Here is a 57049-nt window from a genome sequence, read left to right as displayed (position 1 = left end):
CGACGTCGAAGGTGTGCTCGCCGGGGTCGCCGCGAACCGGGCCGAGACGTTCCGTGGAGTGGCCGCAGCGGTGTGCGCCCAGGACCCCGGCGAGGCCGTGCTCGAGTCGATCTGGGACATGTTCATGTCGATGGGGCCGCGGGGCGACGACTCGCTGCGTGATCTGGCGACGATCGATCTGCGGAAGGAGATTGCGGCGCTCGAGGTGCCGATCCTGCTGCTCCACGGTCGGCTCGATGCGTTCGTGCCGTTCTCCGGCGCCGAGGCGGTGCCGGCGCTCAACGACCGCGCCGAGGTCGTGGAGTTCCCGTCGAGCGGGCATGCCCCGTTCCTCGAGGAGCGGGACCGCTACCTCGCCGCGTTGACGGGATTCCTGAACCGATGAGCGGCGTCAGGACGTGGCTGGTCACCGGCGGTTCCCGGGGCATCGGGCGGGCCGTGGCGGAGGCCGCGGCCGCCCGCGGCGACAACGTCGCGGTGTTCGCCCGCAAGCCGGCGTCGGCGCCGTGGACGCACCCCGACCGGGTGGTGGAGATCAACACCGACATCAGTGATGCGGCGTCGATCCGGCTCGGGGTGGACGCGGTGTTCGACCGGTTCGGTGCGCTCGACGTCGTGGTCAACGCCGCGGGGGTGCACCGCGGCGGCCGGATCGACGATCTGCCCCGCGCCCACTGGGACGAGGTGCTGGCCACCAACCTCACCGGTGCGTTCGAGGTGGCCCGGACCGTCGTTCCCCGGCTGTCCGCGGGCGCGGCGATCGTCAATGTCGGTGCGGTGGTCGGGTTCCGGGGTTTCCCCGGCGACGTAGCCTACGGTGCGGCGAAAGCCGGGCTGAGCGGGCTGACCCAGGTGCTCGCCGTCGAGCTCGCGCCGCGGGACATCCGCGTCAATCTCGTCATCCCCGGTTTCGTGGACACCGACATGACCTCGGCGCTGACGGGCCGGGCCCGGGAGCGGGTCGTCGCGGCGATCCCGATGGGCCGAACGGGCCGTCCCGAGGAGATTGCGCAGGTCATCGTGGGCGTCGCGGACGCGCCGTACATGACCGGCTCGGTGGTGGCCACCGACGGTGGGCTGATGTCCTCGTTCAGCTCGCGGTCGTGACCGTCCGGTCGTTGTAGCGGCCTACAACGACCGGAAAACCTGCGTGACCCACACCACAGTCTTCCGGATACCGTCGGAGGCAGCAGTTGGGAAGTTCTTCCCCCGCTACCCGATTCGTCCAAGTCCTCACTCGAAGGAGCTCAGATGGACAACGTCGCGACCGCCGGAAGCCTCGAAGCGGCCAACAAGAAGCTCGTCGCCGAGTTCATGGAGGTGTTCACCTCCGGCGACGTCGAGGCGATCCTCGGCTACCTCGCCCCCACCGCCACGTGGTGGGTGGCCGGCACCATCGACGGAATCTCCGGGACCAAGACCAAGGAGGAGTTCCGCGAGATGCTCTCGGGCCTGTCCGCGACCACCAGGACCGGGGCGATCGCCCTGACCCCGCGGGCGTGGACGGCCGAGGGCGACCGGGTCGCCGTCGAAACCGAGTCGTACTCGGAGATGGCGAACGGCCGCGTCTACAACAACCTCTACCACTTCGTCTTCGAGATCCGGGACGGCCTGATCGAGTCGGTCAAGGAGTACCTCGACACCGAACACACCCGGGCCGTGTTCCTCGCACCCTGATCCGCTCCCCGTCCCCTCCATCCCCCTCACACAAGGAGTTACGTCCATGGACGTCGGCATGCTGCTCGTGTTCCAGAACTACCACGAAAACGTCAGCGACCAGGAGGTGTTCGTCCGCGAACTCGAGATGGGCGTCGCAGCGGAGAAGTACGGCTTCGATGCCGTCTGGTCCGCCGAACACCACTTCGACGACTACTCGATGTGCCCGGACAACATGCAGATCATGTCGTACCTCGCGGCCCGCACGTCGACCGTCAAGCTGGGCACCGGCGCGGTGATCCTCCCGTGGAACAACCCCGTCCGCGTCGTCGAGAAGATGACGATGCTCGACATGATGTCCGAGGGTCGCGCCCTGTTCGGCATGGGCCGCGGACTGGCCAAGATGGAGTACGACGCGTTCGGCATCCCGATGGACGAAGCGCGTGGACGGTTCATCGAAGCCGCCAACCTCGCGATCGAGGGGCTGCGCACCGGCGTGGTGGACCAGCCCGACGGCGAGTTCTACCCGCAGCAGCGCGTCGAGATCCGCCCGGCCCCGAACCCGGCGTACGAGTGGGGACGCGACCGCCTGTTCGGCGCTGCGATGTCGCCCGACTCCGTTCCGGTCATCGCCGATCTCGGCGTCCGCATGATGACGTTCATGCAGTTCGAGTTCGGCAAGCACGCCGAGGCGATCAATCGGTGGCGCGACCTGTACCGGGCGCGCTGGAACACCGAGCCCCTGCCGCCGGTCATCCAGGACTTCGTGATCTGCCACGAGGACGCGGAGGAGGCCCGCCGCCTCGCCTACGAGCACGTCGCCCGGTATTTCCTGTCGGTGATCAAGCACTACGACTTCGCCGGCGAGCACTGGCGCGAAACGAAGGGCTACGAGACCTACCAGGTCGGCGCCGACATGATCCGCGAGGCCGGAATGGAAGCCGCAGCCGACGCCTACGTCGAGGCCAACGTGTACGGCACGCCCGAGCAGATCGTCGAGAAGTATGCCGCCCGGCACGAGATGGTCGGTGACTTCTTCGCCAACGCGGCGTTCGCGTTCGGCGGCCTGCCGATCGAGCAGGCGGAGAAGGCCCTGAAGCTCTACGGCGAGAAGGTCGTCCCCGAGCTCCACAAGATGAAGGCGCCGGTTCCGGCGAACGCCTGAGCCGCCCGCGGCGGTGCCCGGATTCGCCGGGCACCGCTTCGGCCGACCCCGTCGGAGGACGTGATGAATCCAATTGCCGCCCAAGAGTTCACCGCCGAGTTCCGGGACGTGATGGCCAGTGTGTGCACCCCCGTGACGGTGGTGACCGCACTCGACGGCGCCCGTCCGCACGGCACCACCGTCAGCGCCTTCGCCTCGCTGTCGCTCGATCCTCCGATGGTGCTGGTGGCCCTCGACCGCGGGTCCGATCTGCTCACGGTCGTGCGGTCCGGAGGACGGTTCGGGGTCAACGTCCTCGGCCGCGGTCAGGACGCCCTCGCCCTGACGTTCGCCCGCAAGGGCACCGACAAGTTCGACGGGGTCGACTGGTCGCTGTCGGCCGGGGTGCCGCGGGTCGACGCGGCGCCGGGGTGGTTGGCGTGCCGGGTGGCCGACCTCGTCGACGGTGGCGACCACGTCGTCGTCCTCGGGCACGTCGAAGCCGCCGCCCGCGTCGACCATCCGCCGCTCACGTACCACCGGCGCACCTTCGGCACCCACAGCGCAGAACAGGAGTAGTCGCCATGCCACGGACCAGCCCCGCTCAGGACGTCGAACTCGCGGTCGAGACCCTCGCCGCCGGCGGCATGGTCGTCGTCGTGGACGACGACGACCGGGAGAACGAAGGTGACCTCGTCGCGGCCGCCGCCACGATGACCGCCGAGCAGATGGCGTTCATCGTCCGGCACACCACCGGCATCGTCTGCGCGCCGATGACCGCGCACCGCGCCGACACCCTCGACCTGCCGCTGATGGTCGAACGCAACACCGACGCGCACGGCACGGCGTTCACCGTCACCGTCGACCACGTCTCCACCGGGACCGGGGTCAGCGCGCAGGACCGGGCCGCGACCGTGCGGGCACTCGCCGACGACACGACCGAACCTGCGGATCTGCGCCGGCCGGGGCACGTCTTCCCGCTGCGAGCCCGGGAGGGCAGGGTGCTCGCCCGCGCCGGGCACACCGAGGCGACCGTGGATCTGTTGCGTCTCGCCGGGGCCGGAGACGTGGGGGTGATCGGGGAGATCGTCGCCGAGGACGGCTCGATGCGCCGCGGCGCCGATCTCGTCGCGTTCACCCGGGAGCACGGCCTGCCCCTGCTGCGGATCGCCGACCTGGTGCGATACCGGGCTGCGACGGAGCCGTTCGTCGAGCTCGTCGCCGAGTCGACGATGCCCACCGAGTTCGGGGAATTCCGGGCTGTGGCGTTCCGATCGGTGCTCGACGGCACCGAGCACCTCGCGCTGGTCATGGGCGACGTCGCCGCCGCCGGGCGCACCCCCGAGGGAGTGCTGGTGCGGGTGCACAGCGAGTGCCTGACCGGCGACATCCTCGGTTCGTTGCGATGCGACTGCGGGGCGCAGCTCGAGCGTGCGCTCGCCGAGATCGCCCGGGAAGGGTGCGGGGTGCTCGTGTACCTGCGGGGCCACGAGGGCCGGGGCATCGGACTGGCCCACAAGATCCGCGCGTACTCGCTGCAGGAGCAGGGCCTCGACACCGTCGACGCGAACCGGGCGCTCGGCCTGCCCGACGACTCGCGCAGCTACGGGGTGGGCGCCCGGATCCTCGCCGACCTGGGTGTGCGGCGGATGCGGCTGATCACCAACAACCCCGGCAAACTCGGTGGCCTGGAAGGCTATTCGATCGAGATTGTCGGGCGGGTGGCGCTGCCGACCGTCGTCACCGCACACAACGTGCGCTACCTGCGGGCCAAGCGGGACCGGATGGGCCACGAGCTCGACGGCGCACTGGCGACTGTGATCGCGACCTGATTTCCCGTAGATTGTGATAATGAACAACATCGACACGTGGCGGCGCCGCACCCTCGGGCGCCGGGAGGTGAGGTAGACGCATGGCGCTGCCGAGCGGGAACGTCGAGCCGACGACGCCTGAGCACGGCTCCGCCCGCGCGACGGTCCCGACCGCCGCCCACGCGCCCACCCTCGTGGGTCACCCCGCGACCCGGCCCCGGGAACGCGACGTCATCACCGCCTTCGCCGAGATCACCGGCGAAGCCATCGGCGACGCCGACCTCGAACAGCTGCTGCGCTCGGTGTGCGTGAAACTGTGCACCGTGCTCGGGGTGTCCCGCAGTTCGCTCTACCTCAGACGCCCCGACGGCCGGTTCCGCGGCGCCGCGGGACACTGCGCCGACGAGGGCGACATCACCGAAGCCGTCAAGCGCCAGGAATCCGGGATCGCCGGCGACCACTTCAGCCGGGAGATCATCGAGACCGCCCGGTCGGTGCTCATCGAGGACGTCCCCAACGACCCGCGCCCCCATCGCCGAACCATGGAGCACTGGCGGGTCCGCGCCATGCTCGGGGTGCCGTTGGTGTTCGACGGAGAGGTCATCGGCCTGCTCTTCGTCGACAACAAGGACCTCCCCCGCCGTTACACCGCCGAGGACATCGAGATCGCCGAGATGTTCGCCCAGCTCAGCGCGTTGTTTCTCACCCAGGCGATGCTCAACTCGCGGCTGCGGGCACAGGCCTCGGAGATCACCCGCAGCCGCAACACGCTCGCCTATCTCGCGGACGTGCACCGCAAGCTCACGAACGCCGTGCTCGAGGGCGCCGACATCCAGCGCGTGGTGCGTCTGCTCAGCGACCTGTCGACCAAACCCGTCGTCCTCTACGACGAGGACTTCCGGGTACTCGCCTGGGCGGCGCCGGTCACCCTCGGATTGGACCGCGCCCCGGTGATCTCCGAGCAGATCCGGCGCATGCCCTCGGTCGAGGCCGAACTCGCCGGCCTGAGCCCGGACCGGCCGTCGGCCGTGGTGCCGCCTACGTTGTCCGTCGGCCTCGGCCGCCGGCACCTGCTGTGCCGATTGATGATCGAGGGCAAACCCAACGGCTACCTGGGCATCGTCGAGGTCGGTCGCTCGCTCGAGCAGGTCGACGCGAACATCGCCGAACACGGCGCGACGGTGCTGTCCCTGCAGATCCTTTCCGAACGCCGGCAGATCGAGACCCAGGGCCAGGCCCGCGACGACTACCTGTCGGATCTGCTGCGCAACACCCGCGACAAGGAACACCTGGTGCGGCGCGGCCCGCAGTTCGGTATCGACCTTACGTATCCGCACGTGCTGGTCCGGTTCACACTGGCGGCGAACCAGCGGATGTCCGCCTCCGCCGCACAGCGCCTGGTCACCCGCCGGTTCCAGGAGGTGCTCGGGATCGACGAGCCGGCGGCGGTGAAACTGCCCGGCAGCGTGATCGTACTGGTGCCGCTGCCCGACGGCGGCTCCGCCGAGGAACTGCAGCGGGTGCGCGACGCGGTGTCGCGGATCCGCGCGTCGCTGCAGCCGCAGCTGGCGACCGGCGCCACCGTCATCTCCGGTGTGTGCCGGGAGGTCACCGACTTCCCGCAGGCCGCCCGGGAGATGCGGGAGGTCGCCGAGATCGCGCGGTCGTTCGAATGGTCCGCCGGGGTCCTCGACGTCACCGAGCTCGGACTGTTCCGGCTGGTCGTCAGCTCCGGCCGGGTCAAGGAGGCGGTGCACTTCGCGCACGAGTACCTGCACGCTGTACAGACCGCCGACGACGGCGTCCTGCTCGACACGTGGCGCGCGTTCGTCACCGCCGAGGGGCGCGTCCAGGGCGCCGCACAGGCTCTGGACGTGCACGAGAACACGGTGCGCTACCGGATGGGCAAGATCAAGGAACTGACCCGACTCGATCCGGCCAGTCTCGACGTCATGCTCTCGGCGCGGCTCGCCTTCCAGATCCTCGACTTCTCCGGCCGCTGACCAGCGCGGACCCCGCTCCACGGCGGTTGTGGAAACCCACAACGAGCGGTGAAAGCCGCACTGCCCCCGCCGGACCCGGCCGATACCGTCGTTGTATGCCGACCGACACGACAGACAGCGACCTGACGGGAGTCGATCTCGCCGCGCTGCGCGACTGGATGGACACACGGGGCCTCGGCGCCGGCGACCTCACCGAGGTCTCCCCGATCGGCGGCGGAACGCAGAACATCATGCTCGCGTTCGGGCGGGCCGGAACCCGCTATGTCCTGCGCCGCGGACCGAAACACCTTCGCCCGCACTCCAACCGGATGATGCTGCGGGAGATGACGTTGCTGCGTGCCCTGGCCGGGACCGCGGTGCCGCACCCGAGTTTCATCGCCGGGTGCGAGGATCCCGACGTCCTCGGCGCCGTCTTCTATCTGATGCACGCTGTGGACGGCTACAACGCAGCGGAGGGCTTGTCCCCCGCCCACGCCGCCGACCGGGACGCCCGCCGTCACATGGGCCTGGCGATGGTCGACGCGCTCACCGAACTCGGCCGGGTCGACCCGGCCGCGATCGGTCTGACCGGATTCGGACGCCCTGAGGGGTTCCTCGAACGGCAGGTGGGTCGCTGGACCAGCGAACTCGAGTCCTACACGCTGCTGTCCGGATATCCCACGGTGCTGCTGCCCAGCGTCGACCGCCTCGCGTCGTGGCTCGACGACAACCGGCCCCGGCAGTGGACACCCGGCATCCTGCACGGCGACTACCACGTCTCCAACGTCATGTTCGACCGGATCGCCCCGACGGTGAATGCGATCGTCGACTGGGAGATGGCCACCGTCGGCGACCCGCTGCTGGACCTCGGCTGGATGCTCGCGATCTGGCCCGAGTCCGACGGCGAGCCCGACCTGCTCGAAAGCCGCCTCGCCGCCGCCGGTGGACTGCCGACCCGTGCGGAACTGGTGCAGCGGTACGCCGAGAACACCGACCGTGATCTGGCCGCCCTCGACTGGTACACCGCGCTGGCCGCGTTCAAACTCGGCATCATCCTCGAAGGCACCTACGCCCGCGCCTGTTCCGGGCAGGCCCCCCGCCCGGTCGGCGACCGGCTGCACCGGTACGCCCTCCACCTGTTCGAGCGCACCCTGCGCTTCCTCGACTGACCCGCCGATCCGCACACCGGAGGTAGACACACATGGCATGGGATTTCTCCACCGAACCCGAATTCCAGCAGAAGCTGGACTGGATGACCGCCTTCGTGCGCGAGGAGATCCGTCCGCTCGAAACCCTCGAGCTGACCTGGCCGCAGCTGCTCATCGCGATCGCGCCGCTGCAGCAACAGGTCAAAGCCCAGCAGCTGTGGGCCGCGCACCTCGACCCCGAACTCGGCGGACAGGGCTACGGCCAGGTCAAGCTCGGCCTGATGCACGAAATCCTCGGTTCGTCGCCCCTCGGACCGATCGTGTTCGGCTGCCAGGCACCGGATTCCGGCAACGCGGAGATCCTCGCCGCGGTCGGCACCGACGAGCAGAAGCACCGCTGGCTCGATCCGCTGCTCGCCGGTGAGAAGTACTCGGCCTTCGCGCTGACCGAACCGGACAACGCCGGCGCCGACCCGACCAACCTGCAGACCACCGCCGTCCGCGACGGCGACGACTGGGTGCTGGGCGGTGACAAGTGGTTCATCAGCAACGCCTCGACCGCCGACTTCGTCATCGTCGTCGCAGTCACCGATCCCGAGGCCGAACGACACCGCCGCGCCTCACAGTTCATCGTCCCCATCGACACCCCCGGCCTGCACGTGGTACGCGACATCGCCTCGATGGAGAACCCGTCGCCGCGCGAGAACACCTACGGCTCGCACTGCGAGGTGACCCTGCGCGACGTGCGGGTCGGTGCCGACGCGCTGCTCGGCAATCCCGGCGACGGCTTCCTCATCGCCCAGAAGCGGCTCGGGCCCGGCCGTATTCACCACTGCATGCGGTGGATCGGTCAGGCCAACCGCGCCTTCGACATGATGTGCGAACGCGCCACCTACCGCTTCGCGCACGGCAGCGTCCTCGGCGAGAAGCAGACCGTCCGCAACTGGATCGCCGACTCCGCCGCCGAGATGCAGGCGCTGCGGCTGATGACGCTGCAGGCCGCATGGGTGATCGACACCCAGGGCACCAAGGCGGCCCGGAAAGAAATCGCCATGATCAAGTACTTCGGCGCGAAGATCCTGCACGACATCATCGACCGGGCCGTACAGACCCACGGCTCCCTCGGTTACAGCTCCGATCTGCCGCTCGACTTCATGTACCGCGCGGCGCGCGCCGCGCGGCTCTACGACGGCCCGGACGAGGTGCACCGCGACACCGTCGCCAAGCTGATCCTGCGTGGCTACGAAGCCCCTGCCGACCGGGTTCCCACCGAGCACGTTCCCACCCGGCGCCGCGCCGCACAGGAACGCTACGCCGCACTGTTCGACGAGGTGCTCGCGTCCTTGTGAACGCCGGGGCGCGCTCGTCGCGCGACGTGCGCGCCCGGCGACCGAGCGTGCACTTCTCGTGCCACTGCCCCGGCGTGTCGTCACGAGAAGTGCACGTTCGTCGAACACTCAGGAGGTGCCGGCGGGCTCGTGCGCTCCGGTGTAGTGCATCGGGCTGCCCAGCAGATGCGCCGGCGGCAGATTGCGATCGGGCGTGTGCACGACGGGCGCGTCGGCCGGGATGCGGCCGGATGCGCGGTCCCAGCCGGCCCGGGCGCGCGGATGATAGCGGTGACGACGAGGAATCAGCTTGTCCCCCAATCCGATCGAGCGGCCGATGAGGCGATGCAGCTTCTGCTCGCGGTCGGAGAACGTGTAGCCCAACAGCGCGCGTACCGGCGGGTCGTACAGCCCGATCGTGAGCCAGACGAACCCGCGCGTCATCGGCGGCCGCAGCACCTTCCAGACGCTCGCGGGCACCCACCGCAGGAACGGCGGCCGGTCGAGGTGCGAGAGGTCCAGCACGTCGCGGGTCGCCTTGTTGTCCTCGAGCACCTCCCGGCACATGCGGTCCCAATAGGCGAGGAAGTCCTCCCATCTCTCCGGAACGGGTCGCGTCGACACCCCGTAGAGCCGGTACCACTGGACGTGTTCGTCGAACAGCCTGTGCTTGTCGGCGAGCGACAGCGGGCCGTCGAACCACTCGATCGAGACGACGAGGCTGTAGAAGAACGTCGCGTGCGCCCAGTAGAACGTGTCGGGGTCGAGGGCGTGATAGCGCCGGCCCTTCTTGTCGATCCCCCTGATCGTGTCGTGGTAGCCACGCACCTGCGCGGCGGTCTCCTGGGCGCGCGGACCGTCGAAGACAACGCCGTAGATGGGGTACAGCGACCGGTACAGGCGTTCCCAGCGCTCGTCGAAGAACTGCGAGTGCTCCTCCACGGCCGCACCGAGGCCCGGGTGCATGTTCTGCATCGATCCGGCCCAGGGGCCGAACAACATTCCGCGCCAGCCGCCGAAGTACTTCCACGTCAGGCTGTCGGGGCCGAGCGGCACGAGCTCGCTTTGACTACGCACGTTGTCAGTTTGGAGGCGCTGCCCGGAAGTGTCAAGGGCGCCCAGACTTGCTCGCACCTTCGGAATCTGCCCACGCCGCACACCGCGCAATCTCCGGAAACACGCGGAGATCTGCGATCGGTCAGGCATGCGCCACCACCTCGGGTCCGACGGTCCTCGTCCGCAACCGCCGTCCGATTCCAGCGTCCGATTACGACGGCTGGCGCGTCCGACGGTCCGCGAGGCGCACCGGCACACGTCGGCGGACACGGCACGGCACGGCACCGACCGGGTGCAGCAGCAGGTCGGTGGTCACCGCCACCGATCCCGAAGGGGAACGGAACTCGAACTCACGGACCAGGATCGCCAGGGCTATCGCCGCTTCCAGCATCGCAAAGCGCTGACCGATACAGCCGCGGGGACCGTGACCGAACGGGAACCACGCATACTTGTGACGCTCCTTCACCCTGTCCGGAGTGAAGCGATCCGGGTCGAACCGGAACGGATCCGGCCACAGGTCGGCACGATGGTGGATCACCCACGGCGCCAGGTTGACGTCCGCACCGGCAGGGATCCGGTATCCGCACACCTCCCTCTCCTCGACTGCCCGCCGCGTCAGGTACGGCGAGGGTGGATACAACCGCGCGGCCTCCTCGAGCACCATCGTCGCGTACGTCAGCGCGTGGACACCGGAGGCCGTCGGCGTCTCGCCCCCCAGCACCCGTTCGGCTTCGTCCCGCGCTCGATCCTGCACACCCGCGTCCTTGCCGAGCAGGTGCAGCGCGAACGTCAACATGGTGGCCGTGGTGTCGTGCCCGGCCAGCAGGAACACCTTGACCTGATCGCGAATTTCTTTGGTGGACAGCGTGTCGCCATCTTCTCGGGCCGTCACCAGGCGGCCGATCAGATCCGCCCCCGGCTCAACGGCGGTGCGGCGGCGCTCGATGATCGCGTCACACAACCCGTCGAGACGAGATTCCGCACGCGAAATTCTCCGATTCCCTGGCGTGGGCCACGCAGTGGGAATCCGAATCGCGGACGCACCCCGCTGCAGGACGGCGCGCCCCAAGATTGGCAACGTCGTGCGCAGGATCGGCAGCATCCGGGGCGCCTGCACGCCGAACAGGATGCGAGTGGCAACACCGAGCGTCAGGGCACTCATCGCTCCGTCGAGGTCGACGAGGTGACTCGAGCAGTTGTGCCATCTGATGGCCACACGCTCGGCTTCCTCGACCATCGTCGCCACGTAGCCGTCTACGCTCTGCGGGGTGAACAGGGGCTGGATGAACCGACGCTGACGCAACCATGCCTCGTCCTGACTCGTGACCAAGCCGTTCCCGTACAGGTCGCGCATCGCGCGGTAGAACTCCGAGTCCTTCCGGTAGTTGAGGTGGCGCGGAGCGTTCAGCAGTTCCCCGACGCCGTCCGGGTGATTGACCGTGAAGAACTCGCGGCGCCGGCCCGGCAGCCCGACGACGTAGCGTACGACGTCGCCTCCCTCGGCATACCCGCGCAGGCCGAGTTCGAGGGGATCACGAAGCAGTTCCCTCGTGGATCCCAGCAGCCACGTTCCCCGGACGGTCGGTGGCTCCCGTGACGATGTGCACGGTACCGGCGTTCGCCCCGGCTGCGGCGATGACAGCGGGCCGTGGATGCTGTTGCATGACATGGCTGTCCTTGTCGTTCGGATGGGCCGGGCAGAAATTCGACGCGGTGACGACCGCCCGGGCGGGCCGGGTCTCCGGACCGCACACTCAGCATCGGACGCCCGGCGGCGGGCGACGCGAGTAGTGCACTACCCCAGTCCGGTCCTCGTGCCGAACCGCGGTACGCATGGGCACGACGAGACGTTCCGGTCCTGCACGGATCCGAATCGAGTACCTCTCTACGCGTGCCACTCTCGCGCGGCAGCACAACCCTCGATACATGGACGAGAACATCGAGACCTGGGATGCAATATCGGAGAAGCTGCCGGAGCCGTACGCGACAGCGCGACCGACACGGGCAGCGAAAGCCGGCAACGAACCGTTCGCCGAGTACGTGGAGCCGGGCAGAGTCGTGCGCGTCGCGGAGACCGAACCGGGCACCCTCCAGGTGTCATCCGACGGTGAAGCACCGCTGCTGTGGTGACCTAGAATTCGTGTGTGCTCAGCGCGTGGCCGCTGACCGGCCGGGGGACGAACTGCGGATCGTCCGCGGCATGATCGCCGGGGACAGCTCCTGCGCCGGCATCGTCATTGCCGACGCGCCGGGCGTCGGCAAGACCCGCCTCGCACGCGAGGCCCTGGACCAAGCGCGCGCCCGCCGGTGGCGTACCTACTGAACGGCAGGAACGGAGTCGTCCCGAAGCGTCCCGCTCGGCGCGTTCGCCGACGTCGTCACCGACTTCGGCGCCGACCCGCTCATGCGAGTTCATGACGTTCTCACCCGGCTGGCCGGTGGGCCCCACCGGGCCGTGATCGGCATCGACGACGCACATCTGCTCGACGACATGTCGGCATTCGTGGTCCACCGACTCGTGCTCCGCGGGCTGGCGACAGTGATCCTGACCGTCCGCTCCGGCGAACACTGTCCGGATGCACTCACCCGGTGCGGTAAGGACGGACCGCTGAGCAGACTCGCCTTGCATCCGCTGTCCCGGGACGACACGCACGCTCGTCGAGGCGGCCCTGGAGGGACCGATGGAGGCGTCCAGCGCCGAGCGTCTCTGGGCCTGCACACAGGGGAATGTGCTCTATCTGCGCCATCTCCTCGAAGACGAATATGCAGCCGGCCGGCTGACGCAGACGTCGGGCGTCTGGCTGTGGCCGGGTCCTTCTGGCCTGTCACCGAGCCTCCTCGCTCTGGTGGAAGCAAGCATCGGCCGGCAGCCGGCTCCGGTCTGCGAGGTGCTCGACGTCCTGTCTACCTGTGAACCCCTCGACCTCGCGGTGTTGCGAACAGTGGTCGATCCCGCCGCACTCGACGCAGCCGAAGCGAGCAGGCGCGCCGTAGTGGATACCGACAGCCGCGCACCGACCGTACGGTTGGCTCACCCGCTGATCGGAGACGTCCGCCGTGCCGAAGCCGGCGCCCTCAGGCTTCGGATGATCCGCGGACGCGTCGCCGCTGCGCTCACCGCCGCCGGTGACATCGATCCCCGGACAACCGTGCGGCGGGCACTCCTGACCATGGACTCCGACTGCCCGGCCACACCGCCACTCCTGCTCGAGGCGGCATCGGCAGCCATGCGACTGCTCGACGCACACCTCTCCGACCGGTTCGCACACGCGGCCGTCGATGCGGGAGGTGGTACCGCGGCTCACCTGACGCGCGCCTTCACCCTCGGACTGCTCGAGCGGGGACAGGACGCCGACAAGCTCCTCTCCGAACTGGCGGGCACCGTTCCCGACAGTGCGCTCCGACTGCGAATCGCACTCGTCCGAGCGGGCAACTCGACCTGGGTGGAGCGGGCGCCGTGCAAGGCTGAAGACATCCTGGCCAACACCGAGGCCCTGGCTGCGCGCCTCGACCGGCGCGACGCGCACCGGGCACTGTGCTCGACCGCCGCCGCGGCACGCGGGCAATGCCGCACCGCCGTCGACCTCGCACGCGACGCTCTTCGCGACGGCAGGATATGCCCTCGCCGAGGGCTCCTTCGAGGCCGCACACCTACGCTTCGGACTCGGCCTGCTGGAGCTGACCACATATCTGCTGGCGGGCCGGCTCGGCGACGCCGACGACGTCACCCGTCGCCTATACGAACACGGCCTCGACATGCCCCACGCGGTCGGCGTCAACTTCATGGTCGGGATGTGCGAGGTCGCGCACGGCCGTCTCGCGACAGCTCGACGCCACCTGTGCGATGCGGTTGCGCAGTCCACCGGATCCGTCGATAACACCACGCCGGGGTTGCTCTCGGCCACGCTCCTCGTTGCAGCACTGTCGATGTCCGGCAAACCCGACGAGGCCGGACACATTCTCGCCGGAGTAGACGTCCGGATCGGGCCCGGCTTCGCGATGTGGGACCCGGATATCGCCGTCGCCGACGGATGGGCGAAAGCCGCGACCGGTGCGCTCAGCGAGGCGATCACCACCGTACGTACGGCCGCCGACCAGGGCCGGCCCGCCCGCGAAGTGCAATGTCTGCAAATCGCCACCCAGTTCGGTGATTCGACGACGGCGCGCCGTCTACGTCAGTTGTCGACCGTCGTCTCAGGTCCACGGGTCGCTGCCGCCGCCGTCCACGCGACCGCGCTGGCCAGGCGGGACGGCGACGCACTACTCGAAGCGTCCCGTGCGTACGAGGCTTTCGGAGATCTCGTCGCGGCTGCGGACGCAGCGGCCCACGCCGCCGCCAACTTCCGGCGGGCCGGCCGCCGCGGGCCCGCACTGACTGCATGTGCCGTCGCACGACGACTGGCTGAGGCCTGCGAAGGTGCGAGCACTCCCGCATTACGGGCCGCTCTGGAGCCGGTCCCGTTCACCGGACGCCAACGAGAGATCGTGGAGCTCGCGCAACGAGGCTTGTCCAATCGGGAGATCGCGGAGCGACTGGTGCTTTCGGTGCGCACCGTCGAAGGTCATCTGTACCGCGCTTGCCGGAAGGCCGGGGTCTGCAGCTGGGACGAGCTCGGAAGACTCCTGGGCAGCCTTCCCAAGCGATGACACCGGAAGCGGAAGGCACGTCATGACTTCGGCACACCTTCCGCCTCCGGCTGACTCATACGCGACAGACGATGTTCAGAATGGGCCCGATCAGCGGCAGTGACACGAGCGGCCCACACGATGGGTTCGTCGTACCGAGGAAGACCGGATGGACGACCGGGTTCTGCGGTGTCACAGGCTCGGCTGCGGCCACCGAGGACGACCCGAGGGCAATTGTGAGGGTAGCCAATGCCGCCGCCACCGATGCCCGTGCCTTGTTCCCGAGATGAATGTTCATGAGATTCCCTCCAGATGTTTCGAACGCTGGACACGTTCGCGACCCCGTGTTCTGAGATGGCGAGTTCGGTGTCCGCCAGGAAGTGGTGCGGTTTCGAATCTATGCGCGCCCCGGGGGCCGAGCGCGAGTAGTCCACTACTCGAAGTGGGATCGATCCGCCCGCATGCGTCGGCACCACGATCGGCGAAGCGGTAGTGCATCAACGCCACTGCTCGCGCAGCAGGGCCGCGAGTTCGTGCCGGTCGTGAGTTCCGGTCTTCGCCTGGGCCCGATACAGATGCCCTTCGACCGTCCGCACCGACATCGTCAGAGCCTCGGCGATCTGCCGATTCGTCAGACCCCGCATCACCATCGAGATGACCTCGCGCTCACGGGGCGTAAGAGGAAGGTCGCGGTCCAGCGTCTCACGGAGAGCCGGGGTGGTCAGCCCTCCGCACTCCCGGGCAAGACGTTGCGCGCGGGCGCCCAGCGTCAACGACGACCCGCGTAGGTTCGCGCGAGCGAACGCAAGGGCGGCGTGCGCAGCAGCATCGGCGGCAGCAGCAGTATCCCCCATCTCCTCGAATTGTTCTGCCACCGAGGACAACTTCACCCCGTCCTGGGCGGACGCAGCAGAGGCGAACGCGGCCGCGATACACGCGCGACGGCTTCCCGTGCTCTCCGCAAGCTGCGCCAGCCGCCCTCTTCCCGTCGCGTCACCCAGGTGAACTGCGACCTGTAGGCACATCACTTCCCGAGCCTTCTGACGATGCGCGACGGCGTACTCCGCGGCCCGGAGCGCGACCGCCGCCGCTGCACTGACCTCCCCCAGCGCCGCATGGCTCCAGGCGTGAGCGAGCAACCGCTCCGAGTCGACGAAGTCGAAGGCCGGGTGCCGGTTCTGGTCGACGTTGGACAGTAGCGCCGTCGCCGCAGTACTGCGGCCTGCCATTGCCAGTGCCTGAGCGAGAAGTATGCCGTACCGATACATCAGGACCGGGTAGTCGAGCGACTTGAACTCGGCGAAGGCCCGCTCGAGGTGTTCGAGGGCGAGTGCCAGCCGCCCGCCCCCGAGGGCGGCCATGCCCGCGATCGCGGTTCCCACCGCGCTCGTCACACCGGGGAGCCGAATGCACTCGCGGTAGGTGCGAGCGGCAACGGCTTCGGCTTCGGCCACCTCGCCGGCGAGGAGCATCGCGCCGACATGGAACTCGACGAGGCCTACGCGCTGGTACGAGGCTTCCTGCCAGGATGTCGCCAGCCTGTAGCCCTTCGATGCGGTTTCTGAGGCCAGGTTCGACTCGCCCACATCCCCTGCCGCGATGACAGTTCCCCAGATCGCGCACATCGCCGACGACGCGGGCACCCTTGTCGTGTCGACATCCCGGCCGAGTTCGAGTGCGGCCAGGGGATCACCCGCGACCGCTCTCTGTACGGCTCGAACGGCGCGCAACGACTCCGCCACGGTCGGCGGGGCGTCGCCGAGCGCGTGGTCGAGAATCCGTTTCGATTCCTCCGGCCGCGCCAGGATCCACAGCATGTTCGTGGCCCGGAGCGTCAGCAGACGCGCGAGCCGATCGTCCGTCAAGCTTTCGAGCGGCATGGCGGCGAGCACATCCTCGGCCTCGGTTCCCCGGTTCAGCAGCAGGAGGGCGTGAGCACGGCAGAGGTCGGCTTCGGCCCCGCCTCCGGCGAGGGAACTCGCATGAGCCAGCCGCTCGCAGAGGGACAGATCCAGCAGCGCCATCGCGCCTCGAGCGGCGCGCAGGAACAGGTCCGGGTCGATCGGCAGGTCCGAGTCGGCGTGCAGGACCGCCCGTCGTACGACGTCCTCGAGTCCGGACGGCGGGCGATCCGCGAGCGCCGACACGACACGCCCTCGCAGGCGCCGAAGTCGCGTGTCCCCGGCTCGTGCTCGGCGCACCTCTCCGTACAGCGGATGAGCCATTCGCGCAGTTCTCGGCCGACCTTCGGCGTCCACCCGGATCAGCCCGCGGTTCTCCGCCTCTTCCACCGCATCGATGTCGGACAGCTCCGACAGCACCGCGACGGGCAGCGGTTCCGCGACCGCGACCATGTCGAGGACCGTGCGCACCGCCTCCGGGAGGCGGCGGATCTGTTCGCCGAGCAGGTCCGCAATACTGTCGGAAACGGTGAATTCCTCCTGCCAGAACCATAATCCGTGACATTCTCGAAGTCGGCCGCTGGTCACCTCCTGTGATACGAGATGCCGCAGGTACAAGGCATTGCCCCGCGTGAGATCCCACATCTTCGACGCCGACTTCTCGTCGACGGGACTGCCCAGCACACTGGCGAGCAGTGCGTCGGACTCGGATCGCGACAATGGCTGAAGGTCGAGCCGCAGCAGCATGCCGTCCTTCCACAGGGCGGTGACGGCATCAGGTGCCGGCTCTCCGGACCGTACCGTGACGATCAGCCGGGCAGTCCCCCGCAATGCCACATGGTGGATCACGAATGCCGACAGTTCGTCGAGCAGATGCGCATCGTCGATCGACAACACCTCGTCCGAACCTTCGGAAGTGGACGACTGTACGAGCTGGTCGATCAGCTGAAGGGGGTTGGAGGTGGGGTGGTCACACCAACCGGCGAGAGCTCCCAGCGGCACCGTCCGCGCCGATGCCGTCCCCACCGCCGACCGCACGGGAATGCCGGCCGACGATGAGCGGAGGACCAACTCGTGCGCCAGTCGGCTCTTGCCCACCCCGGCCTGGCCGGCGATCACACATCCGCGGTAACCGTCGGTGCCGTCGAGCGCCGCCTCGAGTAGACGCAAGTCCCCTGCGCGTCCGATGAGCGGCCCTTCCCCCGCCATAACCGCATGGTAGGGACGTCGCTCGTACCGTGTCCACCATCATGCAGCGACCCGGAGGGCCTCAAGGGCGCCCAGACTTGCTCGCACCTTCGGAATCTGCCCACGCCGTGGCCAGTGCGAATTCCGAAGATGCGAGCATGTCCTTCCCCGGTGCCGGTTCGCTCAGCCGAAGGAGAAGTGGTGGCTGCCGACGAACCGGGTCTGCGCCGGGCCGGGGATCGAGACGTCGATCGAACCGACGCTCCGGTACACGTGGTCGTCGTCCTGGCAGTCGGAACGAACGGTGTAGTCACCGTCGGGCACGTTGTCGAACTTCACGGTTTCGTAGTCGGCGTAGTAAATCTTCGCGCTCTTCACCAGGGGAATCTCGTCGATCACCGCGTTGCAATAGTGCGGGTAGTCCGCCTCGGGGGCCCGGTAGTAGATGAACTTGACCGTGATTGTGTTCTCCCGCACGCTCACGCTCCAGCTGCCGTACGGGTAGGGATCCACTGCCGATGCCGTGGGCGCGAGGCCCGTCATCAATGCGAGCGGCGCCGCAAGGGCGACCGCTGCGCGTCCGAGCTTCGAGCCCTTCATGGGCGTTCCTTTCGACCGTTGACCAGCCCGACCGGTTCAATGGTCGGCCCAGGAACGGGTACAGGAACTGCAAAGCGCCGCAGTCGAACACAACCCGTGATCAACATCGATCGGCTGTTACCCGGCCGTGACCCAGCGTGTCACGGAACAGTCACACTGCGTGTCCGTAACACCGACGATGCAGGGCACTGCACCTCGTCGACGAGTTCCGGCACCGGCCCCTCGACGGTCACCCCGGGCGCGACCTCCTGGATCGGCAGGGCCCGGACGGGCGCCGGCGGCACCCCCATCTCCTCCAGCCAGCCGGCGAGTTGCGCCGAGGACGCCACGTACACGACGCGGCCCAGCCCCACCCATCCGTGCGCGGCCGCGCACATCGGGCAGTGCTCACCGGACGTGTACACCGTCGCGGCGGCGCGCTCGGCCTCGCTCATGTGCGCGGCGGCCCAGCGGGCCAGTTCGAACTCGGGGTGCCTGGTCCGGTCCCCGCCCGCGACGCGGTTGCGGTCCTCGGCGAGGCGCGTGCCGTCGGCCGACGCCAGCACCGAGCCGAACGGTTCGTCGCCGGCGTCCAGCGCCTCGCGCGCCAGTTCCACGCACCGCCGCAGGTGCGTCATCTCCGATTCGTCGATCACGAGGTCCTCCCGGTGTCGCGGTCGTCGACCGCATCATGCCACCGCGGCCGGTGGACCGTCCTCAGCCCGCGCAGGTGCCCTCGTCGGGCGCTCCCGCGAACCGCCGGTCCATCCAGTCCAGGCCTTCCACGGCGGCCGGAAGCAGGCCGATCCCGTGACCCGCGCCGGTCCCGGGCGGCACCGACGGAATGGCGTAGCGGCGATAGGTGACGGATGTGCCTCCCGCGCACCACTTCCCGACCATCGCGTCGACGCCGCTCACCTGGACGAAATCGTCCGTCGCGCTCTGCGCGACGAACGTCGGGATCGTGGGGGCGATGTTGCCGAGCTCCTGCTCGCGCACCAGCGAAGCCCACGGTTCGGCGGCCAGGTGGTCGGCGATGGGCCGGCCGTCGACCGTGTACCAGGTGGTGGGGAAGAACGGATTCATGCGCGGCGCGTCGTAGACGCAGTAGGTCTCGGCGCGCGCGAGAATGTCGCGTCCGGCGGGATTGAACACACTCAGCAGTTCCTCCCGCACCTGCGGATAGGCGGCGGCGAATCCGTTGACCACCCAGCCGATCCCGCCCGAGAGCAGCGATCCGTCGCCGGCGACGGCGAGATCGGCGAGCGACGCCGGCGGGGAACCCGCGACCGCGGCGACGACGGGCAGTTCGGGGGCGTAGGTACCTGCCAGCTCCGCGGCCGCCGCCGACGACATGCCGCCCTGCGAGTAGCCCCAGAAGCCGATGCGGGTGCCCTCGTCTATGCCGCGGTCGGTCAGCCGCAGGGCGGCACGGGCCATGTCGAGCATGGCGTGCCCCTGCGAGACACGGTTCAGGTAGGGATGCCCACCGGGCGTGCCGAGGCCCTCGTAGTCGGTCATCGCAACGGCGTAGCCCCGCGCGAGCAACGGCACGACGTGCAGGTACTCGTACTCCTGGAGGTGGTTCGTCAACTTCGACGGCGCGCATTGGTCGCCCATACCCTGCGTACCCGGACCGAGGACGATTGTGGGGCGCGAACCGCCGCCGGCCCAGGGGTGCGACGGCACGAACACCGTGCCGGTGACCGCGATCGGGCCGCCCGTGGCGTTCTCGCTGCGGTACATCACGCGGGTGACGGTGGCGTCGAGCGCCGGCGCGACGGCCGGTCCGGCGCGCAGGACGTCGCCGGGCACGCCGTCGGGCAGCGGATCGGGCGGGAGGTAGAACTCGTCGTAGCCCGTGCCCGACGCGGACCCCGTCGGAGCGGCGGCCGCGATGGGACCTGCGACGAGAGGCACCAGCAGCATCGTCAGGGCCGCGGTGAGCAGTCGGGCGGTGCGCGTGGGCATGCCGAGCATTTTGCACACGTATGTACCGCCACGGAAGGCGTTGCGCCGATATTTCTGAAACAAGTTCTATGACAGGATGACGCCACGGTCCGATCAGCGGGACGACCGGTGCCGAGAAGCCGCCGCCGACGCTAGGGTCCGGTCGCCGCTGTATCCGCAGGACGGAAGGACGACGCCATGACCGTCGAAGAGCGACTGGCCCGCCTCGAAGCACTCGAGGAGATCCGAATGCTCAAGCACCGGTACTTCCGCGCGTGCGACGCCAAGGACCCGAAGGCCATGCGCGACTGTTTCGTCGCGACGGGCGCCGACATCTGTTACGGCCCGGCCCTGGGCAGCTTCGACGACGCCGACGCACTCGTCGACGTCTACGCCCGCATCGCCCTCGAACGTGCCGACGACCGGTACATCATGCTCGACATGCACCACGGCATGCACCCGAGCCTCGAACTCACCGGTCCCGGCACCGCCGTCGGGGCGTGGACGCTGCGGTTCCGGCAGGTCGACCTGCGTGCCCGCACCGAGCGGGTGAGCGCCCTCGACTACGACGACGGCTATGTGGTCGAAGACGGCAGGTGGAAGATCGCCCGGTGCCACGTGCGCGTCCACTGGTCCATCGAACGGGCGCTGACCGACGACGTGAAAGTGGTTCAGTGACATGACCCAAGACATGACCGACGACAGGACCGAACGCAAGGTAGCCCTCGTCACCGGGGCGAGCCGCAGCGTCGGCAAGGGCATCGCATGCGCCCTCGGCTCCGACGGCTGGACCGTCTACGTCACCGCGCGGGGCCCGGTCGGCACCGACAGCCCCCTGGACCGGACCGCCGCGGACGCCACCGAACGCGGCGGGCTCGGCATCGCGGTGCAGTGCGACCACACCGACGACGAGCAGATCCGGGCACTGTTCCGGCGCATCGCCGACGAGCAGGGCGGTCGGCTGGACCTGCTGGTGAACAACGTGTGGGCGAGCCCGCCCGGGTTCGCGGGCTTCTCCGAGCCGTTCTGGAAGCGCCCGATCAGCGATTGGGACAGTCTCGTCGGCGTCGGACTGCGCGCCCACTACGTGGCCTCCGTCGACGCCGCGCAGCTGATGGTGCCGCGCGGCAGCGGGATGATCGTCAACATCTCGTCGTTCGGCACCCGCGGCTACCTGCACTCGGTGCTGTACGGCATCTCGAAGGCCGGTCTCGACAAGATGGCCGCCGACATGGCCTTCGACCTCGCCGGCACCGGCGTCACCGCCCTGTCGCTGTGGCCGGGGCTGGTGAAGAACGAGGCGATGCTCGCCCGCGGCATCGACAACTTCGAGGGCTTCTCCCTCGCCAACGCCGAGACCCCGGAGTTCGTCGGACGCGTGATCGTCGCACTGGCGAACGATCCGAAGGTGAACGAGCGCAGCGGGCACACCCTGATCACCGCCGAGGCTGCCCTCGACTACGGGGTCGTCGACGTCGAAGGCAATCAACCGGATTCGCACCGGGCAGCGTTCGGCGGCGGCCCGCTGTACTGATCCGCGGCCCGGCGGGCGGCGTCGATGATGCGCGACGCGATGGTGATCACTGGTTCCGGGGTGTGGCTTCGAGGATGGCCTTCAGGCGAGCGAGGTCCTTGTTGTTCGCCCGACGCATAGCGCGGGCCATCAGCGGTGCTCCGAGTCGCGAGAATCCCGACGGTTCACCACGGTTGCGCAGCGTCATCCTTGTGGTGCCGCTCGATGTAGACCTCCACTCGTAGGTGGTTTCCATCGGGAACGGGCCTTCGGCAGTGCGCATGACGAAACGTTCGTCCGGAACCAGTTCTACGACCTCGTAGGTGTAAGTCAGACGCCGACCGAGGAACTCGGCGATGAAGACGATTCGGGAGCCGGCTTTCGCTGGTCTCGAGGACTTCCACTGCACCTCTTTGATATTTGTGTACCACGCTGTCGCGTTGTCGGGGTTCGACGAATAGTCGGCGACCTCGTTCCGTGGCCGCGCAATGGTGATCTCGGTCTCGACGTCCACTGCTGCCATGACACGACCTCCGTGTGCGGGCCCGCCCGGCGGGTTGGTTGACGGCGTCCACGCTCTGGACGCGGCCCGTCGGCCACCCCAACTGTAACTGGCGGGTGGTGCTGGGCCGTGGTAGCCGACGAAGGGTGACGGGCACCATTCGTTGATGTCTCGGCACAACTTGTCCGGTACGGGAACACCGGGACGTTCTCGGGGGGTTCCCCCAGCGTGCATCTATCCGAGGTAGGCGACCACGACGCGCAGGCACGCGGATTCCGGCAGTATGTCGAGCCCGAGATCGAGGTGCTGTTGCGGGTAGCGCTGACGCTCACCGGACCGGCGGATGCGGAGGACTTGGTGCAGGAGACCCTGGTCCGCGCCTGGCGCAGTGTCGACCGTTTCGACGGCCGCCATCCGCGGGCGTGGCTGCTGACGATCTCGAGGAACACGAACATGAACATGCATCGACGTCAGCGCCCGGACAGTGTCGACGATGTTGCCGCCTACGCCGGCGCCAGGCCCGCCTTCGGAATCGATCCGCCCAGCACCGAGGATCGCGTCCTGGAATCGATCCTGCCCGAGGATCTCGAACGGGCGGTGCAGGCACTGGACTCGAAGTTCCGGACCGTGCTGTTCCTGATCGACGTCGATCAACTGACCTACAGCGAAGCCGCCGATGTCCTCGGCGTTCCGGTGGGGACGGTGATGTCGAGGCTCAGCCGTGCACGCGACCGCGTGCGCAAGTACCTGCGACCCAACTTCGCCCCCACCACGAGAGGGAACCGATGATCAAGACTGTGCGCATGATGCTGACGTGCCACTGGTCGGGGCGTCGAATCCAGAGGTACCTGGACGCCGACCCCGCGGCGCTGCTCGACCCGGACGAGATCCGCCGGTTGGAGGCACACCTGGCCGAATGCGACAAGTGCAGTGCCGCCGCAGCCGAGTACCGACAGATCAACACCGCCCTCTCCCGGTGGGCTGCACGACGGATGCTCGACCCCACCAGCGTCACGCACATGCACCAGGTCGTCGACCGCATCGTTCGCGGTGAACTGCAGTGACCCGGGCCGGGCACACCACTGCAGGGGCCGTGCCCGCGTCGCGGTTACCCCGCGCCGCGGATCTGGTGGTGATCGGCGGAGGAACGGCAGGCATCGTCGCGGCGACAACCGCGGCCGGATTCGGCGCCAGGGTCCTGCTGATCGAACGTGACCGCACCGGCGGCGACTGTCTGTGGACCGGATGTGTGCCGTCGAAATCACTGCTCGCCGCGGCCACGGCGGCCGCGGCATCCGGTTCGACCGAGTGCTCGTCGCCGTCGGTCGCATCCCACGAACCGAGTCGATCGGACTCGACACGGCCGGTGTCACCGTCGATCGCCGCGGTTACGTCACCGTCGATGATCATCTGCGCACCTCCAACCCGAGGATCTGGGCGGCCGGCGACCTCACCGGTCACCCGCAGTTCACCCACACCGCGGGAGTGCACGGCAGCATCGCCGCCGCCAACGCGATCCTGGGGTTGCGCCGCACCATCGACCGGACCGGCACGTCGCACGTGACGTTCACCGACCCCGAGATCGCCGTCGCCGGGACCTGGCCGGCGCCACCCACCCGTACCCGACGTACAACGACGGACCGTGGAACGCCTCGATCGCCGACGTTCGGGCCCAACTGGCCCGGCCCGCGGCCTCCCGTACGCTCACAGCGCTCGCCCGTGTCCGCAACCGGTGGCTCCGAAGGCGGACCGGGTAGTTCCGAAAGACACCGGTTAGTTCCAAAGACATTGTCCGGCAGGGAAGCAGCGGTCGCGCTCGCTGGGTTTCCACACTGAGGAGGACGTCAGATTCCCTCCGATCCGAGTCCACCCACAAGGGAGCCGAGCCATGTCTTCGAACACCGCCCACATCACCACCGCGCACACCGGGACCACGACGGGATTCGCTCGTACCGTCGCGGTCGGCGCCGTCGCCGGACTGATTGCGTCGCTGGTCATGGCGATGTACGCCATGATCGCCGCCGTCACCTATCAGAACTCGGGATTCTTCACCCCGCTCTATCACATCGGATCGGTGTTCGTTGATCCGTCGACGATGATGACATCGATGCAACAGGCCATGGCCGGCTCGAACTTCTACTTCGCGTTCGGTCCCGCGGTCGTCGGTGCCGTCGTACACATGATGGTCGGGGTCATGTACGGCATCGTCTTCGCGCTCATCGTGCGTCAGGCGAAACTGCACGGAATCGCCCTGATCATCGGCGGAATGATCTACGGCGTCCTCGTTTTCGCGGTCAGCGCCTGGATCGGTCTCCCGCTCGCCGCCGCGATCTTCTCGAGTGGTGACCAGATCGCCGACATGGCCTCGATGGTCGGATACGGCACCTTCCTCGTCGAGCACCTGATGTTCGGTGTCGCGGCGGCGCTGGTCCTGTTGCCGTCGACGCGGCGCTGACCCGGCGCTCGGACACACGAGGACGTCATGACCACCGCCACCGCCCGCGTGGGAGACACGCTGATCGCGACCACCGACGACCCGATCGTCGTCGAAGGGAACGTCTATTTCCCCGAACACGACATCGTCGACGGGGTGCTGTTCGCGAACAAGGCCAAGAGCCTGTGCTTCTGGAAAGGCGTCGCCAGCTACTACGACGTGGCCGCCGGAGGAGTCACCTTACCCAGCGCCGCCTTCACCTACCACCACCCCTCACCACTGGCACGGCGGATCAAAGGACGCATCGCCTTCTGGAACGGCGTGGACGTCAGCACCACCGGCACCCACACGTAGCGTCCCGTTCCGCTTCGCACCGACAGGACGAGAACGACATGAAACAGCTCACCGGCATCGGCGACCGCATCGGCCCGATCACCCTCTACGACGTCGACGGCGGACGGGTCGAGCTCGACACGCTCCTCGACACACCGGTCGTGGTGCCCCTGGTCCGGTACTACGGTTGTATGCCCTGCAAGGCGTTCCTCCAGGAACTCGAGGACCTCCGAGAGGACTTCGAGGCGGCCGGGGTCCACGTCGCGGCCGTCGGCGGTGCCGCCGACTACCAGGCCCGCCACCTGATGGACCACGGCATCGGGTACCCGCTGCTCCTGGACCCCGGCCACACCCTGTATCAGGCGTTGGATGTGCACCGAATCCGCTGGTGGATGATGCTCGACCCACGAACCTGGTGGAAGTATCTGTCGGCAGCACGCCGCGCCCGGCAGGGCCGCGTCACCGACCACCCCCTGCAAGCCCCCGGATTGGCGATCATCGATGCCGACCGCACGGTGCGCCTGCTTCACCGTGGTCGCACTCTCGGGGACTACCCGCCTGCGGAGCACGTCCTCGAGGAGGCTCGGCGTCTGGTCCGCAGCCGTACCTGACCCGCGCCACCCCTGACCCGCCCGGTCCACGCGGCCGGGCGGGTCAGCGCAGGGCGCGATATCCCGCGACGATCCGCAGGAGAGGGCTGACGGCGACGACCGCAGCCCACACCCCTGCGAGCTGCCGGACCGCAGCGGGAGGAATCAACCAGAGACTCTGTACCACAATGATTTCTGACCACTCGGCCAGTCCCCCGAGAAACGACGGGGAACGCCCGTCGTCGAGACGACGTCCGATGCGTTCGGCGATGGAGGAGAACGCGAGCGGATGCGGAATCTCCCGCGGTCCTCACCGGGCTGCCCGAGGACGAGATAGCCTCGGACGAGAGGTCGAGGGGCGGGAGGGAGCGGCACCATGCACACCGAGAAACTCCACTTCGCCGGCTCGGGCGCCACGGAACTGGCGGGCCGGCTGGACCTGCCGGAGGGCACGCCGCGCGCGTTCGCACTGTTCGCGCACTGCTTCACCTCCAGTGCGGACGAACCGGCGGCGGCGCGGATCTCGGAGGTCCTCACCGAGCACGGCATCGCCGTCCTGCGCTTCGACTCCATCGGTCTCGGCGGGTCCGGCGAGGACTGTGCCGACACCTCCCTCGGTTCCGAGGTCACCGACTCCGATGTCACCGACCTCGTGCACGCGGCAGGTCATCTGCGCGCCCACCACGCCGCTCCCAGCATCCTGATCGGCCACTCCCGCGGCGGTGCGGCCGTCCTCGCGGCGAGCGAGCACCTGCCCGAGACGCGAGCCGTGATCACGATCGGCGCCCCGGCCGGGACCGAGCGGACCCACCGGCTCGACACCGCACTACTGGTGATGCACTCCCCCACCGACGACACGGTCGGCATCGACCACGCCCGACAGATCTTCGATGCCGCCCGCCACCCCAAGTCCTTCCTCTCGCTCGACGGCGCCGACCACCTGCTCACCCGGCCGTCCGACGCCTCGTTCGTCGCCTCGATGCTGGCGACATGGGCGAGCAGGTACCTCGACGAGAACACTCCGGCGCAGGTGCGTACCGCGCCGGCCTCGGCCGAAGGCGTCGTCGAGGTCTCCGGGAACGGAGCCACCCGGTTCGGGCAGCGCATCACCCTCGGCCGGCACCTGATCACCGCCGACGAGCCCGCACCGGTGGGAGACGACACCGGGCCTTCGCCGTACGACCTGCTGCTCGCCTCCCTCGGCGCCTGTACGTCGATGACGCTGCGCATGTACGCCGACCGCAAGCAATGGCCCCTCGAGAACGTGACGGTTTCCCTGCGTCACAGCCGGATCCACGCCGCGGACTGCGCGGACTGCGAGACCCGGACCGGGCGGCTCGACAAGCTCGAACGCGTGATCCACCTCGCCGGTGATCTCGACGAGCAACAGCGGCAGCGCCTGCTCGAGATCGCCGACCGCTGTCCGGTGCACCGAACCCTGCACTCGGAGATCGTGGTGGACACCGCCCTCGCTGCCGGCGACCACGCCGAGCCGGAGACCCGCGACGCACCGACGGCAACACCCGGGCCGGCACCGGCATGAGCTCGCTGCCCATCGGCGACTACGCACTGCTCTCGGATCGGCACTCGGCCGCACTGGTGTCGTCCGGCGGTTCGATCGACTGGCTGTGTATGCCCCGCTTCGACAGCCCCTCGATCTTCGCCTCGATCCTCGACGACAGCGCGGGGCACTGGTCGATCCGGCCGGTCGGTGAATTCCGGGTTCGGCGCGAGTACGTCGAGGGCAGCATGGTTCTCCGTACGCTGTTCCACACCGGCGGGGGGATCCTCGAGCTGCGCGATGCCCTGATCCTCGGGGACACGCGGGACCCCCATCGTCTGGGCGAGCATGCGCCGCACATGCTGGCCCGAACCGTCACCTGCACCCGTGGCAGCGTCAGCGTGGACCTGCTGTTCCGGCCTCGTCCGGAGTACGGTCTCGTCGCGCCGGTGCTGACCGCCGTCGAAGGCGGGATCACGGCCGCCGGTGGGGCGAGCCGGTTGACCCTGTCGAGCACGGTGCCCCTCCAGGCGGGCGGCGGCGCAGCCCGGGCACAGTTCGACCTGCACGCCGGTGAGAGCGCGTGCTTCGCCCTGCAGCACGCGACGCTCGGCGCACCCGTCCCGCCGGTTCGTCCCGGGGCCGCCGTCAGGGCAGCGGTCGACGACACGACGACCGGCTGGCAGGACTGGTCGGCGCAGCACCAGGCCTATCAGGGCCGCGCGCGCGACCTGGTTCACCACTCGGGACGGGTGCTGCAGGCATTGAGCTACCAGCCCACCGGCGCGATCGTGGCGGCAGTCACCACCTCGCTTCCCGAACAGGTCGGCGGTGCGCGCAACTGGGACTATCGCTACTCCTGGGTGCGCGACGCCAGCATGACCATGCAGGCGTTGTGGGTCGCTGCCTGTCCGGACGAGGCACACGAGTTCTTCGACTTCATGGCCACCGCCGCTGCCTGCTCCTCCACCGATCACCCTCTTCAGATCATGTTCGGCATCGGCGGGGAGCACGATCTGTCGGAGCGGACCCTCCCCCACCTCTCCGGCTGGCGCGGCAGCAGGCCCGTCCGGGTGGGGAACGGTGCCTGGACCCAGCCCCAGCTCGACACCTACGGCGAGTTGCTCGACGCCGCCGCCCAGCTCCGCGACCAGCTCGGCTCGCTCGACAGACCGACTCGCAACTTCCTGGTGGGCCTCGCCGACGCCGCCGCGGAACGCTGGCGTCGACCCGACAACGGCATCTGGGAGGTCCGCGGTGAGCCGCGGCACTTCGTGCACTCCAAGGTCATGTGCTGGGTGGCCCTCGACCGTGCCGTCGCCCTGGCCGACTGGCTACACGCCGACGGCCATGTCGCGAGATGGACGGCGGCTGCCCAGGAGATCCGAGATGCGGTGCTCACGCAGGGGTGGAACGAGGCCCTCGGTTCGTTCACGCAGTCCTTCGGCGCACCGCACCTCGACGCCACTGCCCTGCTGCTGCCGATCGTGGGTTTCCTTCCGCCGGACGACCCGCGGGTGCTGTCCACAATCGACGCCGTCCGCGAGCGGCTCACCGACGCACGCGGCCTGGTCCACCGCTACCACACCGAGGCGGGGGTGGACGGCCTCGAGGGTCAGGAGGGAACTTTCCTGCTGTGCACCTTCTGGCTCGCCCAGGCCCTGGCCATGGCCGGTCGCACCGAAGAAGGTGCCGAGTTCTTCGAACGCGCAGTGGGCTACGTCAACGACGTGGGATTGCTCGCCGAGGAGGTCGACTCCGCCACGGGAGAACAGCTGGGCAATTTCCCCCAGGCGTTCAGCCACATCGGACTGGTCAACGCCGCCTGGGCGCTGCACCAGGCAGAGCACGTCGGCGCGTTCCGATGAACCGGCCGGACCGAGTGGAGGACGAGAGCTCCGGGGTTCGCCGGCCGCGTGATCGTTGCACCGGCCAACGCGTCACGCCAGGTGACAGGCCACCTGTCCGCCGCCGGGCACCTCGGTGGTCTCCGGTCGGCGTTCCCGGCACACCGGCATCACCTGCGGGCAGCGGGAGCTGAACGCACATCCGGCCGGGGGATTCGCCGGGTCGGGCAGCTCGCCGTCGAGCCGGATCCGTGCGCGGTTGCGTTGCCGCACGGGGTCCGGGACGGGCACCGCGGACAGCAGCGCCTGCGTGTACGGATGCGCGGGCTCGGTGAACAGCCGCTCCGACGGCCCCCACTCCACGATGCGGCCCAGATACATCACCGCCGTCGTGTGGGCGATGTGCCGGACCACCGCCAGGTCGTGCGCGATGAACAGGTACGCGATGCCCAGCTCCGCGGACAGCTTCTCGAGGAGCGCGATCACCTGGTTCTGGGTGGACACGTCGAGCGCACTGACCGCCTCGTCGGCGATCACCAGCTTCGGCTCCACGGCGATGGCCCGCGCGATGGCGATGCGCTGACGCTGGCCGCCGGAGAACTCGTAGGGGTAGCGCTCGGCATGCTCGGCCCGTAGCCCCACCTGTTCGAGCAGCTGCCCGACCTTCCGGCGGCGGGCCACCGCATCGAGATCGGTGTGCACCTCGAGCGGTTCGGCGACGGCGTCGCCGACCGTGCGCGACGGGTCCAACGACGAGTACGGGTCCTGGAACACCATCTGCATGTCGCGGCGCGCGGCGCGCAGCTCCGACTTACCCAGGGCGGTGACGTCGACGCCGTCGAGCACCACCGACCCGGCGGCGACGTCCACCAGCCGCAGGATGCCGCGGGCGGTGGTGGACTTCCCGGAGCCGGATTCCCCGACCAGGGCGAAGGTTTCGCCGGTCCGGAGGTCGAACCCCACCTCGTCCACCGCGCGGATCGTCCGCTTCTTCGCGAACGGTCGCCCCCGCACCGGGAAATCGACCCGCAGGCCGCGCACGCTCAGCAGCGGTGCGTTCGTGTCCTTCTCGACGACGTCGACGGTCATGCGGTTCCCTCCAGGAGCAGGTCGGTCACGCGGGCGCAGCGCGCCGTTCGGTCGTCGCCCACGGCCAGCAGCGGCACGTCGGCGGCGCACTCGTCGGCTCGGTGCGGGCAGCGCGGCGCGAAGCGGCAGCCGACGGGGATCGAGCCGGGCGGCGGCGGTGAGCCGGCGATGGTGTGCAGTTCGCTGCGTCCGCCGACGTCGGGCACCGAGCGCAGCAGGCCCGCGGTGTACGGGTGGCGGGGCCTCGCATACAGCGGCTCGGTGCGGGCTCGTTCGACGACCTGGCCCGCGTACATCACCACCACCTCGGTGCACAGGTCGGCGACCACCCCGAGATCGTGGGTCACGAACAGCACGCCCATCCCGAACCGCCCGGCCATCTCGCGGATCAGGTCGAGCACCTGGGCCTGGATGGTGACGTCGAGCGCGGTGGTGGGTTCGTCGGCGATGAGCAGTTTCGGCTCGCACGCCAGCGCCATCGCGATCATCACCCGCTGCCGCATGCCGCCGGAGAACTCGTGCGGGTACTGGCGGATCCGGCGGGCGGCGTCGGGGATGCCGACGAGGTCGAGCACCTCGACCGCACGGGCCGTCGCGTCCTTCCGGTTCACGCGGTGGTGCCGCCGTACCACTTCGGCGATCTGGTCGCCGACCGTGAACACCGGGTTCAGGCTCGTCATGGGCTCCTGGAAGATCATGGCGATGTCGTTGCCGCGCACCGCTTCCAGCTCCCGCGCCGGCATGGTCAGCAGGTCGCGTCCCTGGAAGCGGATGCTGCCGGCGACGGTGCGGGATTGCCGGGCCGGCAGCAACCGCAGCACCGACGAGCAGGTGACGGACTTGCCGGAGCCGGATTCGCCGACGAGGCCGACGAGTTGTCCGGCCGCGACGTCGAAGGACACGTCCTGCAGCACCGGCGTCCAGCCGGAAGCGGTGGCGAACTCGACGCCGAGACCGTCGACGCGCAACAGGGGTTCGGTCACTTCTCGCTCCGATTCTCGCGGCCCACCGAATCGCGGATCCCGTCGCCGAGGGTATTGCAGGCAAGTACGGCGAGGATGATCGCGACGGCGGGGATCAGCACGGGCCAGGCGGTGTAGTTCCACGCCTCGCGGCCCTCGGCCAGCATCCGCCCCCAGCTCGGATCCGGTGGTTGCACCCCGAGTCCGAGGAAGCTGAGCGAGGATTCGGCGAGCATCGCGAAACCGCAGGCGAGGCTGATCTGCACGATCAGCGGTGAGAGGGTGTGCGGGAGGATGTGCTGGCGCACGATCCGCGCGGTGGGGGTGCCGATGCTGCGGGACGCCTCGATGAAGGTGTTCTCCCGCACCGCGATCACCGCGCCGCGCACGACCCGGAAGAACCGGGGGCCGAACACGATTCCGATCGCGAACATGGCGTTGGTGAGGTCGGGTCCCATGACGCCGACGATCGCCATCGCCAGCAGCAGCGGCGGGAAGCTGAGGAACGCGTCGGCGACGCGCGAGAGCAGCGCGTCCCAGCGGCCGCCGAGGAACCCGGCCGCGAGGGCGGGTATCACGCCGATGAGCAGGCCGACCGTCACGGAGATCGCCGCGGCCGTGACCGCGACGCGGGCGCCGTAGAGCAACCGCGACAGGGTGTCCCGGCCGAGGTTGTCGGTGCCGAGCAGATAACCGTCGGACAGCGGCGGCAACCGGCGGGCCGTGAGTTCCTGCACCAGCGGGTCGTGCGGGGCGATCAGCGGTGCGGCGAGCCCGAGCACGGTGATCAGCGCCAGGAACACCGCCGCGACGACGGCGGCACGCCGGCCCCGGAACCGGCGCAGGAACCGGCGGCGCGGAGATTCGACGAGGGTCGGCGCCGCCTCCGCGACCGGTTTCGAGGAGGTGAGGGTGTCGCTCATGCCGCGCTCCTGGTCCGAGGGTTGAGGTACCCGTACGAGATGTCGACGAGCAGGCTCATCACGACGGTGGCGAAGACACCGAAGATGACGACGCCCTGGATGGCGGGCAGGTCGCCGGACAGCACCGCCTGCACGGCGAAGTCGCCGAGTCCCTTGAGCCCGAACACCGACTCGATGACGGCCGTGCCGCCGAGCAGGAACGCGATCTGCATGCCGAGCACGGTCGCCGTGGGGATGAACGCGTTCTTCAGGGCGTGCTTCCACAGGACCGACCGCCGCCCGAGTCCCTTGGCGGTGGCGGTGCGCACGTAGTCCTGCTGCATCACCTCGATCATGGAACTGCGCAACTGGCGGGCGATCTCGGCGGCGGCGGCGAGGCCGAGCGCGATCGCCGGCAGCAGCAGGTGACTGAGCCACGGCCACAGGCCTTTCGCGAGAGGGGTGTAGCCGGTGGCGGGCAGCATCCTCAGTTGCAGGGCGAAGACGAGGACCAGGATGAGGCCGAGCACGAAGTTCGGGGTCGCGACACCCAGGGTGGAGCCGACGCTGGTGGCGCGGTCCTGCCAGCTGCCCGGCCGGCTGCCGCCGACGATGCCGGCCGGGATGCCGACGGCCAGCGCGACGAGCACCGCGACCAGGGTCAGGGACACCGTGACCGGCAGCCGGTCGACGATCATCTCGAGCACCGGCGCCTTGTAGGTGAAGCTCGTCCCCAGATCGCCCCGCACCAGTCCGCCGAGGAAGTCGGCGTACTGCACGACGACGGGCTGGTCGAGCCCGAGTTCGGTGCGCACCAGCTCGATCTGTTCCGGTGTGGCGGTCTCGCCGGCGATCCGGTGTGCGGGATCGCCGGGGATCAGGAAGATCAGGCCGAAGGTGATGGCGGTGGCGATCAGCAGCAGCGGTAGCACCGCGAGCAGCCGTTGCCCGATCAATCGAAGCATCCTGCCGGTCCTTTACATCTCTCGAGGTGTCGCTCGGGGCGCGGCCGCAGCGGTCATTCGGCGGCGGTGAGGCCGATCCCGCCCCATTCGTCCAGTGCGCGGTACGGCTGGTATCCGACGACCCGATCGGTGAGGGTGGCGCCGAGGTCGGAGAATGCCAGGGGGATCATCAGCGCCTGGTCCACGACCGCGGCGGAGACGTCGCCGAGGAGCCGTCCGCGGGCCTGCTGGTCCGGTTCGGCGTTCGCGGCGGCCAGGGCCTCCGCGAAGCCGGGGGTGACGTCGTGCGACGGGTTCTGCGGCGAATCCGGGGCGAAGTACGTGGTCAGCAACAGCGACGGATCGGCCCGCCCGGAGAAGGTGGTCAGCACGGCGTCGAGCTCACCGCGGTTGAAGACGGGCGACATCTCGGCGGGGCTGAGCAGCCGGATCTGCATGGTGACGCCGATCGCGTCGAGCTGCTGCTGGACGATCTGCGCGATCCGCTCGTTCTCGGGCAGGTTCATCACACCGGCGGTGAACGTGAACCCGTCCGGCAGTCCGGCGGCGGCGAGCGTCTCCCGCGCCGCCTGCTCGTCGTAGGCGTAGCGGTCGGCCAGTTCCGGGTTGTAGGCGAAGTAGCCCTGCGGGAAGTTCTGGCCGGCCGCCTCGCCGTGGCCTTCGAGGGCGGAGTCGACGAGGGCCTGCCGGTCGATCGCGGTGCTCAGCGCCCGGCGCACGTCGACGTTGTCGAATTCGCTGCGAGTGCGGTTGAAGTGCAGGACGTAGTGGTTCAGGCTCGTCTGAACCTGGGAGTCCAGGCCCTGTGCGGCGGCGGGGTCGATCGAGAGCGGGGTGGCCATCGCGATGTCCAGCTCGCCCGACGCCAGCGCGTTGATGCGGGTCTGCGGGTCGGTGACGACCTCCCATTCGAAGCGCTCGGCGGTCACCGATTCCGGATCCCAGTAGCCGTCCCAGGCGACGAAGTCGTACGACGCGCCGGGCTGGGCGTCGGCGACGGTGTACCGACCCGCGCCGACCGGCCGCAGCACCAGGGCGGCGTCCTTCTCCGGCGTGCCGAACGCATTCGGGCTGACCATCATTCCGGGCAGATCGGACAGCGTCAGGACGAGCTGGGTGCCGGGCCCGGTCAACCGCAGCACCACCGTGGTGGCATCGGGGGTCTCGATCGCCTCGACCGGGGCGAGCATCGTGGTGGTGATCGAGTCCGGCTCCTGGGCACGTTCGAGGTTGGTCCGGACCGCCTGCGCGTCCAGCGGGGTGCCGTCCTGGAACTGCAGGCCCTTCCGCAGGTGGAAGGTGAGGGTGCGGCCGTCGTCGGAGAACTCCCACGATTCGGCGAGTCCCGGAATCGGATTCGCGTCCCGGTCGCGGTGCACCAGCCGGTCGTACACCTGGGTCAGCATGATGTTGTCCTGCGCGACCCGGGTCTTGTGCGGGTCGAACGACGACGCCCCGTAGGTGGTCGCGTACCGCAGCGTCGCCTGCGGGTCGACGGTGTCCGACGTCGCGGTGCCGGCGGAACCGCACCCGGCGAGGAGCGCGACGGCCAGCGCGGCGCCCAGGGCGAGTCTCGTGCGACGGGCCATGATGTTCTCCGTTTCTCGGCGTGGGAGGGAGACGGAACGTGGGAGGGAGACGGGCGTTACGGCGCGGCCACTCCCACGCCGCGCCACTCGTCGAGCACCCGGCTCGGCTCGTAGCCGACGACGGTGCCGGAGGTGATCGCGCCGAGTTCGGCGAACGCGACGGGCAGCATCGCGGCGTGGTCCATCACCACGGCGTTGACCTCCCCGAGCAGGGCGGCACGTTCGTCGGGATCGGTGGCCCGGTTGGCTGCCTCCATCGCCGTCCGGAATCCGGGAATGTCGTCGTGCGAGGGGTTCTGCGGCGAGTCCTGCCCGTAGTACGACGTCAGCAGCAGCGACGGTTCGGCCCGACCGGTCAGGGTGGTGAGGATGGCGTCGAGTTCGCCGCGGTTGAACGCGGGGTTGAGGTCGGTCGGCGTCATGGACCGGATCTCCATCGTGATCCCCACCCGGGCCAGCTGTTCCTGCATGATCTGCGCGATGAGCTGGTTCTCCGGCAGGTTGGACGCGCCGGCGACGAACGAGAATCCGTTCGGCACACCGGCCTGCGCGAGCAGGGCCTTCGCGCGTTCGGGGTCGAAGGCGTACTGACCGTCGAGGGCGGCGTTGTGCGCGAAGTACCCCGTGGGGAAGTTCTGACCGGCCGCCTCGCCGTGCCCCTCGAGGGCGGTCTCGACCACGGCCTCCCGGTCGACGGCGTGGGCGAGGGCCTGCCGCACCTCGAGGCTGCCGAACTCGCTGCGGGTCCGGTTGAGGTTGAGCACGTAGTTGTTGAGGGTGGTCTGCACGTGCGACTCGAGGCCCTGCTGCTCGGCCGGGTCGACGGACAGCGGGGTGGCGATCGCGGCGTCGAGCTGACCGGAGGCCACCGCGCTCACCCGGGTCTGCGGATCGGTCATCACGATCCACTCGAAGGCGCGGGCCTGCACCGCCTCCGGATCCCAGTAGCCGTCCCGGGCGACGAACTCGTACTGCGCACCGGGCTGTGCCTGCGCGACGGTGTAGCGGCCGGTGCCGGCGGGGGTCAGCACCAGGGCGGCGTCCTTGTCGGGCGTGCCGAAGGCGTTGGGGTTGACCATCATTCCGGGCAGGTCGGAGAGGGTGAGCACGAGCTGCCCGCCCGGCCCGTCGAGCCGCAGCACCACGGTCTGCGGGTCGGGGGCGTCGACCGCGGCGACACCGGCGAGCATGGCGGCCGTGATCGAGTCGGGCTGCATCGCGCGTTCGAGATTGGCCACCACCGCGGCGGCGTCGAACGGCGTGCCGTCGGAGAAGGTCACGTCCTGCCGCAGGCGCAGCGTCAGGGTGGATCCGTCGTCGGCGAATTCCCACGACTCGGCCAGTCCGGGAATCGGGTTCGCGTCCCGATCACGGTGCACCAGCCGGTCGTAGACCAGGTTGAGCATGATCGAGTCGCTGGTGATCCTCGTCTTGTGCGGGTCGAACGACGACGCGCCGTAGGTGGTGGCATAACGCAACGTCGCGTTCGGGTCGACGGTCTGTGCGGCGTCCGTCGCCGCGGAGCTGCCGCACCCGGCCACCGCCACGGCGACGGCGAGCACGGACAGGGCGGCCTTCATCGATCTGCGAAACATGAAAGTCCTCGGGGGATTCGGTTCGTCGACTGGTTCACGGGGCGGCGACGCCGACGCCGCGCCACTCGTCGACGAGCAGGGTGGGTTCGTAGCCCACGACCTGATCGGTCAGGGTGGAGCCGAGCTCGAAGAACACCAGCGGGATCGCCAGCGCGTTGTCGCTGACCAGTTTCGACACGTCGCCGAGCTTGTCGGCACGCGCCTGCGGGTCGGACTCGCGATTGGCCGCATCCAGGGCCTCCTGGAATCCGGGGGCCGTGCTGCGGGACGGGTTCTGTGGCGACTGCGCCCCGTACAACGAGGAGAACAGCAGGGCGGGATCGGACCGGCCGGTGAAGGTGGTGACGATGGCGTCGGCGTCCCCGCGGTTGAACGTCGGGGAGGCTTCGGACGGCGGCATCGGCTTCAGCTGCATGTCGATGCCGACCTCGGCGAGCTGTTGCTGCACGATCTGCGCCACCTGCACGTTCTCGGGCAGGTTGAGCAGGATCGCCGTGAAGGAGAACCCGTTCGGCAGTCCCGCCTGTGCCAGGAGCTGACGGGCCTTGTCGGGATCGTACGGGTAGGCGTCGGCCAGGTCGGGGTCGTAGGCGAAGTAGTCCTTCGGGAAGTTCTGGGTCGCGGCCTCGGCGTGACCTTCCATCGCGGTGTCGGCGATGGCCTGCCGGTCGATCGCGTACGCCAGAGCCTGCCGCACCTCCGGCTTGCCGAACTCCCCGCGCGACCGGTTGAGGTTGACGGCCATGTGGTCGAGCCGCAGTGCCGACTCGACGCGCAGGCCCTGCTGCTCGGCGGCGTCGATGGTCAGCGGGGTCGTGATGGCGGCGTGGAGGTCTCCGGAGGCGACGCCGGCGAGCCGGGCCTGCGGATCGGTCATCACCGTCCACACCACGCTGTCGGTGCGGACCGCTTCGGGATCCCAGTAGCCGGGCCGGGCGGTGAACTCGTACTCGGCGCCCGGCTGCGCGCGGGTCACCGTGTAGCGGCCGGCACCGGCCGGGGTGAGTGCCAGCGCGGCGTTCTTCTCCGGGGTTCCGAATGCGTCGGGGTCGACGATCATTCCCGGCAGGTCGGACAGCGCGAGGACGAGCTGCGCGCCGGGCCGGTCCAGGGCGAGTACGACGGTGCGTTCGTCGGGGGTCGTGATGCCGGTGACCCCGGCGAGCATCGGTGCCGTCACCGAGTCCGGTTCGAGTGCGCGGTTCAGGTTGGCCCGGACGGCGGCCGCGTCCACGGGGGAACCGTCGGCGAAGCTCACCCTCTCGCGCAGATGCAGGGTGAGGGACTCGTCCGTCAGCTCCCACGATTCGGCCAGGCCGGGGACGGGTTGCGCGTCGACGTCGCGGTGCACGAGCCGGTCGTAGACCAGGTTGAGCATCGTGGCATCACTGGTGATCTTGGTCTTGTGCGGGTCGAAGGAGGACGCGCCGAAGACCGTCGCGTAGCGCAGGGGGATCGCCGGGTCGGCGACGCCCGAATGCCCGGGCGCCTCGGAGCCGCACCCGGCCACCAGCACCGCGCACGTCCCGAGGGCGGCCGTCCACCGCCGGATGGAAAACCTGCCCGTTGCGACCGGCATCTCGCCCCTTCCTCGAAGCGCTCGCGCGCACAATCGATTTCAGGACGGACGTCGATACGCACGGCCTGTTGCCGACCGAACGTAAAGGCTTGTGACGTGCCGCACATCGCCGTTCCCACTGAACGAGACCGCGCGGGAATCGGTGGTCAGCCGAGCGCGCCGAGCAGGGTGGCGTTCACCTCCGCGGCCGGGACCATCGGCATCGTGTGGTGCGTTGCTCCCTCGACGAGCACCGGCCGCAGCCGCGAGCTCGCGGCCGCCACGGTGGCCGCCACCTTCGCGCTGTCGTGGACCTTGCTGCCGGCCGCGAGGACGACCGTCGTGTCCACGGCGAGCCCGGCGAGGGCGGGGCGGCCGGGACGTTTCGGGACGACGAGCTTGCCCGTCGGGAAGTGCTCGGCACCGAGGGCGACGAACTCGAGCCAGTCCTCGTCGAGGGGCCGGCCGTCGGTCTCCCAGCGCAGGAAGCGTCGCTGTCGGTCTCCGCTGGGCCGCAGCAGCAGCGGGACCGCGCGAGCCAGGTACCCGGCGCGCATCCGGGCGAAGCACGAATTCGGATCGAGCAACACCATGTTGCGGATCCGCTCGGGTCGTTCGAGTGCGTAGGCGAGCGCAATCATCGCCCCGTACGAGTGGCCGATCAGGTGGAACGAGGACAGGCCGAGCGTCGCGGCGAGGCCGTCGAGCCACGAGCGCAGGTCGTCCACGCTGCGCATCGGCTTTCCGTGCGCGACGCTCCGTCCCACGTCACCGATCGGATCCACGGCCAGGACCCGGTACCGGTCGGCGAGCGCGGCGGCGTTGGCGAACCACACCGTCGACGTCGCACCCCCGCCGGGCAGCAGAAGGACCGGTGGCGCGTCCTCGCGGCCGCAGACAGTGACATGGGTTGTGCCGAATTCCGATTCGACGGTCACCGCGCGGACGTCTGCCGGCCACTTCGCGAGCACGGCATCGTAAGCGCGGAGGAACCGATCCCCCTCGGTGGTGGTTGCGAACTCTGTCGTCGACGCGCGCGGCATCGTCTCCCCCTTTCGTCCGGATCAGCCGGTCGGTCCGGTCATCCCGTAGAACCGTTCCACCCGCATCCGCAGCACGAGGCGGCGGTCGGCGACCATCGCGTCCCGGAACTCGTCCCAGTCCGGATGTTCGCCCTGCACCTCCCGATACAGGGCGACGAGTTCCCCGACGGTGTCGTCGTGCGGGTCCTTCGCGACGGGCGACAGCTCGGCGGTGCCCTCCGCGACCGCGTACGCCCAGCCGTCCGCGGCGCTGACGTACAGGCTCACGCGTGGGTCGCGGCGCACGTTCGCGGTCTTGGCCCGCCCGTCGGTGACGGAGACCGAGAAGGCCCGGGCGCCGGGGTCGTAGTGGTAGACGATGTTGGACAGCTGCGGCCGCCCGTCCCGCTTCAGCGTGACGAGGGCGCCGATCTTCGTTGCAGCGAACAGTGATTCGATCCGGTCTGCGGCCGTCGTCATGGACTCACCATCTCTTTCCGTGGGAGCGGTAGCGTTTGACGTACTCGACCCAGTTCCAGGTCGACAGGAACCCCTGCGCCGCCTCGTATCCCTTGGCGAACTGCGCCTCGATCTCGGACTTGTCGAGGTGGAAGTCGAGGACCCCCACGTCGGTCGAGTCGACGCGGATCGTGCGGGCGCTGACCCACGGCTGGTTGAGGTGGGCCTGGTCGCGGCCGACGAGCACGGTGGTGACGATGCCCTCGATCAGCTCCGGGGAGTCGCCGAGGGCCGAGAACGGACGCAGCAGCCGCAGCGGCGGGAGGACCTTGTCGTTGTCGGCGGGCAGGTTCGGCAACACGGTGACGCCGAAGGTGGGCCAGCGGGGCTGCTCGGTGTCGATCCGGTCGAGCGAGTCGATCGGGAAGTTCGACAGCAGCCCGCCGTCGACCAGGGTCGACGTCAACCCGGACGTGGCGGTGAGCGTGGCGGGCCGGAAGTAGAACGGGATCGACATGGACGCGCGCACCGCGTCGGCCACCGACTGCTCGTCCGGATCGAGGCCGTAGACCGAGCGGTAGTCCCACGGCAGCCGGACCAGCAGGCCCCGCGTGATGTCCGTGACGGTAACCACCAGCCGGTACCGTCGCTCCTCGGGGATGTCCTCGTCGTCCATCCGCAGATCCCCGAAGGTGCTGACGCCCAGGTCCTTCAGCGTGTCCCGGATCCAGGCGTGCGCGTAGTCACCCTGGTAGATCCCCGACCCCCGGAGCACCGCGAATGCGGGACCCAGCAGGGGAATCCGTTCGACGGGCCCCGGGTCGAGGAACTTGCGGTACTTGATCCCGAAGACGGCGTCGCGCATCTGCTCGCCCGTCCACCCGGCCTTCGATCCGGCCGCGACGATGGCGCCGACCACCGCCCCCGCGGACGTGCCCGACACCCGGTTGAGCCGGTATCCGGCGTCGGCCAGAGCCACGACGGCGCCGGCGAGGCCGATGCCCTTCACCCCGCCGCCGGCGAGGACGAGGTCCGCGACGTCCGGGTGCGGGGCTGCGGTCATCGCACACCCCCGGGGTCGCGTCCGCCGCCCGGAACGGTCCGTTCGCACCCGTACATGGCCGCCTCCTCCTGCACCGCAGTGCCGCATCGACGAACTGTTCGGGGCACGGACCCACCCGGCTCCCCTGTCCCTTTCACACTATGCCGGGCACCGCGGGAACGCTGGCAGCAAATCGCGATCCGGGCGACGACGTCGCAGGGCTCGGATCGGTCCGTCGCCACGATTGAACCGCAACCGGACGGGTACGCCTTCGGCAGGGAGGACCACGACCGGAGGAGACAAACCCGTGAACACTCACGTCACAGCGGACACGCTGCGCGCGCTGCTCGAGTCGTCGCTCGACGGCGCGACGCTGATCCTGCAGGGCGGCCGGCCGCGGGTCGTCGGCGCGGGCGAGCTGACCGACGAGAACCGCGCCCTGGCGATCGTCACTCGCGACGAGCTGCGCGAGCAGTTGCCGAAGGACCGGGACTACAACGACACCGATCTGGAGTTCCACGCGGCGGCGCTCGAGGCGACCGTCGCGAATCTCGGCGGCTGAGCGGGAGTGTGTCGTTTCGAGGGGGTCGTTGTTGCGGCGAACGTCGAGAGGCCCGCGCAGCAACCGCCCCTTCGGCGCGACAACCGCCCGGTCAGCTCGGGCGGGCGTCGGGGTGTTCGCGCACGAAGTTGAGATACGCCTTCGACGGCGTCGGGCCGCGCTGGCCCTGGTACTTCGACCCGACGGCGGCGCTGCCGTAGGGGTGCTCGGCCGGGCTGGTCAGCCGGAACAGGCACAGCTGCCCGATCTTCATCCCCGGCCACAGCGTGATCGGCAGGTTGGCGACGTTGGAGAGCTCGAGGGTGATGTGCCCGCTGAAGCCCGGGTCGATGAACCCCGCCGTGGAGTGGGTCAGCAGTCCGAGGCGGCCGAGCGACGACTTGCCCTCGAGACGGCCGGCGAGGTCGTCGGGCAGGCTGCACGTCTCCATCGTGGAGCCGAGCACGAACTCGCCCGGGTGCAGCACGAACGGCTCCCCGGGCGGGGCCTGCACGAGCGAGGTGAGCTCGTCCTGCCGCTGCGCAGGGTCGATGTGCGTGTAGCGGGTGTTGTTGAAGACGCGGAACAGGCTGTCGAGCCGTACGTCCACACTCGACGGCTGCACCATCGCCGCATCGAAGGGGTCGATGCCGAGACGCCCGGAGGCGACCTCGGCGCGGATGTCGCGATCGGAGAGCAGCACGAGGTAGAGGTTAACAACCGCGCCGCTTGACCTCGAGTCGGCTCGAGGTTGTTGGCTGGGTTCCGTACCCGCGGACAGCCAGGAGGAGACATGCGCGCCGTCGTCCGACGCCGATTCGGCAGCCCCGACGTTCTCGTCGAACTCGTCGAGGTGGCGCGGTGACCACCGTCGCGGATCCACCCCTGTGGTCCGCGCGGTACCGGGTCACCACGACCGGGGTCTTCGCACTCGCGTTCCTCGTCGCGTTCGAGTCGTTCGCCGTCGCCACCGTGATGCCGCTCGTCGGCCACGAGTTCGGCGACTACGGCTCCTACGCGCTGGCGTTCGCGGCACCGATCGCGGTGTCGGTCTTCGGGATCCGGCTGGCCGGGCCGTGGATCGACCGGGCCGGTCCCGCCCCGGCGCTGTATACCGGGGTGGTGGTGTTCGCCGGTGGTGTGGTCGGCGCGGCGGCGGCGACGGACATGACGGTGTTCCTCGCCGCCCGCGCCGTGCAGGGCCTGGGCGCGGGACTGGTGGGGGTGAGCCTCTACGTGGTGGTGGCCGCCGCCTACCCGGAGCAGCTGCGGGCCCGGGTGTTCACCGTTCTGACAAGTGCCTGGTTGCTGCCGGCGCTGCTGGGTCCACCGTTGGCGGGTGCGCTGGCCGACGGGTTCGGGTGGCGCTGGGTGTTCGCGGTCGCGCCCGTTCCCGCGGTGGTCGCGGTCGCGGCGCTGATCCCGGCGCTGCGCGGCACGGCCGCCCCCGGTGCCGGGGATCAACCGTGGTCGCTCGGCCGCGGCGCCGTTGCGGCGGTCGCCGTGCTGGGACTCGGCATCGCCGGGCAGCGGTCCGTGGCGGGATGGCCGGTGGTGCTGCTGGTTTCGCTGGTGGCCGTGGCGTGGGCGGTGCCGCGACTGCTACCGCGGGGAACGTGGCGGTTCGGTCCGGGCCTGCCCGCGCTGCTGGCGGCGCGGGCCCTGGCCGGCGCGGCGTTCTTCGGCGTGGAGGTCTACGTGCCGCTGGCCCTGGTGCAGTTCCGGGGCTACTCCCCTGCGGCGGCCGGCGGCTTCCTCACGCTGTCGGCGGTGGCCTGGTTCGCGGGATCGTGGCTCGCGGCGCACGCGCGGATGCTCGCGGATCCGGTGCGCCGGATCCGGATCGGCGTGGTCGCGCTGGTGGCGGCGATCCCGGTGACGGCGACGGTCGCCGCGCCCGCGGTCCGGACGATCGTTCCGTTGCTCGGCTGGGGCCTGGCGGGCCTGGGGATCGGGCTGGCGTTCGTGTCGGCGTCGGTGCTGCTGCTCGACTGGTCGCCGCCCGAGCGCACCGGCGCGAACACCGCGGCCATGCAGGTCAACGATGCCGTCGGCCAGTCGCTCTGGCTGTCCGTCGGCGCGGTGGTGTTCGGGTTGTCGCACGCGACGGGCTGGGGGTTCGCGGCGGTGTTCGCCGGCGCCGCGGTGGTCGCGGCCGCGGCGGGGGCGGCGAGCGGGCGCCTGCGCGTCAGCGGGCCTGCGACGACATCGTGAGCAGGAAGTCGGTGCAGGCCTCGATCACCTCGTCCTGGCTCAGCGGACTGTCGCCCTCGAGCCACGCCGTGAGCACCTGCGCGAGGCCCCCGACGACGAAGTGCGCCGCAAGGTCGAGCCGGGGCGTCGAGCTCACCTCGAAGAAGTCCACCGCCTGCGCCGTCACCAGCCCGGCGAACATGCGCGACGACTCGAGTCGCCGGCTCACCAGCTGGGGGTTGGCCTGGCTGACGGAGAAGATCAGCCGGCCCATGCGCGGGTCCTCGGCGACCTCGCGGACGATGTTCTCCACGCCGGCCCGGACCACCGACCGTTCGTCGCGCGGCGCCTCCGTGACCGCGCGCAGGGTGCTCTCGGCGATCCGCTGGATCACGTGGTCGTACACGGCGACGGTGAGTTCGTCACGGTCGGGGAAGTTCTCGTAGAAGTAGCGCGAGGCCAGGCCGGTGCGCTTGCACACGCCGCGGACGGACAGGGTGTGATCGCCGTCGGGTCCGCCGAGGATGTCGAGCCCGGCCTCGATGAGCTGCGCCCGCCGTTTCGCCTGCCGCTGTTCTCCCCCACGCCCCCCGTAGAGCCGTCCTGTCGCCATCCGTCCATCTTCTCAGGAGAGCCCTTTACCCCGATCATATATGTGACTACAGTCGTGCTCACATATCGGACGGACGAAGGGATCGACCTCGTGACCACCCTCGAGAAGCCTGCCGAGTTCGACGACGTCATGGACGGCCTCGGCCTCATGGCCGGCGCGGCGAACGTCATCATGCAGCTGTCCCACCCCGGCGTCGGCTACGGCGTCGTCGAGAGCCGCGTCGCCTCCGGCCGGCTGTTCGACCATCCGATCAAGCGCACCCGCACCACCCTCACCTACCTCGCCGTCGCGGCCACCGGCACCGACGAGGAGAAGCAACTCTTCCGGCGCGCCGTCAACACCGCCCACCGCCACGTCCGCTCCACCGAGGCGAGCCCGGTCGAATACAACGCCTTCGACCCCGAACTGCAGCTGTGGGTGGCCGCGTGCATCTACCGCGGCTTCGAGGACGTGCACAACGCGCTCTACGGACCGATCCCGGCCGAGGCCGTCGAGTGGTACTACCGCAAGGGCGCCGCCTTCGGCACCACCCTGCAGGTCAAGCCCGACCTGTGGCCGGCCGACCGGGAGGCGTTCGAGGAGTACTGGAACGAAGCACTCGCCAAGGTCGACATCGACGACGTCGTGCGCGATCACCTCTGTGCCATCGCCACCATGCGGTTCCTGCCCCGCCCGGTCTCGCTGCTGTTCGGCCGGCTCAACCTGTTCCTCACCACCGGCTTCCTGCCCCCGATGTTCCGCGACCGGATGCGGCTGCCGTGGAGCCCGCGCGACCAGCGCCGCTTCGACCGGCTCACGCGAACCCTCGGCGCGATCAACTCGCGGATCCCGGTGGCGCTGCGCGAAGCCCCCAACCGGCTGCTCATGGCCGATCTGCGCCGGCGGATCCGGACGGGTCGTCCGCTGGTCTAGTCCCTTCGGGGCCGGTACGCAGCCACATCAGCAGCTGCCCGTAGACCTCGTCGTCGTTGAGCAGCGTCAGATGGTGCGCCGGCGCCCGGTGCATGCCGTCCTCCATGCGGAAGCCGATGCGCCGGGTCCGGCCGTGCCCCGACGCGCTCGGCACGAGGACGAGTCCGTCCCCGAGCAACCGCCCCACCGGATGAGCCGGGCTGCGCGTCAGGGTCGCCGACACGAAGCAGTGCATCGCCCCCTCGAGTAGGGGGACCTCCCGGCACACGGCGCGGCGCAGGTCGTCGATGCCGCGGCCGGACCAGTCCTCGTCCACCACGGCGCCCTGGTTCAGGTCGCGGATGCCGGCGCTGCGCCGTCGCAGCAGCGTCCCGAACGGCCGCAATTCCGGGACCGCGACGAGCGCGGCGCTCGCGTAGTGCACCACCTGCTCGAGCGGCGCCCCCAGATGCGGGGATCCGAGCGAAACGACATGGCGCACAGGATGAGTCCACGCCGCATCGGTCTCGGTGCCGTAGAAGCAGGCGCTGCGCGCGACGAGCCCGCCCATGGAGTGGCCGATCAGCGCGAGCTGCTCGACCCCGCGCGGCCACGCCCGCACGAGCGCGTCGAGCAGCGCCGACAGTTCCCGCCCGTTCGCGGAGATGCGCCGGCCCGTGTTGTAGCGGACGAACACGGACGTGCAGCCGAGATCGTCGACGAGTCGTTCGCCGTAGGTGCGGCGGCCACCGAACCGCCACGTCGTCTCGGTCTCCATCAGCCCGTGGACGAACACCACCACGCGGCCCGTCGCGTGCGGGAACGCGCGAGCGAGGCCGTCCGCCGTGAGCGGCACGACCCGGCTGTCCACCCGCACCGACATCGGCAGCGCCAGCGGTGAGCCCTCGGCCTCGAGGACGTCGCCGATGAGACCCTCGACCGCGGCGATTGCCATCGCCCCGCGGACGCTCTCCGACGGCAACCGGTCGCCGGTGGACTCCGCGAGCCCCAGCACGGCCAGCTTCCCCGTCGCCGCCGCGGCACCCCTGATCGCGGCATAGACCCCGTCGGCGAGCGTGTCGTGCGCGGCCTTCACCGCCAGCGCCGGCGTCCCGACACCTAGCGCGACCGCCCCGAACACCCGGTCGGAGATGCTGCGGTGCATCGCCTGCACGCCCCCGGTCGCCGCGCCCACCTCGTCCAGCAGCAGCCGAGCCAGCTCGGACGCCTCGGACCGCTCCCCCGTGGCCTTCATGTTCCCAGTGTGCGGGTGCGACGGTCCGCTGTCGCGGCGGGTGAGCGGGAGGTTCCGGCGACGAGGGGGCGGTTCCGGAGCCCTCCACTCGGCGTTTGCCGCAACAACCTCCCCCTCGAAACGGAACGCTCCGGGGTGGATGTGACGGCGGCCGCGCGGAGTCTGCTACAGTGTGCGACGAGCCTGGGACGGAGCCGAGAAATCGGCAAAAGCCCAGCGTGCCGATGTAGTTCAATGGTAGAACATCAGCTTCCCAAGCTGAATACGCGGGTTCGATTCCCGTCATCGGCTCTCCTGAAGGCCCTGGCCGGCGCATCGCCCAGCCGGGGCCTTCGTCGTTGGCGGGTTGTCCCCCACGTGCCGGCTAACCGACCAGCAGCACCCCGGCGAGCGCGGTCGCGGCGACAACGATCGTCGAGGCGGCGGCGAGAGCGAAGGGCCGCCACCCGACACCGCGCAACACGGACAGCCGGACCCCGGTACCGAGCGCGAACATCGCGGCGGTGAGCAGCGCGGTCTGGGTCAGTCGCGCGGCGTCGAGCCACGCCGGTCCGAGAACACCGGTGGCCCGCAGCGCCACGCAGGCGAGGAACCCCACCAGGAACAGCGGCACCAAGGGCGGTCGCCGCGTCTGCATGGGCGCGGCAGTGCGGCGTCGTGACGCCACCCCGATCCACGCGACCACCGGTGCCAGCAGCGCCACCCGGGCCAGCTTGACCGTCACCGCAATGGCCAGGGCGCCTCCGCCCGCCGCCGCGGCCGACGACCCCGCGTCGAGCGCGCCGCCGGCCGCGACCACCTGCGCCACCTCGTGAATCGCCGCGCCGGCCCACATTCCCGCCTGGGTCGAATCCAGGCCCAGGGCGTTTGCAGCCGCGGGAAGAGCCGGGATCATCACGGTGCCGAAGACGACGACCAGCGCGATGGTGGTCACCAGTTCGCGCTTACGTGCGTTCACCACGCCGTCGACGGCGGCCGCGGCCGCGGCACCGCAGATCGAGAAACTGCACGCGATCAGCAGCCGTTGCGTCCAGCCGATCCCGAGCACCTTCCCGAGCGCCATCGACCCGGCGATGCCCAGGCCGACCACTGCAGCGACCACCGCGAGCGTCCCCCACCCCAGTGCCAGCACGTTCGGCAGCAGCAGTTGCAGACCCAGCAGCGCTACCCCGATGCGGAGCAGCCGCCGCGAGGCGACGGTCACACCCGGTTCGAAAACCGTCGGCAGCGTTCCCAGATTCGCGACCACCGCGCCGAGCAGGATCGCGATCAGCAGAGGGCTGATCCCACCCAGCAGGGGCGCCGCGACAACTGCCACCGCCGCCGCCGCGGCAGACAACACCAATCCGGGCAGCAATGCACGCGCCCGTTCGAGCGCGACCTTCCCATCGAGCCAGGTGCCGCGGCCGCGCGACTCGGCACGGCCGGTCACCACACCCGCGGCCGGCCGCGTATCCGCTCCGACCGACGTGTCGTGGTCGGCATCTCTGCGGTCGGACTCCGTGGCCGCGGTAGCATCCAGCACGCTGCACACTCTCTTTCGTCGTCATGTAGGCCAGGGAAACCCGGCCCGGCCGGGTATTCGACGTGGGGACCGGGTCCTCACTCTCGGTGGGGTCCGAGATCTGTTCCAAATCGGTGCATTACGGACACTTCGCGGTGACCGGCTCGCCGGGGTGACCGTCGCCGCGCTCGAGCCGGCCACGGTCACCCCGACCCGACCGGGGATCCCTGCAGGGCCTGAAATGCGACGCACCTCACGGTATCCGGATCCGGCACGGCATACTGTCCCTATCGGGACATGATGTATTCGATATGGGACACCGTGCGGAGGTCGAACCCCGGCCCTCCGGACCGGATCGATCGACGACGCGGCACACCAGCGGAGCCGGCATCACGCCGGGATGAGATGCATCGCTCTGCCGGCAACTCGCCGGATGCCCGTCCACCGACCGTCGGACCCTCGGGGTCGCCGCCGGCACTGTGGCGGCTCGCAGCACGGTGTCATACCAGCGCGGCCCCGGCTCGCACGCCGGCGTCCGTCCAATGTTTGGCGCGCCATTGCCTTGGGCTGCAATCGAATTCGCTGCTGAACCAGCGGGAGAAGTTGCTGGCCGAGGAGAAACCGAGCAGGTCGGCGACCTCGGTGAGCGAGTAGCGCCGGCCGGCGACGAGGTGTTCGGCCAGGTCCACGCGGGTGGCGGTGAGCACCGCGGTGTAGTTCTGCCCCGCCTCGGCGAGATGGCGGTGTACGGTGCGCCGGTCGACCCCGAGACTGCGGGCGACCTGTTCGACCGAGCATCGCCCGGTGGGCAGCAGCAGTTCGATCAGCTCGCGGACCCGGGCGACGGGCGTCGCCTCGGTCCGGGTGTCGATGGTGTCGAGGAATTGGCGCGCATACGGGCCGATCGAGGGGCCCGACAGGGCGTTGGGTGCATCGAGATCGCTTGTGTAGAGGACGATTCCGGAGAACTCCTGGTCGAACTTGACCATCGGGCCGAACGCCTCGAGGTGGGCGCTGATGTCCTCGGGCGCGAAGTGGGTGAAGCAGACCGCCAGGGGCTGCCAGCGGCCGCCGCGGAAATCGCGCAACAGCCCGTGCAGTACCCCCGTCGCCAGTTCCGTGGCCTGCCGGGTGTCGGCGGGTTCGCCCAACTCGAGCGCCACCCGGATCGTCGCCACGTCCTCTGCCTCGACCAACCGTAGTCGCAGGGCCTCGTTGTACATGTGCTGATAGCGCATCAGAAACTTCAGCGCGCTGCGGACGTCGGGTTCCTCCCGGATGACCAGGCTCACCGGGCCGAGGCTGGCGAAGCGGCGCCGCTCGACGAGCCGCAGCGCGAAGTCGGGGCGGCGGGTCGCGGCGGCCGAGCGTTCCAGCAGGCGGGCGATCGCGACGGCGGGGATCCACCGGTCCGGCAGCCCCAACCCGGCGGGGTCGAGCCCGACGCTGCGCAGCAGTGGCGTCGGATCCGTGCCCAGCGACGCACACAGGTCGGCGTACCCCGTGATCGCGGCGTAGCGGGCCAACGGCTTCATGTCCGGCCCCACCTCTCGCCCCGGAGAGAACACCTATGTCACCTCAAGATACGCCCGATCGGGCAGTGAGACACGTACAGGCAGGCGGCGATGTCGACGGCTGCTCCGCAGCGCGGGGGCGCGAACGGTCCCCCGCGGCGACTGCATGCGTCGGCGGCCGTTGGTGATCGTCATCGTCGTTGTTCGGGTTCGTGGAGGAAGGCGTCGATCACCGGGGCGAGTCTGCCGGCGGCGGTGATGGGTTCGATGTGTCCGCCGTCGTGCAGGTGCAGGGTGGCGTGGGGCAGTAGCCGGTGCAGGATGTGGGCGTTGACGATCGGGACGATGGGGTCGTCGGTGCCGGCGACGATCAGCGTGGGTTGGCGGATGGCGGGAAGCATCGGCAGGCTGGTCCACACGGCACCGGCAAGCAACTGGTGCAGGTAACCGATCGTCGATCCGGCGTGGGTCTGGGCGTCGAAGAGGGCGGCGATGTCGTCGCCGCGGTGTCTCGCGGTACCGCCGTAGATCTGGCCGGCGATCGCTGCGGCATGGTCGGGGTCGGTGAACCGGCGAGCGGTGAGCATCTTGGCGAGCACCCGGGGATGTCCGGGCACCATGACCGCCCCGGTGGCGGTGGCGACGAGCACGAGTCGCCGGCACCGGCGCGGGTTCTGGAAGGCGAACTGCTGGGCCAGCGCCCCGCCCCAGGACAGGCCGAGGACGTCCACCACGCCGATACCGAGCCGGTCGAGGACCCGCCCCAGCAACCGCGCGAGGTAGCCGAACCCGTAGGGCGCGAACGAGGTCGGCGACCCGCCGGCGCCGGGGACGTCGAACCGGACGATCGTGGTGGCCGGGTCGAGGGCGGCGACGAACGGGTCGAGCACCTCGAGCCCGGCGCCGATCCCGTTGCACAGCACCAGCGGCACCCCGGACCCGCGCCGGATGCGGACCCGGATGCGTTGCCGGCCCACGGTGACGGTGCGCTGCGTAGTGCGGGCGTCTCCGGTCATCGGTAGACGACGACGACTTCGGCGACGCACACCGGCCGCTCCCCGCCCTGGATCTCGTAGACGAGGGTGAACACGGCCTCGATGCCGGCGGGTTTCTCCACTGCGGCGGTGAGGGTGACGGTGGCGCGCACTTGGGCTCCGACCGGGACCGGTGCGGGGAAGCGGACCTTGTTCGCCCCGTAGTTCACTGCCATCCCGAGGTGGTCGATGGTGAGTACCTCGGCGAGCACGAGCGGCGTCAGCGACAGGGTGAGGTAGCCGTGCGCGATGGTGGTGCCGAACGGTCCGGCCACGGCCCGGTCGGGGTCGGTGTGGATCCACTGGTGGTCGCCGGTGGCGTCGGCGAACCGGTTCACCTGCTCCTGGGTGATCTCGCGCCAGTCGGTGCGGCCGAGTTCGCGCCCGACCAGGTCGAGCAGTGCTTTCGGGTTGTCGAGTGTGGTGGTCATGATGTCGCTTCCTGGGATCGTGGTGGGTCAGGTGTGGTGTACGTAGGTGCCGGGCGCGGGGTCGAGCGGGGAGTTGTCGGCGCCGCCGAGCGTGGTGGGTGCGGCGACGGTGGCGCCGCTGCGCGCGGCGAGCCAGGTGGTGTAGTCGGGCCACCAGGAGTCGCGGGTGACCGTCGCGCGGTCGAGCCACTGCTCCGGGGTGTCCGCGTCGACGGGCCCGACCCGGAAGGACGCCTTGGGGTTTCCGGGTGGGTTGACCAGCGCGGCGACGTGCCCGCTGGTGGAGAGCACGAACCGGGTGTCGGCGCCGCCGAGCAGGGCGGCGCTGCGGTGGCAGGCCTGCCATGGCGAGATGTGGTCGGCGATGCCGCCGATCACGTACGCGTCGGCGGTGACCGCGCCGAGGTCGATCGGGGTGCCCAACAGGTCGATCGTGCCGGGGGTGGCCAGCGCGTTGGTGGTGCCGATGCGGACCAGGTCGCGGTGCAGGCCGGCGGCCATGCGAGTGGTGTCGGCGTTCCAGTGCAGCACGTCGAACGGCGCGGGCGGGCGGCCCTGCAGGTAGTTGTTGACCCAGTAGCGCCACACCAGGTCGGTGGGGCGCAGCCAGGCGAACACCTCGGTCAGCTCGTCCCCGTCCAGGTAGCCCCTGGACTGCGAGCGTTCGACCGCGGTCTCGGCGGTGCGTTCGTCGAGGGCGGCGGCGGCAAACCCGGCCTGGGCCTGGTCGAGCACGGTCACCGCCAGGGTGAGCCCGGCAACCCGGTCGCTGTGGCCGGTGGCGGCCAGGTACGCGGCGGTCGTCGCGGCCAGGATCCCGCCCGAGCAGCTGCCCTGCAGGTGCGTACGGTCGGTGCCGGTAATCGCCTGAACGGCGTCCATCGCCTCGAGGATCGCCGCGCCGTAGGTGTCGAGGTCCCAGTCCCGATGCTCGGCGTGGGGGTTGCGCCAGGAGATGGCGAACACCTGCTGGCCCTGGGCGACGAAATACTCGATCATGCTGCGGCCGGGGGCGATGTCGGTGATGTAGTACTTGTTGATCACCGGCGGCACCATCAGCAGCGGCACCTCGCGCACGGTCGCCGATTGCGGCGCGTACTGGATCAGCTCGAACACCGGGGTGCGCAACACCACTGCCCCGGGTGTGACCGCGACGGTCTCGCCGAGGGTGTAGGCGCCGGCTTCGATCATCGCCGGCACCCGCGGCTTGGTGGCCATGTCGCGGGCGAACGCGCGCGCCCCGCGGAGCGCGGACAGGCCGCCGGTGTCGATGAGCGCTTTCCACCCGAGCGGGTTGAGCAGCGGATTGTTGCTCGGCGCGAGGCCCTCGACGAGGTTGTCGAGCACGAACCGCATCCGTTCGGCGTCGCGCCAGTCCAAGCCGGCGTCGGCGAGCAGGTTGTAGGCGGTGTCGGCGGTGGCGAGGTAGGCCTGCATGGTGCGGTGCAACCAGGGGTTGTTCTGCCACGCCGGGTCGGCGAATCGTTTGTCGCCCTTGCCGGGTGCGCGGTCGGCGCGGCCGGCGGCGACGGCAGCGAGTTCCCTGGCCAGGGTGCCGCCGCGATGCGCGAGCGTGCCCGGGCGGGTGGCCAGCCCGCCCGCGAGCCGGGCCCAGGATCGGTTGGGCAGCATCCGGCCGGCCACGCCGCGGGCCGAGCCGGCCAGCAGCAGGTCGAGCGGCGCGGCGAGCTCGACGGGGCGGTGTGCCGGCTTGGTGGTGGTGGTGGTGGTCATGGTCGGTTGCTGCTGCTTTCGAACGTCGGGATGGTGATGTCGCGGCGCAGGATCTTGCCGGTCGGCCCCTGCGGCAGGGTGTCGAGGATCCAGATGTGACGCGGGTACTTGTAGGCGGCGACCCGCTGCTTGACGAACGCGACGATCTCGGCGGCGTCGGCGCTCACGCCGGGCTTGAGGGTGACCGCGGCACCGATCTCCTCGCCGAGGCTGTCGTGCGGGATGCCGACCACTGCGGCCTCCGCCACGGCAGGGTGCTCGTAGACGACCTCCTCGACCTCGCGGGGATAGACGTTGAACCCGCCGCGGATGATCAGGTCCTTCTTGCGGTCCACGATGTAGAAGTAGCCGTCGGTGTCCATGCGGCCGATGTCGCCGGTGGCGAACCAGCCCGCCGCGTCGATCGCGGCCGCGGTCGCCTCGGGCAGGTTCCAGTAGCCCTTCATCACGTTCGGTCCCGCGATCTGGATCTCGCCGGGCTGGTCGGCCGGTACCTCGACACCGGCGTCGTCCACGACGCGCATCCGCACGCCCTCGATCGGGGTGCCGATCGAGCCGGTCTTGCGGACGCGGTCCGGGTGGTTGAACGAGGCGACCGGCGAGGTTTCCGACAACCCGTACCCTTCCAGGATCACCGCGTCGAAGGTCTGCTCGAAGTCGGTGAGCACCGCCACCGGCAGCGACGCGCCGCCGGACACGCACACTCGCAGGCTCGCCGTCGCCGCCGCGTCGAGTTCCCCTGCGACACCGAGCATCGCGGCGTACATGGTCGGCACGCCCTCGAACACGGTGACCCGGTCGCGGGCGATCACCTCGAGCGCGATCCGAGGGTCGAACCGCGGCACCAGTGTCAGCGTGGCACCCACGAGGACCGAGGCGTTGAGCCCACAGGTGAGCCCGAAGGCGTGGAACAGCGGCAGTGCGCCCATCACCACGTCGTCGGGTCCGATCTGGATCAGGGTGCGGGCGGTCACCTCGGCGTTGCCGGCCAGTCCGGCGTGGGTGAGTTCGGCGCCCTTGGGCTTGCCGGTAGTACCCGAGGTGTGCAGGATCACCGCGGTGTCCTCACCGGCCCGCGCCACCGGCGCGGCCTGGGCCGGCAGGTCGGCGATCAGTCGGACGAGGTCGTCGTCGTCCACCAGCCACAACCGGGCGTCGGCCGCATCGGCCGCGGCGCGGGCCTGTTCGGCGAACACCGGGGTCGCGAACAGCGCCGACGCGGCGGTGTTGGTCAGGAAGAACTCGATTTCGCGGGCCTTCAGCAGCGGGTTCATCGGCACCGCGACGGCGCCGCGCCGCAGAATGCCGTAGAACACGATCGCGAACGCCGCGGTGTTGGGCAGCATCACCGCGACCCGGTCACCGGGTGCGATCCCGGACCGTTCGAGCAGGGTTGCCACCCGCGCCGCGGCCGCGTCGAACTCGGCGAACGACAGCGTGTCCTCGCCGCACCGCAACGCGGTCTTGTCGGGGTAGTTGCGCGCTGACACAACGAGATTGGTACTGAGATTGGTCATGTGGTGGGTCTCCGGTGTGGTTCGAGAAAGGGGTCGTGAGCAGTGGTCGTATACGAGCCGGCGCGGGGCCGAGGGGGCACGCACAGCGCCGGAGCCCAGCGGATGGAGCCGAGCACCCAGGCCAGCCACGCGATGCGTGCGCCGGCGTCGAACCGGGTGGGCGTCAGACGGGCGAGCCACTCGGTGGATTCGCTCGCGTGAGTGGTCGGCGCGGTGCTGCTCACAGTCCGAGGTCCCGTCCGATGATCTCCTTCATGATCTCGTTGGACCCGGCCCAGATCTTGGTCACCCGGGCGTCCTTCCACGCCCGCGCGACCCGGTATTCGTTCATGAACCCGTAGCCGCCGTGCAGCTGCACGCAGCTGTCGAGGATCTGGTTCTGCACCTGCGAGCTCCACCACTTGGCCTTCGCGGCGTCCACCGCGCTCAGCCGCCCCTCGGTGTGCGCCTGCACGCACCGATCGACGAACGCCTGTGCCACCTCCAGCGTGGTGACCAGTTCGGCGAAGAGGAACTTGTTGTACTGGAACGAGCCGATCGCCTGACCGAACGCCTTGCGCGCCCGGGCATAGTCGAGGGTCTCAGCCAGGATTGCCTCGGCGTGTGCGAGATTCGACACCGCCGCGCAGATCCGTTCCTGTGGCAGCATTCGCATCATGTACGCGAACCCGCCGTCCACGTCGCCGATCACATTCGCCGCGGGGACGCGCACGTCGGTGAAGAACAACTCGGCGGTGTCGGACTCGGGTTGGCCGACCTTGTCCAGCTTGCGGCCCCGTTCGAAGCCCGCCATGCCGGTCTCGACCGCGAACAGGGTGATGCCCTTGGCCTTCTTCTCCGGGCTGGTCTTCGCGGCCACGATCACCAGGTCGGCGTGGTAGCCGTTGGTGATGAACGTCTTGGACCCGTTGAGGATCCAGTCCTCCCCGTCGCGGCGGGCGGTGGATTTCAACCCGGCCAGGTCCGATCCCGCGGCCGGTTCGGTCATCGCGATCGCGGCGACCAGTTCACCGGTGCAGAACCCCGGCAGCCACCGCTGCTTCTGTTCCTCTGTCGTCAGCTCCACCAGATACGGCGCCACGATGTCGTAATGGATGCCGAAACTCGACGCGATCGCCGCACTCACCCGCGAGAGCTCCTCCCCCACAACCGCGTTGAACCGGTAGTCCCCGGCCGCGCTGCCGCCGTACTGTTCGGGTACCTCCAGCCCCAGCAGGCCGAGCTTGCCCGCCTCGATCCAGATCTCGCGGTCGATGAACCGCTGCTCGATGATCCGCTCGTGCTCCGGAATCAGGTGGCGCTGCGTGAAATCACGCACCGTGTCACGAAAGGCGAGGTGGTCGGGGGTATAGATGGTCCTGGTCATCGATCTTCCTGGTGGGGGTGGCGACGGGTGCGTTCGAGCACGTCGGGCAGGTGGCCGCGCCGGCCGGCTACATCGACGATCCCGGTGCTGGTGACGTGGCCCGCGGAGTGCGGGACTCGATCGAGAACCCATGCGGGTCTTCGGCTTGCCACTCCACGGTAGCCGGACCGCCGCCACAATACTTATCTCATCGGGTCAGCAGACTATTCGTATCGGGACAGCGTCGGTTGCGCACAGACGACACCGCCTGCGCTCCACGCGAATCCGACGAGCACCCTCGTCGCCCACCTACGCAACCCCGCTCGGCTCGATCCACCGACACCGTCTCACACCACCGCCACCGGGACGCAGTCGGTCCCACCCCGGCGGGATCAATGTCCCAGGCCGGCGAGACCGCCGAATTGCAGGCGCGTCTCGAAGTGAATATTTGAAGTCCCGTCAGGATAAGTATTACCGGGATGGTCCGATTAGAGTTGGGTTCATCACAGCACGGGCCAACCGGTGACCGGCCTCACAAACCGAACCGGCAGACCCGAAGGAATCCAAAGCTGTTCCACAGCAAAGTGTTTGGGATATTCGAGTCGTCACGACGCGAACGCCCGGGACCGAGAAGGAGAATACAGTGGCGAAGGTCGTTCGTTTCTACGAGACCGGTGGACCGGAGGTCCTGCGGTGGGAGAACGCCGAGGTCGGCGAGCCCGGACCGGGCGAGGTCCGGATCCGCCACGGTGCGGTCGGCCTCAACTTCGCCGACACCTACTTCCGGACCGGGCTCTACCCGGCCGCGTTGCCGGCCGGCATGGGCGTCGAGGCCGCGGGTGTGGTCGAGGCCGTCGGCGCCGGTGTGTCGCACGTGCGGGAAGGTGACCGGGTCACCTACACCGGCAGCCCGCTGGGCGCCTACAGCACCGAACGGGTGATGCCGGCCGAGCACCTGATCACGCTCCCGGACGGGATCGCGTTCGAGACCGCGGCGTCGATGACCATGCGCGGGCTCACCAGTGCGTATCTGCTGCGGCGCATCGCCGCGCTGGGCGCCGGGGACACGGTGCTGCTGCACGCCGCCGCGGGCGGGGTCGGCTCCATCGTCACCCAGTGGGCGAATCTGCTGGGCATCAACGTGATCGGCACTGTGTCCAGCGACGCGAAGGCCGAGATCGCCCGCGCCAACGGCTGTGCGCACGTGATCGTCTACACCCGTGAGAACGTCCCCGCCCGGGTCCGCGAGATCACCGACGGGGCCGGAGTGCCGGTGGTGTTCGACAGCATCGGCGCCTCCACCTTCGCAACCTCGCTCGACTCGCTGGCCCGTCGCGGCCTGCTGGTGTGCTTCGGCACCGCGTCCGGACCGATTCCGCCGATCGACGCGATGCAGCTCGCGGTGAAGGGCTCGTTGTTCGTGACCCGTCCGGCGCTGGCGGACTACATCGCCGACCCGGCCGAGCGGGCCGAACTGGCCGGCGAGGTGTTCGGCCACGTCGCCGCCGGGCGGATCCGCATCGAGATCAACCAGCGCTACGAACTGGCCGACGCGGTGGCCGCGCACCGCGACCTCGAGGCCGGCGCCAGCATCGGCACCTCGGTGTTCACCCTCTGATCCCGGCGACTACCCGACACCGAAACCGAACCCCAATTCTTCTAGGAGACAAGAAATGTCTGTCACAAGCGAGACACCCCGGCGGACACGGACGGTGACCCCGTTCCGGGTCGAGCCGTTGACCGCCACGATCGGCGCGGAGGTGTTCGACATCGACCTCGGGGAGGTGTCGCGTGACCACGCGCTGTTCGAACAGCTGCACGCGCTGCTGCTGCGTCACAAGGTGCTGTTCTTCCGGGGGCAGGACATCACCCGCGCCGAGCACGTGGCGCTGGCCGAGCGGTTCGGTCCGCTCGAGGATCACCCGGCGCTCGGCAGCGACCCCGACCATCCCGGTCTGGTGCGGATCTACAAGGATCTCGACAGCGCGCCCGAGCACTACGAGAACGCCTACCACTGCGACGCCACGTGGCGGCCCAACCCCCCGATGGGGTCGGTGCTGCGCGCCGTGGAGATCCCGCCGGTCGGCGGCGACACCGTCTGGGTGAACATGGCCGAGGCCTACCGGCGGCTGCCGCAGTCGGTCAAGGACCGGATCGCCGGGCTGCGGGCCCGGCACAGCATCGAGGCCAGCTTCGGTGCCGCCC

54 protein-coding genes, 1 tRNA gene and 3 pseudogenes (1 of these 58 cut by a window edge) are annotated in these 57049 nt (G+C 69.6%); 28 read left to right on the top strand and 30 right to left on the bottom strand.

Going from position 1 to position 57049, the window contains the following annotated elements; translation table 11 throughout:
- From G6038_RS32090 to G6038_RS14020, 9 genes are all read left to right on the top strand, one after another.
- On the top strand, positions 1-385 hold the final stretch of the coding sequence (locus G6038_RS32090; RefSeq protein ID WP_165038473.1) for an LLM class flavin-dependent oxidoreductase. The gene continues 1589 nt to the left of window position 1, outside the view; only the last 385 of its 1974 coding nucleotides appear in the window; its start codon lies beyond the left edge, outside the window; its stop codon occupies positions 383-385.
- Entirely contained in the window at positions 382-1107 is a 726-nt protein-coding gene (locus tag G6038_RS14055; protein ID WP_100054747.1) for an SDR family NAD(P)-dependent oxidoreductase, read from the top strand. The genes G6038_RS32090 and G6038_RS14055 overlap by 4 nt, the downstream gene beginning before the upstream one ends.
- 144 nt (positions 1108-1251) lie before the next feature.
- On the top strand, positions 1252-1677 hold the full coding sequence (locus G6038_RS14050; protein WP_165038472.1) for a nuclear transport factor 2 family protein: 426 nt from the start codon (positions 1252-1254) through the stop codon (positions 1675-1677).
- A gap of 46 nt (positions 1678-1723) precedes the next feature.
- Positions 1724-2821, top strand: coding sequence for an LLM class flavin-dependent oxidoreductase (locus G6038_RS14045; RefSeq protein ID WP_100054749.1), 1098 nt, complete (start codon positions 1724-1726; stop codon positions 2819-2821).
- A 63-nt stretch (positions 2822-2884) separates the two neighbouring features.
- Positions 2885-3379, top strand: coding sequence for a flavin reductase family protein (locus G6038_RS14040; protein WP_165038471.1), 495 nt, complete (start codon positions 2885-2887; stop codon positions 3377-3379).
- Between the two features lie 5 nt (positions 3380-3384).
- Entirely contained in the window at positions 3385-4632 is a 1248-nt protein-coding gene (locus G6038_RS14035; RefSeq protein ID WP_165038470.1) for a bifunctional 3,4-dihydroxy-2-butanone-4-phosphate synthase/GTP cyclohydrolase II, read from the top strand.
- Between the two features lie 80 nt (positions 4633-4712).
- The gene (locus tag G6038_RS14030; RefSeq protein WP_165038469.1) at positions 4713-6614 is read left to right on the top strand and encodes a GAF domain-containing protein; all 1902 of its coding nucleotides are present in this window, start codon (positions 4713-4715) and stop codon (positions 6612-6614) included.
- A gap of 95 nt (positions 6615-6709) precedes the next feature.
- Positions 6710-7762, top strand: coding sequence for a phosphotransferase family protein (locus G6038_RS14025; RefSeq protein WP_165038468.1), 1053 nt, complete (start codon positions 6710-6712; stop codon positions 7760-7762).
- A 32-nt stretch (positions 7763-7794) separates the two neighbouring features.
- Positions 7795-9090: an acyl-CoA dehydrogenase family protein gene (locus tag G6038_RS14020; protein ID WP_165038467.1), complete on the top strand. Its 1296-nt coding sequence runs from the start codon at positions 7795-7797 to the stop codon at positions 9088-9090.
- Between the two features lie 108 nt (positions 9091-9198).
- Here G6038_RS14020 and G6038_RS14015 read toward each other — a convergent pair whose 3' ends face one another.
- Together G6038_RS14015 and G6038_RS14010 are read right to left on the bottom strand one after the other, a co-directional pair.
- Positions 9199-10125 carry an oxygenase MpaB family protein gene (locus G6038_RS14015; protein WP_165038487.1) on the bottom strand — a complete coding sequence of 309 codons (927 nt, stop codon included), beginning with the start codon at positions 10123-10125 and terminating at the stop codon, positions 9199-9201.
- A gap of 211 nt (positions 10126-10336) precedes the next feature.
- Complete coding sequence (locus tag G6038_RS14010; RefSeq protein WP_165038466.1) at positions 10337-11794, bottom strand: cytochrome P450; 1458 nt, start codon at positions 11792-11794, stop codon at positions 10337-10339.
- 257 nt (positions 11795-12051) lie between these two features.
- On the opposite strand from G6038_RS14010, the gene G6038_RS14005 reads away from it, so the two are divergent.
- Positions 12052-12255 carry a hypothetical protein gene (locus G6038_RS14005; RefSeq protein ID WP_165038465.1) on the top strand — a complete coding sequence of 68 codons (204 nt, stop codon included), beginning with the start codon at positions 12052-12054 and terminating at the stop codon, positions 12253-12255.
- A gap of 1 nt (position 12256) precedes the next feature.
- On the opposite strand, the gene G6038_RS14000 is transcribed toward G6038_RS14005, so the two are convergent.
- Together G6038_RS14000 and G6038_RS13995 are read right to left on the bottom strand one after the other, a co-directional pair.
- Entirely contained in the window at positions 12257-12637 is a 381-nt protein-coding gene (locus G6038_RS14000; RefSeq protein WP_165038464.1) for a hypothetical protein, read from the bottom strand.
- Positions 12638-12950: 313 nt separating this feature from the next.
- Positions 12951-13652, bottom strand: coding sequence for a hypothetical protein (locus G6038_RS13995; RefSeq protein ID WP_165038463.1), 702 nt, complete (start codon positions 13650-13652; stop codon positions 12951-12953).
- Between the two features lie 229 nt (positions 13653-13881).
- Between G6038_RS13995 and G6038_RS13990 the strand changes: the two genes are divergently transcribed.
- Positions 13882-14772: a helix-turn-helix transcriptional regulator gene (locus G6038_RS13990; RefSeq protein WP_165038462.1), complete on the top strand. Its 891-nt coding sequence runs from the start codon at positions 13882-13884 to the stop codon at positions 14770-14772.
- A 476-nt stretch (positions 14773-15248) separates the two neighbouring features.
- On the opposite strand, the gene G6038_RS31865 is transcribed toward G6038_RS13990, so the two are convergent.
- From G6038_RS31865 to G6038_RS13970, 4 genes and pseudogenes are all read right to left on the bottom strand, one after another.
- Entirely contained in the window at positions 15249-17861 is a 2613-nt protein-coding gene (locus tag G6038_RS31865; protein WP_165038461.1) for a LuxR family transcriptional regulator, read from the bottom strand.
- 162 nt (positions 17862-18023) lie between these two features.
- Complete coding sequence (locus G6038_RS13980) at positions 18024-18440, bottom strand: hypothetical protein (protein WP_006945883.1); 417 nt, start codon at positions 18438-18440, stop codon at positions 18024-18026.
- A 151-nt stretch (positions 18441-18591) separates the two neighbouring features.
- Positions 18592-19075, bottom strand: a pseudogene (locus tag G6038_RS13975) (nucleoside deaminase).
- Between the two features lie 61 nt (positions 19076-19136).
- Entirely contained in the window at positions 19137-20390 is a 1254-nt protein-coding gene (locus G6038_RS13970; protein WP_240918480.1) for a lipase family protein, read from the bottom strand.
- A gap of 177 nt (positions 20391-20567) precedes the next feature.
- Here G6038_RS13970 and G6038_RS13965 point away from each other — a divergent pair, with 177 nt between their 5' ends.
- Positions 20568-21047, top strand: a complete 480-nt coding sequence (locus G6038_RS13965; protein WP_165038460.1) for a nuclear transport factor 2 family protein — start codon at positions 20568-20570, stop codon at positions 21045-21047.
- Between the two features lie 13 nt (positions 21048-21060).
- Positions 21061-21903 (top strand): SDR family NAD(P)-dependent oxidoreductase, encoded by an 843-nt coding sequence (locus tag G6038_RS13960; RefSeq protein ID WP_165038459.1) that lies wholly within the window; start codon positions 21061-21063, stop codon positions 21901-21903.
- A gap of 46 nt (positions 21904-21949) precedes the next feature.
- Here the strand turns inward: G6038_RS13960 and G6038_RS13955 are convergent, their stop codons facing one another.
- Positions 21950-22405, bottom strand: a complete 456-nt coding sequence (locus G6038_RS13955) for an SRPBCC family protein (protein ID WP_165038458.1) — start codon at positions 22403-22405, stop codon at positions 21950-21952.
- Positions 22406-22612: 207 nt separating this feature from the next.
- On the opposite strand from G6038_RS13955, the gene G6038_RS13950 reads away from it, so the two are divergent.
- From G6038_RS13950 to G6038_RS13915, 9 genes and pseudogenes are all read left to right on the top strand, one after another.
- Entirely contained in the window at positions 22613-23173 is a 561-nt protein-coding gene (locus G6038_RS13950) for a sigma-70 family RNA polymerase sigma factor (RefSeq protein WP_165038457.1), read from the top strand.
- Positions 23170-23448: a zf-HC2 domain-containing protein gene (locus G6038_RS13945; RefSeq protein WP_165038456.1), complete on the top strand. Its 279-nt coding sequence runs from the start codon at positions 23170-23172 to the stop codon at positions 23446-23448. The genes G6038_RS13950 and G6038_RS13945 overlap by 4 nt, the downstream gene beginning before the upstream one ends.
- A pseudogene (locus G6038_RS32085) lies at positions 23445-23615 on the top strand (FAD-dependent oxidoreductase); the annotation flags it as partial. The gene G6038_RS13945 and the pseudogene G6038_RS32085, both read left to right, overlap by 4 nt.
- Before the next feature lie 77 nt (positions 23616-23692).
- A pseudogene (locus G6038_RS31305) lies at positions 23693-23866 on the top strand (FAD-dependent oxidoreductase); the annotation flags it as partial.
- Positions 23867-24272: 406 nt separating this feature from the next.
- Complete coding sequence (locus G6038_RS13935) at positions 24273-24839, top strand: hypothetical protein (protein ID WP_206024705.1); 567 nt, start codon at positions 24273-24275, stop codon at positions 24837-24839.
- Between the two features lie 27 nt (positions 24840-24866).
- Entirely contained in the window at positions 24867-25172 is a 306-nt protein-coding gene (locus tag G6038_RS13930; RefSeq protein ID WP_165038455.1) for a DUF427 domain-containing protein, read from the top strand.
- 38 nt (positions 25173-25210) lie between these two features.
- Complete coding sequence (locus G6038_RS13925) at positions 25211-25762, top strand: peroxiredoxin-like family protein (protein ID WP_165038454.1); 552 nt, start codon at positions 25211-25213, stop codon at positions 25760-25762.
- Between the two features lie 355 nt (positions 25763-26117).
- Entirely contained in the window at positions 26118-27284 is a 1167-nt protein-coding gene (locus tag G6038_RS13920; RefSeq protein ID WP_165038453.1) for a bifunctional alpha/beta hydrolase/OsmC family protein, read from the top strand.
- Complete coding sequence (locus G6038_RS13915; RefSeq protein ID WP_165038452.1) at positions 27281-29110, top strand: glycoside hydrolase family 15 protein; 1830 nt, start codon at positions 27281-27283, stop codon at positions 29108-29110. The genes G6038_RS13920 and G6038_RS13915 overlap by 4 nt, the downstream gene beginning before the upstream one ends.
- Before the next feature lie 72 nt (positions 29111-29182).
- Here the strand turns inward: G6038_RS13915 and G6038_RS13910 are convergent, their stop codons facing one another.
- The 10 genes from G6038_RS13910 to G6038_RS13865 all read right to left on the bottom strand — a co-directional run bounded on the left by G6038_RS13910 (position 29183) and on the right by G6038_RS13865 (position 40293).
- Positions 29183-30178, bottom strand: a complete 996-nt coding sequence (locus G6038_RS13910) for an oligopeptide/dipeptide ABC transporter ATP-binding protein (RefSeq protein WP_165038451.1) — start codon at positions 30176-30178, stop codon at positions 29183-29185.
- Positions 30175-31161, bottom strand: coding sequence for an ABC transporter ATP-binding protein (locus G6038_RS13905; protein ID WP_165038450.1), 987 nt, complete (start codon positions 31159-31161; stop codon positions 30175-30177). Before G6038_RS13905 ends, G6038_RS13910 begins: the two co-directional genes overlap by 4 nt.
- Positions 31158-32063 carry an ABC transporter permease gene (locus G6038_RS13900; protein ID WP_165038449.1) on the bottom strand — a complete coding sequence of 302 codons (906 nt, stop codon included), beginning with the start codon at positions 32061-32063 and terminating at the stop codon, positions 31158-31160. The genes G6038_RS13905 and G6038_RS13900 overlap by 4 nt, the downstream gene beginning before the upstream one ends.
- Positions 32060-33007, bottom strand: coding sequence for an ABC transporter permease (locus tag G6038_RS13895; protein ID WP_165038448.1), 948 nt, complete (start codon positions 33005-33007; stop codon positions 32060-32062). The genes G6038_RS13900 and G6038_RS13895 overlap by 4 nt, the downstream gene beginning before the upstream one ends.
- A 53-nt stretch (positions 33008-33060) precedes the next feature.
- Positions 33061-34596 carry an ABC transporter substrate-binding protein gene (locus tag G6038_RS13890; RefSeq protein ID WP_165038447.1) on the bottom strand — a complete coding sequence of 512 codons (1536 nt, stop codon included), beginning with the start codon at positions 34594-34596 and terminating at the stop codon, positions 33061-33063.
- 56 nt (positions 34597-34652) lie between these two features.
- A complete protein-coding gene (locus tag G6038_RS13885) occupies positions 34653-36176 on the bottom strand; it encodes an ABC transporter substrate-binding protein (RefSeq protein ID WP_165038483.1) in 1524 nt (507 codons plus the stop codon).
- A 49-nt stretch (positions 36177-36225) separates the two neighbouring features.
- Positions 36226-37770: an ABC transporter substrate-binding protein gene (locus tag G6038_RS13880; protein ID WP_165038446.1), complete on the bottom strand. Its 1545-nt coding sequence runs from the start codon at positions 37768-37770 to the stop codon at positions 36226-36228.
- Positions 37771-37916: 146 nt separating this feature from the next.
- Positions 37917-38792 carry an alpha/beta fold hydrolase gene (locus tag G6038_RS13875; protein WP_165038445.1) on the bottom strand — a complete coding sequence of 292 codons (876 nt, stop codon included), beginning with the start codon at positions 38790-38792 and terminating at the stop codon, positions 37917-37919.
- Positions 38793-38813: 21 nt separating this feature from the next.
- On the bottom strand, positions 38814-39251 hold the full coding sequence (locus tag G6038_RS13870; RefSeq protein ID WP_165038444.1) for a PPOX class F420-dependent oxidoreductase: 438 nt from the start codon (positions 39249-39251) through the stop codon (positions 38814-38816).
- 4 nt (positions 39252-39255) lie between these two features.
- A complete protein-coding gene (locus tag G6038_RS13865; RefSeq protein ID WP_165038443.1) occupies positions 39256-40293 on the bottom strand; it encodes a patatin-like phospholipase family protein in 1038 nt (345 codons plus the stop codon).
- Between the two features lie 286 nt (positions 40294-40579).
- Between G6038_RS13865 and G6038_RS13860 the strand changes: the two genes are divergently transcribed.
- Positions 40580-40834, top strand: a complete 255-nt coding sequence (locus G6038_RS13860) for a hypothetical protein (protein WP_165038442.1) — start codon at positions 40580-40582, stop codon at positions 40832-40834.
- A gap of 91 nt (positions 40835-40925) precedes the next feature.
- Here G6038_RS13860 and dcd read toward each other — a convergent pair whose 3' ends face one another.
- Positions 40926-41516, bottom strand: coding sequence for a dCTP deaminase (gene dcd / locus G6038_RS13855; RefSeq protein WP_006947585.1), 591 nt, complete (start codon positions 41514-41516; stop codon positions 40926-40928).
- Positions 41517-41674: 158 nt separating this feature from the next.
- On the opposite strand from dcd, the gene G6038_RS13850 reads away from it, so the two are divergent.
- Positions 41675-43027 (top strand): MFS transporter, encoded by a 1353-nt coding sequence (locus G6038_RS13850; RefSeq protein WP_165038441.1) that lies wholly within the window; start codon positions 41675-41677, stop codon positions 43025-43027.
- Here G6038_RS13850 and G6038_RS13845 read toward each other — a convergent pair.
- Entirely contained in the window at positions 43002-43619 is a 618-nt protein-coding gene (locus tag G6038_RS13845; protein WP_165038440.1) for a TetR/AcrR family transcriptional regulator, read from the bottom strand. The two genes, G6038_RS13850 and G6038_RS13845, sit on opposite strands and share 26 nt — an antisense overlap.
- A gap of 90 nt (positions 43620-43709) precedes the next feature.
- On the opposite strand from G6038_RS13845, the gene G6038_RS13840 reads away from it, so the two are divergent.
- Positions 43710-44531, top strand: a complete 822-nt coding sequence (locus tag G6038_RS13840) for an oxygenase MpaB family protein (RefSeq protein WP_165038439.1) — start codon at positions 43710-43712, stop codon at positions 44529-44531.
- Here G6038_RS13840 and G6038_RS13835 read toward each other — a convergent pair.
- Positions 44482-45765, bottom strand: coding sequence for an alpha/beta hydrolase (locus tag G6038_RS13835; protein ID WP_165038438.1), 1284 nt, complete (start codon positions 45763-45765; stop codon positions 44482-44484). The genes G6038_RS13840 and G6038_RS13835 overlap by 50 nt on opposite strands.
- Positions 45766-45985: 220 nt before the next feature.
- Between G6038_RS13835 and G6038_RS13830 the strand changes: the two genes are divergently transcribed.
- Positions 45986-46056, top strand: a tRNA-Gly gene (locus tag G6038_RS13830).
- A gap of 73 nt (positions 46057-46129) precedes the next feature.
- Here the strand turns inward: G6038_RS13830 and G6038_RS13825 are convergent.
- The 8 genes from G6038_RS13825 to G6038_RS13790 form a co-directional block, all read right to left on the bottom strand.
- The gene (locus G6038_RS13825) at positions 46130-47299 is read right to left on the bottom strand and encodes a putative sulfate exporter family transporter (protein WP_346772817.1); all 1170 of its coding nucleotides are present in this window, start codon (positions 47297-47299) and stop codon (positions 46130-46132) included.
- Between the two features lie 470 nt (positions 47300-47769).
- The gene (locus tag G6038_RS13820; protein WP_165038437.1) at positions 47770-48804 is read right to left on the bottom strand and encodes an AraC family transcriptional regulator; all 1035 of its coding nucleotides are present in this window, start codon (positions 48802-48804) and stop codon (positions 47770-47772) included.
- Positions 48805-48974: 170 nt separating this feature from the next.
- On the bottom strand, positions 48975-49799 hold the full coding sequence (phaZ, locus tag G6038_RS13815) for a poly(3-hydroxyalkanoate) depolymerase (RefSeq protein WP_165038436.1): 825 nt from the start codon (positions 49797-49799) through the stop codon (positions 48975-48977).
- Complete coding sequence (locus G6038_RS13810; protein ID WP_165038435.1) at positions 49796-50248, bottom strand: MaoC family dehydratase; 453 nt, start codon at positions 50246-50248, stop codon at positions 49796-49798. The genes phaZ and G6038_RS13810 overlap by 4 nt, the downstream gene beginning before the upstream one ends.
- Before the next feature lie 27 nt (positions 50249-50275).
- Complete coding sequence (locus G6038_RS13805) at positions 50276-51982, bottom strand: alpha/beta fold hydrolase (protein WP_165038434.1); 1707 nt, start codon at positions 51980-51982, stop codon at positions 50276-50278.
- Complete coding sequence (locus G6038_RS13800) at positions 51979-53499, bottom strand: long-chain fatty acid--CoA ligase (protein WP_165038433.1); 1521 nt, start codon at positions 53497-53499, stop codon at positions 51979-51981. The genes G6038_RS13805 and G6038_RS13800 overlap by 4 nt, the downstream gene beginning before the upstream one ends.
- A complete protein-coding gene (locus G6038_RS13795; RefSeq protein WP_165038432.1) occupies positions 53496-53723 on the bottom strand; it encodes a hypothetical protein in 228 nt (75 codons plus the stop codon). The genes G6038_RS13800 and G6038_RS13795 overlap by 4 nt, the downstream gene beginning before the upstream one ends.
- Positions 53720-54865, bottom strand: coding sequence for an acyl-CoA dehydrogenase family protein (locus G6038_RS13790; protein ID WP_165038431.1), 1146 nt, complete (start codon positions 54863-54865; stop codon positions 53720-53722). The genes G6038_RS13795 and G6038_RS13790 overlap by 4 nt, the downstream gene beginning before the upstream one ends.
- A 622-nt stretch (positions 54866-55487) precedes the next feature.
- Here G6038_RS13790 and G6038_RS13785 point away from each other — a divergent pair.
- The gene (locus tag G6038_RS13785; RefSeq protein ID WP_165038430.1) at positions 55488-56462 is read left to right on the top strand and encodes a quinone oxidoreductase; all 975 of its coding nucleotides are present in this window, start codon (positions 55488-55490) and stop codon (positions 56460-56462) included.
- A gap of 55 nt (positions 56463-56517) precedes the next feature.
- Positions 56518-57049: TauD/TfdA family dioxygenase (locus G6038_RS13780; RefSeq protein ID WP_165038429.1), on the top strand; the 532-nt coding region annotated here is incomplete at its 3' end.

This window comes from Rhodococcus sp. 14C212 (genome assembly GCF_011058195.1).
Lineage (GTDB): Bacteria > Actinomycetota > Actinomycetes > Mycobacteriales > Mycobacteriaceae > Rhodococcus > Rhodococcus aetherivorans.
The sequence above is the reverse complement of the archived record's forward strand: the minus strand, read 5'-3'. Positions and strand labels throughout refer to the sequence as shown.

Bases quoted from the DNA above. Each gene is read 5' to 3' on its own strand.
- G6038_RS14055 (WP_100054747.1), top strand. From the start codon at position 382: ATGAGCGGCGTCAGGACGTGGCTGGTCACCGGCGGTTCCCGGGGCATC.
- G6038_RS14050 (WP_165038472.1), top strand. From the start codon at position 1,252: ATGGACAACGTCGCGACCGCCGGAAGCCTCGAAGCGGCCAACAAGAAG.
- G6038_RS14045 (WP_100054749.1), top strand. From the start codon at position 1,724: ATGGACGTCGGCATGCTGCTCGTGTTCCAGAACTACCACGAAAACGTC.
- G6038_RS14040 (WP_165038471.1), top strand. From the start codon at position 2,885: ATGAATCCAATTGCCGCCCAAGAGTTCACCGCCGAGTTCCGGGACGTG.
- G6038_RS14035 (WP_165038470.1), top strand. From the start codon at position 3,385: ATGCCACGGACCAGCCCCGCTCAGGACGTCGAACTCGCGGTCGAGACC.
- G6038_RS14030 (WP_165038469.1), top strand. From the start codon at position 4,713: ATGGCGCTGCCGAGCGGGAACGTCGAGCCGACGACGCCTGAGCACGGC.
- G6038_RS14025 (WP_165038468.1), top strand. From the start codon at position 6,710: ATGCCGACCGACACGACAGACAGCGACCTGACGGGAGTCGATCTCGCC.
- G6038_RS14020 (WP_165038467.1), top strand. From the start codon at position 7,795: ATGGCATGGGATTTCTCCACCGAACCCGAATTCCAGCAGAAGCTGGAC.
- G6038_RS14010 (WP_165038466.1), bottom strand. From the start codon at position 11,794: ATGTCATGCAACAGCATCCACGGCCCGCTGTCATCGCCGCAGCCGGGG.
- G6038_RS14005 (WP_165038465.1), top strand. From the start codon at position 12,052: ATGGACGAGAACATCGAGACCTGGGATGCAATATCGGAGAAGCTGCCG.
- G6038_RS13990 (WP_165038462.1), top strand. From the start codon at position 13,882: ATGCCCCACGCGGTCGGCGTCAACTTCATGGTCGGGATGTGCGAGGTC.
- G6038_RS31865 (WP_165038461.1), bottom strand. From the start codon at position 17,861: ATGGCGGGGGAAGGGCCGCTCATCGGACGCGCAGGGGACTTGCGTCTA.
- G6038_RS13980 (WP_006945883.1), bottom strand. From the start codon at position 18,440: ATGAAGGGCTCGAAGCTCGGACGCGCAGCGGTCGCCCTTGCGGCGCCG.
- G6038_RS13970 (WP_240918480.1), bottom strand. From the start codon at position 20,390: ATGCCCACGCGCACCGCCCGACTGCTCACCGCGGCCCTGACGATGCTG.
- G6038_RS13965 (WP_165038460.1), top strand. From the start codon at position 20,568: ATGACCGTCGAAGAGCGACTGGCCCGCCTCGAAGCACTCGAGGAGATC.
- G6038_RS13960 (WP_165038459.1), top strand. From the start codon at position 21,061: ATGACCGACGACAGGACCGAACGCAAGGTAGCCCTCGTCACCGGGGCG.
- G6038_RS13955 (WP_165038458.1), bottom strand. From the start codon at position 22,405: ATGGCAGCAGTGGACGTCGAGACCGAGATCACCATTGCGCGGCCACGG.
- G6038_RS13945 (WP_165038456.1), top strand. From the start codon at position 23,170: ATGATCAAGACTGTGCGCATGATGCTGACGTGCCACTGGTCGGGGCGT.
- G6038_RS13935 (WP_206024705.1), top strand. From the start codon at position 24,273: ATGTCTTCGAACACCGCCCACATCACCACCGCGCACACCGGGACCACG.
- G6038_RS13930 (WP_165038455.1), top strand. From the start codon at position 24,867: ATGACCACCGCCACCGCCCGCGTGGGAGACACGCTGATCGCGACCACC.
- G6038_RS13925 (WP_165038454.1), top strand. From the start codon at position 25,211: ATGAAACAGCTCACCGGCATCGGCGACCGCATCGGCCCGATCACCCTC.
- G6038_RS13920 (WP_165038453.1), top strand. From the start codon at position 26,118: ATGCACACCGAGAAACTCCACTTCGCCGGCTCGGGCGCCACGGAACTG.
- G6038_RS13915 (WP_165038452.1), top strand. From the start codon at position 27,281: ATGAGCTCGCTGCCCATCGGCGACTACGCACTGCTCTCGGATCGGCAC.
- G6038_RS13910 (WP_165038451.1), bottom strand. From the start codon at position 30,178: ATGACCGTCGACGTCGTCGAGAAGGACACGAACGCACCGCTGCTGAGC.
- G6038_RS13900 (WP_165038449.1), bottom strand. From the start codon at position 32,063: ATGAGCGACACCCTCACCTCCTCGAAACCGGTCGCGGAGGCGGCGCCG.
- G6038_RS13895 (WP_165038448.1), bottom strand. From the start codon at position 33,007: ATGCTTCGATTGATCGGGCAACGGCTGCTCGCGGTGCTACCGCTGCTG.
- G6038_RS13890 (WP_165038447.1), bottom strand. From the start codon at position 34,596: ATGGCCCGTCGCACGAGACTCGCCCTGGGCGCCGCGCTGGCCGTCGCG.
- G6038_RS13885 (WP_165038483.1), bottom strand. From the start codon at position 36,176: ATGAAGGCCGCCCTGTCCGTGCTCGCCGTCGCCGTGGCGGTGGCCGGG.
- G6038_RS13880 (WP_165038446.1), bottom strand. From the start codon at position 37,770: ATGCCGGTCGCAACGGGCAGGTTTTCCATCCGGCGGTGGACGGCCGCC.
- G6038_RS13875 (WP_165038445.1), bottom strand. From the start codon at position 38,792: ATGCCGCGCGCGTCGACGACAGAGTTCGCAACCACCACCGAGGGGGAT.
- G6038_RS13870 (WP_165038444.1), bottom strand. From the start codon at position 39,251: ATGACGACGGCCGCAGACCGGATCGAATCACTGTTCGCTGCAACGAAG.
- G6038_RS13865 (WP_165038443.1), bottom strand. From the start codon at position 40,293: ATGACCGCAGCCCCGCACCCGGACGTCGCGGACCTCGTCCTCGCCGGC.
- G6038_RS13845 (WP_165038440.1), bottom strand. From the start codon at position 43,619: ATGGCGACAGGACGGCTCTACGGGGGGCGTGGGGGAGAACAGCGGCAG.
- G6038_RS13835 (WP_165038438.1), bottom strand. From the start codon at position 45,765: ATGAAGGCCACGGGGGAGCGGTCCGAGGCGTCCGAGCTGGCTCGGCTG.
- G6038_RS13820 (WP_165038437.1), bottom strand. From the start codon at position 48,804: ATGAAGCCGTTGGCCCGCTACGCCGCGATCACGGGGTACGCCGACCTG.
- phaZ (WP_165038436.1), bottom strand. From the start codon at position 49,799: ATGACCGGAGACGCCCGCACTACGCAGCGCACCGTCACCGTGGGCCGG.
- G6038_RS13810 (WP_165038435.1), bottom strand. From the start codon at position 50,248: ATGACCACCACACTCGACAACCCGAAAGCACTGCTCGACCTGGTCGGG.
- G6038_RS13805 (WP_165038434.1), bottom strand. From the start codon at position 51,982: ATGACCACCACCACCACCACCAAGCCGGCACACCGCCCCGTCGAGCTC.
- G6038_RS13800 (WP_165038433.1), bottom strand. From the start codon at position 53,499: ATGACCAATCTCAGTACCAATCTCGTTGTGTCAGCGCGCAACTACCCC.
- G6038_RS13790 (WP_165038431.1), bottom strand. From the start codon at position 54,865: ATGACCAGGACCATCTATACCCCCGACCACCTCGCCTTTCGTGACACG.